At 59.2% G+C, this 57671-nt stretch carries 47 protein-coding genes (1 of these 47 running past the window's edge); 20 read left to right on the top strand and 27 right to left on the bottom strand.

Features of this window, described 5'->3' with window-relative positions; genetic code table 11:
* Positions 1-2033 carry the 5' portion of a M13 family metallopeptidase gene (locus G5171_RS04535; RefSeq protein WP_337072423.1) on the bottom strand. It extends 1 nt beyond the left edge of the window, so 2033 of the gene's 2034 nt are visible here — the first part of the coding sequence; its start codon is at positions 2031-2033; the stop codon is cut by the window's left edge — 2 of its three bases fall inside, at positions 1-2.
* A gap of 180 nt (positions 2034-2213) precedes the next feature.
* Here G5171_RS04535 and tilS point away from each other — a divergent pair, with 180 nt between their 5' ends.
* On the top strand, positions 2214-3572 hold the full coding sequence (gene tilS / locus G5171_RS04530; protein WP_421250640.1) for a tRNA lysidine(34) synthetase TilS: 1359 nt from the start codon (positions 2214-2216) through the stop codon (positions 3570-3572).
* Between the two features lie 89 nt (positions 3573-3661).
* Here the strand turns inward: tilS and G5171_RS04525 are convergent, their stop codons facing one another.
* Entirely contained in the window at positions 3662-4564 is a 903-nt protein-coding gene (locus G5171_RS04525; protein ID WP_005347848.1) for a GGDEF domain-containing protein, read from the bottom strand.
* 118 nt (positions 4565-4682) lie between these two features.
* Between G5171_RS04525 and G5171_RS04520 the strand changes: the two genes are divergently transcribed.
* Positions 4683-6635, top strand: coding sequence for a cation:proton antiporter (locus G5171_RS04520; protein WP_421250639.1), 1953 nt, complete (start codon positions 4683-4685; stop codon positions 6633-6635).
* A gap of 31 nt (positions 6636-6666) precedes the next feature.
* Here G5171_RS04520 and G5171_RS04515 read toward each other — a convergent pair whose 3' ends face one another.
* The 4 genes from G5171_RS04515 to G5171_RS04500 form a co-directional block, all read right to left on the bottom strand.
* Positions 6667-7812, bottom strand: a complete 1146-nt coding sequence (locus G5171_RS04515; protein ID WP_421259891.1) for a patatin-like phospholipase family protein — start codon at positions 7810-7812, stop codon at positions 6667-6669.
* Positions 7813-7925: 113 nt separating this feature from the next.
* Positions 7926-8804 (bottom strand): alpha/beta hydrolase, encoded by an 879-nt coding sequence (locus G5171_RS04510; protein WP_421250638.1) that lies wholly within the window; start codon positions 8802-8804, stop codon positions 7926-7928.
* 82 nt (positions 8805-8886) lie between these two features.
* Complete coding sequence (locus tag G5171_RS04505) at positions 8887-9483, bottom strand: TetR/AcrR family transcriptional regulator (protein WP_421250637.1); 597 nt, start codon at positions 9481-9483, stop codon at positions 8887-8889.
* A 113-nt stretch (positions 9484-9596) separates the two neighbouring features.
* A complete protein-coding gene (locus G5171_RS04500) occupies positions 9597-10241 on the bottom strand; it encodes a response regulator (protein WP_005347836.1) in 645 nt (214 codons plus the stop codon).
* Positions 10242-10412: 171 nt separating this feature from the next.
* Between G5171_RS04500 and G5171_RS04495 the strand changes: the two genes are divergently transcribed.
* Positions 10413-11039: a glutathione S-transferase gene (locus tag G5171_RS04495; RefSeq protein WP_421250636.1), complete on the top strand. Its 627-nt coding sequence runs from the start codon at positions 10413-10415 to the stop codon at positions 11037-11039.
* A 75-nt stretch (positions 11040-11114) separates the two neighbouring features.
* Here G5171_RS04495 and G5171_RS04490 read toward each other — a convergent pair whose 3' ends face one another.
* From G5171_RS04490 to G5171_RS04470, 5 genes are all read right to left on the bottom strand, one after another.
* Positions 11115-13226 (bottom strand): alpha-amylase, encoded by a 2112-nt coding sequence (locus G5171_RS04490; RefSeq protein ID WP_421250635.1) that lies wholly within the window; start codon positions 13224-13226, stop codon positions 11115-11117.
* 229 nt (positions 13227-13455) lie between these two features.
* Complete coding sequence (locus G5171_RS04485; protein WP_201994861.1) at positions 13456-14622, bottom strand: hypothetical protein; 1167 nt, start codon at positions 14620-14622, stop codon at positions 13456-13458.
* A complete protein-coding gene (locus tag G5171_RS04480; protein WP_005338463.1) occupies positions 14622-14993 on the bottom strand; it encodes a GtrA family protein in 372 nt (123 codons plus the stop codon). Before G5171_RS04480 ends, G5171_RS04485 begins: the two co-directional genes overlap by 1 nt.
* Positions 14990-16009: a glycosyltransferase family 2 protein gene (locus G5171_RS04475; protein ID WP_005347828.1), complete on the bottom strand. Its 1020-nt coding sequence runs from the start codon at positions 16007-16009 to the stop codon at positions 14990-14992. The genes G5171_RS04480 and G5171_RS04475 overlap by 4 nt, the downstream gene beginning before the upstream one ends.
* A 53-nt stretch (positions 16010-16062) precedes the next feature.
* Positions 16063-16608 carry a hypothetical protein gene (locus G5171_RS04470; protein WP_005347826.1) on the bottom strand — a complete coding sequence of 182 codons (546 nt, stop codon included), beginning with the start codon at positions 16606-16608 and terminating at the stop codon, positions 16063-16065.
* Between the two features lie 325 nt (positions 16609-16933).
* On the opposite strand from G5171_RS04470, the gene G5171_RS04465 reads away from it, so the two are divergent.
* From G5171_RS04465 to G5171_RS04450, 4 genes are all read left to right on the top strand, one after another.
* Positions 16934-17698, top strand: coding sequence for a substrate-binding periplasmic protein (locus tag G5171_RS04465; RefSeq protein WP_419772924.1), 765 nt, complete (start codon positions 16934-16936; stop codon positions 17696-17698).
* 79 nt (positions 17699-17777) lie between these two features.
* Complete coding sequence (locus G5171_RS04460; RefSeq protein WP_236347378.1) at positions 17778-19262, top strand: L,D-transpeptidase family protein; 1485 nt, start codon at positions 17778-17780, stop codon at positions 19260-19262.
* 165 nt (positions 19263-19427) lie between these two features.
* Positions 19428-19973, top strand: a complete 546-nt coding sequence (locus G5171_RS04455) for a DUF882 domain-containing protein (RefSeq protein WP_033136140.1) — start codon at positions 19428-19430, stop codon at positions 19971-19973.
* 47 nt (positions 19974-20020) lie between these two features.
* Positions 20021-20272 carry a DUF3862 domain-containing protein gene (locus tag G5171_RS04450; RefSeq protein WP_219594582.1) on the top strand — a complete coding sequence of 84 codons (252 nt, stop codon included), beginning with the start codon at positions 20021-20023 and terminating at the stop codon, positions 20270-20272.
* Positions 20273-20357: 85 nt separating this feature from the next.
* On the opposite strand, the gene G5171_RS04445 is transcribed toward G5171_RS04450, so the two are convergent.
* Positions 20358-20972, bottom strand: a complete 615-nt coding sequence (locus G5171_RS04445; RefSeq protein WP_005338456.1) for a trimeric intracellular cation channel family protein — start codon at positions 20970-20972, stop codon at positions 20358-20360.
* 146 nt (positions 20973-21118) lie between these two features.
* Positions 21119-21883, bottom strand: coding sequence for a sulfate transporter CysZ (cysZ, locus tag G5171_RS04440; protein ID WP_421230597.1), 765 nt, complete (start codon positions 21881-21883; stop codon positions 21119-21121).
* Between the two features lie 214 nt (positions 21884-22097).
* On the opposite strand from cysZ, the gene G5171_RS04435 reads away from it, so the two are divergent.
* The 3 genes from G5171_RS04435 (at position 22098) to ligA (ending at position 28730) form a co-directional block, all read left to right on the top strand.
* The gene (locus tag G5171_RS04435; protein WP_421250634.1) at positions 22098-25472 is read left to right on the top strand and encodes an AAA family ATPase; all 3375 of its coding nucleotides are present in this window, start codon (positions 22098-22100) and stop codon (positions 25470-25472) included.
* 15 nt (positions 25473-25487) lie between these two features.
* Positions 25488-26618, top strand: a complete 1131-nt coding sequence (gene zipA, locus G5171_RS04430) for a cell division protein ZipA (protein ID WP_005347811.1) — start codon at positions 25488-25490, stop codon at positions 26616-26618.
* Between the two features lie 99 nt (positions 26619-26717).
* Positions 26718-28730 (top strand): NAD-dependent DNA ligase LigA, encoded by a 2013-nt coding sequence (gene ligA / locus G5171_RS04425; protein WP_421259890.1) that lies wholly within the window; start codon positions 26718-26720, stop codon positions 28728-28730.
* A 198-nt stretch (positions 28731-28928) separates the two neighbouring features.
* Here the strand turns inward: ligA and ygjK are convergent, their stop codons facing one another.
* The 4 genes from ygjK to G5171_RS04405 all read right to left on the bottom strand — a co-directional run bounded on the left by ygjK (position 28929) and on the right by G5171_RS04405 (position 34406).
* Positions 28929-31409, bottom strand: coding sequence for an alpha-glucosidase (gene ygjK / locus G5171_RS04420; protein ID WP_421259889.1), 2481 nt, complete (start codon positions 31407-31409; stop codon positions 28929-28931).
* A 195-nt stretch (positions 31410-31604) separates the two neighbouring features.
* Positions 31605-32405, bottom strand: a complete 801-nt coding sequence (locus G5171_RS04415) for a helix-turn-helix transcriptional regulator (protein ID WP_421259888.1) — start codon at positions 32403-32405, stop codon at positions 31605-31607.
* Between the two features lie 11 nt (positions 32406-32416).
* A complete protein-coding gene (locus G5171_RS04410) occupies positions 32417-32953 on the bottom strand; it encodes a YbhB/YbcL family Raf kinase inhibitor-like protein (RefSeq protein WP_069526371.1) in 537 nt (178 codons plus the stop codon).
* A gap of 196 nt (positions 32954-33149) precedes the next feature.
* Positions 33150-34406, bottom strand: a complete 1257-nt coding sequence (locus tag G5171_RS04405; protein ID WP_005347796.1) for an adenylosuccinate synthetase — start codon at positions 34404-34406, stop codon at positions 33150-33152.
* 170 nt (positions 34407-34576) lie between these two features.
* Between G5171_RS04405 and G5171_RS04400 the strand changes: the two genes are divergently transcribed.
* Entirely contained in the window at positions 34577-35491 is a 915-nt protein-coding gene (locus G5171_RS04400; RefSeq protein ID WP_005353868.1) for a LysR family transcriptional regulator, read from the top strand.
* A 104-nt stretch (positions 35492-35595) separates the two neighbouring features.
* On the opposite strand, the gene G5171_RS04395 is transcribed toward G5171_RS04400, so the two are convergent.
* Together G5171_RS04395 and G5171_RS04390 are read right to left on the bottom strand one after the other, a co-directional pair.
* Positions 35596-37020 carry a TAXI family TRAP transporter solute-binding subunit gene (locus G5171_RS04395; RefSeq protein WP_421259887.1) on the bottom strand — a complete coding sequence of 475 codons (1425 nt, stop codon included), beginning with the start codon at positions 37018-37020 and terminating at the stop codon, positions 35596-35598.
* An 81-nt stretch (positions 37021-37101) separates the two neighbouring features.
* Positions 37102-38247, bottom strand: coding sequence for a MalY/PatB family protein (locus G5171_RS04390; protein WP_421259886.1), 1146 nt, complete (start codon positions 38245-38247; stop codon positions 37102-37104).
* A gap of 182 nt (positions 38248-38429) precedes the next feature.
* On the opposite strand from G5171_RS04390, the gene G5171_RS04385 reads away from it, so the two are divergent.
* Positions 38430-39602, top strand: coding sequence for an MFS transporter (locus G5171_RS04385; protein WP_421259885.1), 1173 nt, complete (start codon positions 38430-38432; stop codon positions 39600-39602).
* Positions 39603-39617: 15 nt separating this feature from the next.
* On the opposite strand, the gene G5171_RS04380 is transcribed toward G5171_RS04385, so the two are convergent.
* Complete coding sequence (locus G5171_RS04380; protein WP_139460472.1) at positions 39618-40532, bottom strand: LysR family transcriptional regulator; 915 nt, start codon at positions 40530-40532, stop codon at positions 39618-39620.
* A 127-nt stretch (positions 40533-40659) separates the two neighbouring features.
* Entirely contained in the window at positions 40660-41415 is a 756-nt protein-coding gene (locus G5171_RS04375) for a YciK family oxidoreductase (RefSeq protein WP_005334909.1), read from the bottom strand.
* 222 nt (positions 41416-41637) lie between these two features.
* On the opposite strand from G5171_RS04375, the gene sohB reads away from it, so the two are divergent.
* Complete coding sequence (gene sohB / locus G5171_RS04370) at positions 41638-42645, top strand: protease SohB (RefSeq protein WP_421259884.1); 1008 nt, start codon at positions 41638-41640, stop codon at positions 42643-42645.
* 180 nt (positions 42646-42825) lie between these two features.
* A complete protein-coding gene (locus G5171_RS04365) occupies positions 42826-44049 on the top strand; it encodes an MFS transporter (RefSeq protein WP_421259883.1) in 1224 nt (407 codons plus the stop codon).
* A 36-nt stretch (positions 44050-44085) separates the two neighbouring features.
* Here G5171_RS04365 and G5171_RS04360 read toward each other — a convergent pair whose 3' ends face one another.
* Positions 44086-44439, bottom strand: a complete 354-nt coding sequence (locus tag G5171_RS04360; protein ID WP_309506906.1) for a DsrE/DsrF/TusD sulfur relay family protein — start codon at positions 44437-44439, stop codon at positions 44086-44088.
* Positions 44440-44597: 158 nt separating this feature from the next.
* On the opposite strand from G5171_RS04360, the gene G5171_RS04355 reads away from it, so the two are divergent.
* Positions 44598-44990, top strand: a complete 393-nt coding sequence (locus G5171_RS04355; RefSeq protein WP_421250628.1) for a DUF1090 domain-containing protein — start codon at positions 44598-44600, stop codon at positions 44988-44990.
* Between the two features lie 164 nt (positions 44991-45154).
* Here G5171_RS04355 and G5171_RS04350 read toward each other — a convergent pair whose 3' ends face one another.
* The 3 genes from G5171_RS04350 to G5171_RS04340 form a co-directional block, all read right to left on the bottom strand.
* A complete protein-coding gene (locus tag G5171_RS04350; protein WP_005334896.1) occupies positions 45155-45403 on the bottom strand; it encodes a YfhL family 4Fe-4S dicluster ferredoxin in 249 nt (82 codons plus the stop codon).
* Between the two features lies 1 nt (position 45404).
* Positions 45405-46766: a tRNA 5-hydroxyuridine modification protein YegQ gene (gene yegQ, locus G5171_RS04345; protein WP_421259882.1), complete on the bottom strand. Its 1362-nt coding sequence runs from the start codon at positions 46764-46766 to the stop codon at positions 45405-45407.
* Between the two features lie 228 nt (positions 46767-46994).
* Positions 46995-47732 (bottom strand): EAL domain-containing protein, encoded by a 738-nt coding sequence (locus G5171_RS04340; RefSeq protein WP_421259881.1) that lies wholly within the window; start codon positions 47730-47732, stop codon positions 46995-46997.
* A 248-nt stretch (positions 47733-47980) separates the two neighbouring features.
* On the opposite strand from G5171_RS04340, the gene G5171_RS04335 reads away from it, so the two are divergent.
* From G5171_RS04335 to G5171_RS04320, 4 genes are all read left to right on the top strand, one after another.
* Positions 47981-48703, top strand: coding sequence for a hypothetical protein (locus tag G5171_RS04335; protein WP_421250627.1), 723 nt, complete (start codon positions 47981-47983; stop codon positions 48701-48703).
* Between the two features lie 30 nt (positions 48704-48733).
* Complete coding sequence (locus tag G5171_RS04330) at positions 48734-49225, top strand: CS1 type fimbrial major subunit (protein ID WP_216978260.1); 492 nt, start codon at positions 48734-48736, stop codon at positions 49223-49225.
* Positions 49226-49401: 176 nt separating this feature from the next.
* The gene (locus G5171_RS04325; protein ID WP_421250626.1) at positions 49402-51735 is read left to right on the top strand and encodes a CS1-pili formation C-terminal domain-containing protein; all 2334 of its coding nucleotides are present in this window, start codon (positions 49402-49404) and stop codon (positions 51733-51735) included.
* Between the two features lie 21 nt (positions 51736-51756).
* A complete protein-coding gene (locus tag G5171_RS04320; RefSeq protein ID WP_216978262.1) occupies positions 51757-52956 on the top strand; it encodes a hypothetical protein in 1200 nt (399 codons plus the stop codon).
* 28 nt (positions 52957-52984) lie between these two features.
* Here G5171_RS04320 and G5171_RS04315 read toward each other — a convergent pair whose 3' ends face one another.
* Positions 52985-53623: a response regulator gene (locus G5171_RS04315; RefSeq protein WP_216978263.1), complete on the bottom strand. Its 639-nt coding sequence runs from the start codon at positions 53621-53623 to the stop codon at positions 52985-52987.
* 164 nt (positions 53624-53787) lie between these two features.
* Here G5171_RS04315 and G5171_RS04310 point away from each other — a divergent pair, with 164 nt between their 5' ends.
* Complete coding sequence (locus G5171_RS04310) at positions 53788-57195, top strand: ATP-binding protein (RefSeq protein WP_421250625.1); 3408 nt, start codon at positions 53788-53790, stop codon at positions 57193-57195.
* On the opposite strand, the gene G5171_RS04305 is transcribed toward G5171_RS04310, so the two are convergent.
* A complete protein-coding gene (locus G5171_RS04305) occupies positions 57166-57459 on the bottom strand; it encodes a hypothetical protein (protein WP_005347735.1) in 294 nt (97 codons plus the stop codon). The genes G5171_RS04310 and G5171_RS04305 overlap by 30 nt on opposite strands.
* Positions 57460-57671 lie beyond the last annotated feature (212 nt).

Here is a 57671-nt window from a genome sequence, read left to right as displayed (position 1 = left end):
TACCAGATCTTCACCCGTTTTTGGGGTGGCAGATAGAGCTTGTCCCCCGGCTGGATGTTGAATGCCTCGTAGAAGGCGGGAATGTTCGGCACTACGCCGTTGACCCGGTACTCGGGCGGCGAGTGGGGGTCGGAGCGCAGCAGCATCTGCATCAGCTCGGGGCGATACATCCCCTTCCACACCTGCGCCCAGCCGAGGAAGAAGCGTTGTTCGCCGGTAAAGCCATCCAGCACCGGCGCCTCCTTGCCATCAAGCGACAGCTCGTAGGCCTTGTGGGCTATGGTGAGGCCGCCCAGATCGCCGATGTTCTCCCCCAGGGTGAACTGGCCGTTGACGAACTGGCCGTTGATGGGCTCGAAGCGGTTGTACTGGGCCACCAGCCGGCTGGTGCGGAAGCGGAACTCCTTGAGATCTTGTGGCGTCCACCAGTCGCGCATCATGCCGTCACCGTCGGATTTGGCCCCCTGATCATCAAAACCGTGGCCCATCTCGTGACCAATGACCCCGCCGATGGCGCCGTAGTTGACCGCATCATCCGCCGTCATGTCGAAGAAGGGGGGCTGCAAAATAGCCGCCGGGAAGACGATCTCGTTGTTGCTCGGGTTGTAGTAGGCGTTCACCGTTTGCGGCGACATGTGCCACTCGTCCCTGTCGACCGGCTTGCCGAGGCGCGCCAGGCTGTCTGCATATTCAAAGGCTTGTGAGCGTTGCAGGTTGCCCACCAGATCATCCGGTTTGATAGTGATGGCGCTGTAATCCTTCCACTTGTCGGGGTAGCCGATCTTGGGGCGGAACTTGGCCAGCTTCTCGAGTGCCTGCGCCTTGGTCTCGGGCGACATCCAGTCGAGCTCCTTGATGCTCTGGCCGTAGGCGGTGCGCAGGTTCTCCACCAACTGCTCCATCCGCTCCTTGGCTGCTGGCGGGAAGTAGCGAGCCACATAGAGCTGGCCGACCGCTTCACCCAGATGATCGTTCAGGACCCCGAGCGCCCGCTCCCAGCTGGCGCGCTGCTTGGGCGTGCCGCTCAATGTGGTGCCGTAGAAGGCGAAGTTGGCGCGGTCGGTCTCGCTGTCGAGATAGGGGGCGTAGTCGGTCAGCAGTTGCCACTTGAGGTAGGCCTGCCAGTCGGCGATGGGGGTTTGGGCCATCACCTGATCCAACGCGCTCAGATAGGTCGGCTGACCGATAATGAGCTCCGGCTGGCCAGCAATGCCCGCGGCATTGAGATAAGCCTGCCAGTCGAGATGGGGGGCGAGCCGTGCCAGTTCGCTGGCGGGGCGCTTGTTGTAGTTCTTCTCCCGATCCCGCAGGGCGACGTTGTCCCACTGGATGGTGGCGAGCCGGGTTTCGAGGGCCAGAATCCGTTTGGCTTTGCCGCTCGGGTCAGACTCACCGAGGCGGCTCAGCATGGCGGCGATATGCTGTTGGTACTTCTGGCGCAGGGCCTGACTGTCGGGATCCTGCTTGAGGTAGTAGTCCCGATCCGGCAGCCCCAGTCCACCTTGATAGAGGTAGACCGCATAGCGGTCGGGGGACTTGGCATCGGCGTCGATCCAGATGCCGAACGGCGCGCCGCCGCCCATGCGGCCCGACTGGGCAAAGGCGCGGGCCAGCGCAGCCTGATCACCGATCCGGTCGATATCGGCCAGCGCCGGTGCCAGCGGGGTGAGCCCCTTGGCGTCACGGCCTGCCTGATCCAGATAGCTGGCGTAGAGATCGCGGATCTGCTGGGTTGGCGTGCCGGTGGCGGCCTCCTGCTTGGCCAGCCCCTCGACCAGCACCCGCACATCGGCGAGGGATTTGTCCCGCAGCATGTAGAAAGCGCCATCGGCGGGGCGATCGTCGGGGATCTTGGCGGTGGCGAGCCACTTGCCATTGACGTAGCGGAAGAAGTCATCGCCGGGTTTGACCAGGGTGTCCATATTGGCCAGCGCCAGCCCGGAGTGTTTGGGGGAGTCTTGCGGTGCCTGACTGCAGCCAGCCAGCAGTGCCAGTCCAATCAGGCCGGCCAGTAAGCTTTTCTTATTGTTCATCTTGTTTGATTCCAATTCCGATTGTTTGCTTCCCTGCCCATCTTCCTTGCTCCAACCGGTTGTGCGACCGCCTTGCGGCCAGCCTGGTGGAGAGGGCGGGCGAGCCTCACTCTAGCAGCAGGGTTGCAGCTTGATAAGCCCGACTCTGCTAAGATCGGCCGGTCCGTTTTGGGGAAGCCTATGATTTCTCATCTTTATTCTCGCTTTTGTCTGACTATGCCAGCGCCGGAAGGTTCCACCGGTCTGCTGGTGGCCTTCAGTGGCGGCCTCGACTCCACCCTGCTGCTGGTGCTGGCGGCGCAGTATGCCCGCGAGCATGGCCTGCCAGTTCGCGCCCTGCACGTGCACCACGGCCTCAGTCCCCATGCCGATGAGTGGGTCGCTCATTGTGAAGCCGTGTGTCAGCAATTGGCGGTGGAGCTGCTGGTCGAGCGGGTGACTCTGGCCCGTGGCAATGGCGAGAGTCTGGAGGCGCAGGCGCGCACAGCCCGTTACCAGCGGCTGACCGCCCGGATGCGGGAGGGGGAGTGGCTGCTCACCGCTCACCATCAGGACGATCAGCTGGAGACCCTGCTGCTGGCCCTCAAGCGCGGCGCCGGTCTGCGCGGTCTGGCGGGGATCTTGCCAAGCCAGCCCTTTGCCGGTGGCCTGTTGCTGCGCCCGCTGCTCGATATGAGTCGTGCCGAGCTGGCCGAGGCGGCGGCGAGCCTCCCCTTTGGCTGGGTGGAAGATGAGAGCAATCAGGACGTGAGCTATGACCGCAACTTTTTGCGCCAGACGCTTATCCCCCAGCTCAAAGCGCGCTGGCCCGCCATGGCCCAGACCGCGGCGCGCAGCATGGCCCTGTGCGCCGAGCAGGAGGCGCTGCTGGATGAGTTGGCCGAGAGTGACTGGCAGCTGGCGGGCGAGGGGGAGGCGCTCCATATCGGCCCGCTGCACGCCCTCTCTCCCACCCGGCGCAACAACCTGCTGCGCTACTGGATCCGCCGTCAGGGGGGCGAGATGCCATCCCGCGAGCAGCTTGCCCGGTTGTGGCAGGAGGTCGCGTTGGCGCGCGGCGATGCCAACCCCCAGCTCAACTGGGGGCGCCAGAGCTGCCGCCGTTTTCAGGAGCGGCTCTATCTGGTGAGCCCTGACTTGCAACCTTGTCATCAGGTGTTGCCGATGATTGTGGGCGAGCCGCTGACCCTGCCGGATGGTTTGGGCGAGCTGGTGGTGCGCATGGCGGAGCACGGCGAGGATCTGCTGCGTTCCCCCCGAGCGGACGAGCCGCTCTCGGTGCGTTTTCAGGTAGCGCCCGGGATCCCCCTCAAACCGGTGGGGCGAAGCGGTAGTCGGCGGATGAAGAAGCTGCTGCAAGAGTATGGTGTTCCCTCGTGGCAACGGGGACGCATTCCCATCCTCTACTATGGCGAGCAGGTGGCGGCGGTGGTGGGGCTCTTTGTCTGCGACGGTTTTATGGCACAGAGTGCCGGGCTGGTTTGCCACTGGCAGGGAAACGGTGCCGCCCCCATCCTGCCCGAGCAGGATCTTGCATGAGGTGATCTCGGTGTGAGGGAGGATTAGCCCCAAAAAAAGAAGCTCCGGTCACATGGCGCGCATGTGCCGGAGCAAAGAAGAGTTCGGGATTATTCGTTAGGGCTGGCCTTGCCGGCTTTTTTGCGGGCGTAGAGGTGACTGTCGGCCGCCTCGTAGAGGCTCGGCACATCGACCCCGGATTGCCAGCTGGCGGCGCCAAGGCTGCATCCGACCGAGAAGGTGCTGAGCTCCTTGTTGGTCATCAACATATGCTGCAGTCGCAGCCAGACCGGGCGCCACGCCTCGGGTTCGGCCGGTTGCAGCAGCAGGGCAAATTCATCTCCCCCGAGCCGGAAGGCTTGATCCGTACTGCGGATGCACCCCTTGAGCAGCTGGGCGAAGCGGCTCAGCACCAGATCCCCCACCGGATGGCCCCAGGTATCATTGATCTGCTTGAAGCGATCGAGATCCAGCAGCACCAGCACCAGACCGTGGGGCTCTCGGCTGTGCTGCTCGATGGCGCGACCGATGGCCTCGTCAAAGTAGGAGCGGTTGCCAAGGCCGGTCAGGTGATCGAGCCGGACCAGCTGATCCAGTTTTTCCAGCCGCAGATAGAGGGGGAGCAGCAAGCAGAGTAGCTGATGGTATTGCATCAGTACCCGTTGCTGGCTGCCGCTCAGCGGATGTTCCAGCTCGTAGTGGAGCTGGCCGAGCAGCTGGCCATGCTGACCGCGCAGCTCGAACGGATAGTTGTGCAGGTTGAGGGTGGCCAGCGGCGGGTGCTGGATCAGCACATGGGGCTGGCCACAATCGAGGTAGAGACCGTGGATCCTGACAATTCTTGCCGCACGATCGGCAAAAGTTGTCAGCAGACCGCCGAGATCGCTCTGCCCCAACAACTGCTCGAGCAACTGGTTGCGTTCAACGCTGGGCAACGGCGTGAGCCGCTCCATCTGGCGAACCCACTGCTCGATGCCATGGCTAAAGCCATTAAGTGACGACGTATTTTCCATGGTCTTCCACCTGTAACACCTGACTACTGTCTCCTCCCTGCAATTGGCATGCCCAATATATCTTTCCTGCCCGCCAGATCGGCTGACTAAGCTTAAGTCGATAAAAGGAGAGGGAAATTTGTACACCGACCTGTTGATCCTGTTGTTCGCCGCCGTGCTGCTGGTGGCAACTTTCCGGCGCCTCGGCTTGCCGGTGATCCTCGCCTACCTGATTGCCGGCGTGTTGCTCGGCCCCCACGGGTTGGCGGTGATCACCGGCCAGTCGATCATGCAGACCATTGCCGAGCTCGGGATCGTTTTTCTGATGTTCTCGCTGGGGCTGGAGTTCTCCCTGCCGAAATTGCTGGCGATGCGCCGATTGGTGCTGGGGGTGGGGGTGCTGCAGGTGCTGCTCACCTCGCTGCTCTTCTTCGTCATCGGCTGGTGGTGGGGGCTGGGTCTGGCCCAGTCACTGGTGGTGGCGGGGACGCTGGCGCTCTCCTCCACGGCTGTGGTGATCAAGCAGCTCGGCGAGCAGAAACAGCTCCATACCCGCCGAGCCCAGCTGGGGGTGAGCGTGCTGCTGTTTCAGGATCTGGCGGTGGTGCCCCTTCTGGTGATGATCCCGATCCTCGCCCAGCCGGAAGTGCAGGGGAGCGCCCTGGCCGCCGAGATCGCCTGGGCCACCCTCAAGGGGCTGTTTTCCCTCTTCACCCTGCTGGCGGTGGGCAAGTGGTTGCTGCCGCTGCTGTTTCACGAGGTGGCGCGGGCCCGCTCCGATGAATTGTTTGTGCTGAGTGCCCTGCTGGTGGCGCTGCTCGCCGCGTTCATGACCCATTCGCTGGGGCTGTCGATGGCGTTGGGGGCGTTTCTGGCGGGGATGATGCTGGGGGAGTCCCACTACCGTCATCAGCTGGAAGTGGACATCAAACCGTTTCGCGACGTGCTGATGGGGCTCTTTTTTATCACCATCGGCATGGCCATGGAGTGGGAGCTGGTGGCGCGGGCATGGTGGCAGGTACTGATCTGCGTGGTGCTGCTGGTGTTGTGCAAATCCCTGCTGGTGCTGCTGGCCGGGCGGCTGCTGGGGGAGCGCAAGCGCGACAGCATGGCCGCCGGTATCATGCTGAGTCAGGTGGGGGAGTTCGGCTTCGTGTTGCTGGCGCTGGCGCTCCACCACGGCTTGCTGGATCAGCAACTGGTCTCCCTGCTGATCGGTATCGGCATCATCTCCATCGCCATGACCCCCTGGCTGGTGACTCAGGCCCATTCGCTGGCCCGCAGTCTCACCGATCCGGCGCTGCTGACTCGCTCCGAGGTGGCACAGTCGGGCCTGAGCAAGAGCCAGCACGTCATCATCGCCGGGTTTGGCCGGGCCGGGCAGACCTGCGCCCGCTTCCTCAAGCTCGAGGAGATCCCCTTTTTGGCCCTCGATCTGGACCCCGAGCGGGTGAGCGAGGCCAAGCTGGCGGGGGAGCAGGTGGCCTTCGGCGACGCCAGCCGCCGCGATATTCTGCTGGCCGCCGGGCTGCTGCGAGCACGGCTGGTCATCATCACCTTCGATGATCGTAAGCGAGTGGAGGCGATGCTGGCACTGATCCGCGAACTGGCGGGGGATCTCAAGGTGCTGGTGCGTACCCGGGATGACAGTTTTCTGGAGCAGTACAAGCAGGCGGGGGCCTTCGAGGTGATCCCCGAATCCCAGGAGGGGGCCCTGATGCTGGTCTCCCATCTGCTGCTCAACTGCGATATCCCAATAGGCCGTGTGATCCGTCGGATGGAGCTGGAGCGCAGCAGCCAGTATCGCTTCCTGCACGGCTTCTACTGGGGGGATCAGAGTGCCAGCAATCTGGAGGCGGATCAGCTTCTCGAGCGTCTTCATCCGCTGTTGCTGCATGATCAGGCGTGGGCAGTAGGTCGTGAAGTGCGCGAGTTGCCGCTCGATGAGGTGCGGATCAAGGAGGTGCAGCGCGGGGAGCTGAGTCTCGAGCCCAGACCCGAGCTGGTGCTGGCGGCTGGCGATCGGCTGATCCTGTTTGGTACCGTGGTGGCGATGGAGCAGGCGGAGCAGCGTTTGCTGGAGGGACGCTGAGTCCCCTTGCACTTAGCGGCCGTGAGCCCCTTTACTCCCGTTCTGTTGGCATCCTTCCGATATCGAGGAAGGCGGCAACCCGCTCCTGCTCCCTGAGTGTGTCCTGATAGCCCAGCTTGATCAGCTGTTGGCAATAACCCGGATAGAACATCAAAAAGCTGGCCAGACTGCTGGTCTCATCCCCCTTCACGCCCAATACCCGCAACAGGCGGCGCAACTGCAGCGGCAGCTTGCGCAGATAGGCCAGCGCCATGATGTCGAGATCCTGACTCGGTTTCAGCACGCAGGTCTCCACCCGTTTCAATTGCAGGCGGTTGCGCTCCCGTAGCGGGATAAGATCCAGTGTCTGGTTGATGCGCCACAGTCGCTCCAGGTCGGAGTTGAGGGTGTCGGTAAAGACGGTATCGAGCAGATGGCTGGCGATATTGGAGCTGGTGAGGTGGCCGTGGTGATGGGTCGGTGCTGAGTGCTCAGGCGGATCCAGAGTGATCAGCAGGATCCGCTCCGCCCCCAGATGGATGGCGGGGCTGAGTGGGCTTAGCTGGTGGATGGAGCCGTCGCCGTAGAACTTCTCGCCGATCCGGGTGGCCGGAAAAACGAAGGGCAGTGCCGAGGAGGCGAGCAGATGCTCCGATGTAAGCACGGTGCGCACCCCGCGCCGTCTCGCCCGCTCCCACGGATGGTGCTCGGCCCGCCCCTGAAAGAAGGTGGTGGAGAGACCGTCATCGTAATCCGACGCCGTGATGGCCAGCGCCTCCAGACTGCCGTAGAGGATGTTGTCATCGATGCGGTGATAGTCGATGAGCTGATCCAGCAGGCGGTGCAGCGGCGCGTTGTCAAACAGGTGAAAGGCGTGGTTGGTGTGGGGATTGATCAGCCCCGCCGACCCTTCGTACAACAACCGCCACAGCAGTCGCCCGGGGTGAAAATCGAAGATGTGGTGAGTCTCGAAACGGCGCCAGACCCACTCCAGCTTGCGAACCCCCAGATGGAAGCAGGAGGCGTAGCAGGCCAGTGCAGTGACATTGATGGCCCCCGCCGAGGTGCCGCACAGGATGGGAAAAGGGATGCCGAGATTGCGCGGGTAGAGCTCCGCAATCGCCTTGAGGGCACCGATCTGATAGGCGGCACGAGCACCGCCACCGGTGAGCAACAACGCTGTATTGGGTCTGGCCATATGCTGGCGCCTTATTGTTGGCCCGGGAGGGGCGTTCCCACTGACAAGTTAACTATAAGGCGCTGTATCAAATATAAAAACGGGCGCTTGCCCGTTTTTTTCATGGCCCCATGTCAAAGAGCCCGGTGAGGATTTTCCGGCCGAGCCAGCTGATCGAAGGCGGCGAATACCGGGGCGCTGGCGAGGATGCGACCATGGCCCAGTCCCCGGGTGCTCACCAGCCGGGTATGACCATCCTGACTGGCCCGCAAGGAATCGCCGTGTGGGGCAAATCTGTCCTCCTCGTCATGCACGATTATCGCCGCGCCGCTGCGACTGGCTAGGCGACCCAGCGGATCGACCGTGCTCAAGGGATGCTGGTACTCTTGCTCAATCTCCTTGACCACCGCATCGAACAGCCGGATGGAGTAGCCGGAGCGCGCCACCATGCCGTAGAGCTGGGGCACATAGTCGAGCACCGGCGAAATCAACAGCAGCGGCAGGGTATCGATACCCGGCTGACGGCTGGAGAGGGTAACGGCCCCCCCCATGCTGTGGGCGATGACCCCCTGCAACGGGCCTGCTTCGCTGGCCAGCCTGGTCGCCAGCTCGTCGAAGGCGCGCACGAAACGGGGCAGGTGGCCAGTGTTGCCCGCGCTCTGGCCGTGGGCCGGATGATCGTAGGCAATGGCGGTGAAACCCTGCGCGGCGATATGGCTCATCAGCGGATAGAACTGGCTGGCGCTGCCGGACCAGCCGTGCATCAGCAGCCACTGCGGCCCCTGACCGAGCCGATAGCTCATCAATACCCCTTCGCTGGTATGGACGGCCTGCTTCACCAGACCGGCAGGTTCGTGGCCACCGCGCTGGTTGCGCTGGGGGGTGAGCAGCAACTTGCTGGCGGTGCGCTTGGCATGGGTGGGGGCGAGTCTGTGGTGTAAGCGGGAGCCTATCCCCAGCAGCCATTTGCTCGGGCTGAAGCGGCGGGTGTTGAAGTAGATCTTGCTGCTCATGGTCATCCTGTGGTTTTTATGTGCGAACGGTCGTGCTTTTTTGTTGGTTTTTAAAAATTCGTGTTGAACGGATGCCAAAACATCAGCGCCAGCTGCTCAGCAGAGCGTCCACTTCGGGCCAGAAGTGGCGGGCCGGATCCTGACACAGTTCGAGATCGTTGAACACCTGATCCGCCAGATAGAGGCCATAGAGGCGATAAACGGCGCGCCAGGGATCCATCTCCTGTCGCCACTCGCCTGCGGCCTGCCCCTGCACCACCTGACGGGCCAGATAGTCGAGCCAGAAGCGCACCAGTTGCCGAGCGGCTTGTTGTACAGGGCTCTCTTGCTCATGGCCATCCTGCACCGAGGTCCAGGCGTCGAGGAACATGCAGCGTCCGGCTAAGCAGTGGTTCCAAGTCTGCCAGGCACGCAGCAGGGCGATCAGCTTGTCGTGCTGGCTCTGGTGCTCCTGCTGGCGTACCGGCTGGATCACCCGCAGCCGGAACACCTCGGCGGCGTACTCCAGCACGGCGATCTGCAGATTGTCGCGGGATTGAAAGTGGGCAAACAGGCCGCTTTTCGACATCTCGCAGGCGCTGGCCAGCGAGCCTATGGTCAGGCTCTCCAGCCCTTGCTGGCTCGCCTGCTCGAAGGCAGTCTGCAAAATGGTTTCCCGGGTCAGGCGCCCTTTGCTCATCACTCTCTCCTCGTTGGCGCTGGCAGCATAAAGTACGATCGTGCTAATTGTCGAGCAACAAATAGCCAGCATGGCTGGCTATGTCGTCTCCCGCGTGTCACTGCGCGCGGGGGTCAGTTCTCCTTGATATCGAGCTGTTGCAGGGCGATAACCGCCTGAGTGCGGTTCTTGACCCCCAGTTTTCTGAAGATGGCGGTGATATGGGCCTTGATGGTGGCTTCTGAGACGTTGAGCTCCCAGGCGATCTGTTTGTTGAGGCTGCCATCGCGCAGCATGATCAGCACCTTGTATTGCTGGGGGGTGAGGCTGGCCAGCTTGCTGGCGAAATCGGGGCCATCTTCCGATTCGGGATGGAGCGAGATGCCTTCCGGCACCCAGTTATCCCCCCCGATCACCGTATTGAGGGCGTTGACCAGCTCCTTCATCGGTACCGACTTGGGAATAAAGCCGAGCGCCCCAAGCCGCAACACCTGTTGGATGATGGCCGCATCTTCCGAGGCGGAGACCACCACGATGGGCAGGTCGGGATACTGGCCGCGCAGGTGGGCTAGCCCCTCGAAGCCATTGGCTCCGGGCATCTTGAGATCGAGCAGCAACAGGTCGACCTCGGGGTGCTCGCCGAGCAGGCTGGTCAGGCTGTCGATGGAGTCCGCTTCCAGCAATTGAGCGTCGTTGATGGCCATGTGCACCGCTTGGTAAAGGGCGCCCCGAAACAGGGGGTGGTCATCTGCGATGACGATGGTAAATTGGCTGTCCATATTTCGGTTAATGGCTCACATTGTTGCTAACTGATTGTTTTGAAAAATCAAACTAGCATCGCTCACCAAGAGGGTCAAACCCGCCGGTGCGCAAATGTGAAGCGACCATCGGATGTTTTGCTATCAAGGGCAGACAGGCCGGTCGCAGGCAACTCATGCAGGAGGCAACAGATGGGATCCTTGGTATTGGCGGTGGGCACCGGCTCCACCTGGGCGATGCGGGCGGCACTGGTGCTCGCCATGAGCGGGCTGACGTGGCAGGAGCAGGTGTTCGATCTGGAGGATGCCAAGTCGCTGGCGCGGCTCAAGCGGCTGGCACCGGCCGGTCTGGTGCCCTGGCTCGAACACGATGGCGTGCGTGTTCACGACTCGCTGGCCATCGCCGAATATGTTGACGAGCTCTGTCCCGACCGCCAGCTCTATCCTGTTTCGCTGGCCGAGCGGGCACAGGCTCGCAGCCTCTGCGCCGAGTTGCATGCAGGATTTCGGCAGATCCGTTCTCTGCTCCCCTTCTTTCTTGGGGCGCCAACCCGTATCGATCCCCCGGTGGAGGCGGTCGGTGAGCTGGCCCGTTTGCAGGAGATCTGGTCGCAGACGCGGGGCCCCTTCTACTTTGGCGAGGCAGGCATTGTCGATGCCTTCTATGCGGTGATGGCCTATCGGCTGGCCAGCTACGGCATCCTGTTGCCCGGTCAGGCGGGAGTCTATCAGCAGGCGCTGCTCTCTTGGCCTCTGTGGCAGGAGACCCTGCTCAAGGCGCGGTTGCAGTGGCCGGTGGCGGCGTGCCAGTCACAGTGAGCCTTGGCAGATAGATAAACGAGAGAGGGGAGCCAGTGGCTCCCCTCTCTGTTGCTGGTATATATGGCCCAAGAGTTACTTCTGCCGACCGGCAAAGACCACCACCACCTTGTCATCCCCCTTCTCCCGCACGAAGGCGTAGGGGGCATCCGAGAGTTTCTGGTGGCTGCCTGCCGCAATGGCCGGATGGGCAGCGCGGAACTGGCCCAGTTGCTGCCAGTGCTTGACCAGCTCAGCCTTGTCGCCGCTGGTCAGCTCCTGCCAGTTCATATCCGAGCGCAAGGCCTGATCGAACACCCCGCCATCCTTGGCCAGCCCGCGGCCGGACTCGTCGCCGTAGTAGATCTGGATGCCACCCGGCAGCAGCATAAAGCTGTTGGCGACCCGGCGCTGTAGCGGCACATCCTGATAGTCGCCAAAGAACAACTTGGTGTCGTGGGAGCTGATGTAGCTCAGCACGTTGAACTCGGGATCCTGATTGATGCGACTGGCGTAGCTGGCATAGGTGGGCTCGGCGCTGGCCATGCACTGGGCCTGTGACAGTGCGAACTCGCGCTGATAGTCGAAGTTGATCAGGGAGTCGAAACCGTTCTGATACCAGAAATCCTTGGCCACCCCGTGATCCCACACCTCACCCACCATGTAGAAGGGCAGATCGTCGAGGGCCTTGCCCGGGTTGGCAGTCTTCCACTCCTTGAGCGCAGCGGTGCCCGCCTGCTTGAGCTTGGCCCACACCTCGGGCTCCAGATGCTTGACGGTGTCGGCGCGGAAGCCGTCGATGCCAAAGCGGCGCACCCAGTCGGTGTGCCAGGCTATCAGGTAGTCGCTCACGGTGGCGTTGGGCAGCGCCTTGGCTTTGGTATCTTTTTTCGCCGCCAGCAACGGCGGCAGCCCTACCGGTTTGGCCGATTCGGTCAGAAAGTCCGGCAGCCCCGCCACCGAACCGGTCACATCGTCGGTGCCGGGCTGTGGGTAGCCGGGCAGACCGGCGCGCACCCAGTCACCGCTCCACCACTTGTTCCACGCGGGTGATTGATAGTCGATGAACTGGTTGTAACCATGCCAGTTGAGGCCACCGCTCGGACGCCACTGGTTCCAGACGGTCGGCAGTTTGCTGCTGTTCTGAGTTAGCTCGGTGAGCCCCAAATCCTGCAAGTCGGCGAGGGTGGCGTAACCGGCGTGGTTCATCACCACGTCGAGGATGATCCGCATGCCGCGCTTGTGGGCCTCATCCACCAGGGTTTTCAGACTCTCTTCATCGCCGTAGTTGGGGTCAATCTTGGTGAAGTCGAGCGCCCAGTAGCCGTGGTAGGCGTAGAAGGGGAAGTTGCCCTGCTCGCCACCGCCAATAAAGCCGTGCACCTGCTCCACCATGGGGGTGATCCAGATGGCGTTCATGCCGAGGCTCTTGATGTAGTCGAGCTTCTCGGTCAGTCCCTTGAAGTCACCGCCATGCCAGGTGGCCACCTCATCCTGTCCATCCTTCTGGCGGCCGAAGCTGTGGTCGTTGGCGGGGTCACCATTGTGGAAGCGATCGGTCAGCAGAAAATAGACGCTCGCCTGATCCCAGCTGAACGGTGCTGGCTTGGCTGCCTTGACCGGCTCGAGCAGCAGCAGGCCGCCGCTCTCTTTACTCGGGGTCAGGGTCAGCTTGCCCTGTTTGACCACCGCCTCCTGTTTCGAGTAGGCATCCCTCAGTCGGGTGTCGTCGGGCCAGACCCCTTTCAGCGACACCGTGACCGGGCCGCCATCCCAGCTGATGCAGGGCTCTTGTGGTGGTTGGCGCTTGAACTCGCTCTTCTTGGTCGCCCGCAGCACCTTGAGGCTGGGGGTATCCGGGTTGAAGGTGAACTGATATTCCCCGGCCAGCATCACCCGCAAGGTAAAGCTCTGATCCTTGCTGCATTTGTCCATGGGCTGTGCGGTGCCGAAGGGAAGCGGCTTGCTCTCGCTCGGGCCAAAGCTGGTGCCGCAACTGTTGCCTGCGTCACTGATGCGGATCTGGTGGCTCCCCTTGGCAAGGGGATGGGTCAGCTCCACCGTGCCCTTGTCCAGCGAAATCGGGGTCGCCACCGGCTGACCATCCACATAGAGGTGAACCTCGGAAGCGGCCATCGCCTGTGGGGTGAACAGAGGGGCGGCCATCAGGGCGAGCAAGAGGGGGGATAAGTTTTGAGCACGACGCATAAGCCATTCCTTGAGCAGGGCAGTTCGGACAAGGGCCCATTCTAGGAGCAGCAAAGCGCGCCTTGGATCGGCAAAATGCCAATTTGTGACATCAGTTCAAATGGTTACGTTTTCAAGCCGAGGAAAGTGTGACGGAGAGGAGATGGGAGGCTCTGTTGATAAAAATAGCGGCCATAAAAAAATGCCGGTCAGGTGACCGGCATTTGGTGTGTCAGGCATTTTCGTCACATCAGACGGTGAAGAACTTGAAGTTGACGAAGGCCACCGCGATGAAGGAGGCCACCATGCCGCTGATGCAGAGCACTGCAGGGCGGATAGCGGGCCAGCGATGGGTCAGCAGAATGATGGCCAGCAGGGTCGGATAGAGCCCGAACATGTAGCGTGGCATGGCGTTGAGGCCGGTCATCAGCGGAATGGTGCAGCAGATGAACATCAGGGTCGCTTCGGCCCAGCGTTTCTGGCTGAACAGGTAGCCGTTCAGACACCAGCCGAAAATCACCATGATGGAGAGATAAGCCTTGCGGCCGCCCAGCTCGAAACCGCTCAGCCACCAGTCCAGCGGGCTGTCCATGTAGCGACCCCATGCCACCTGAATGTGCTTGAAGGCGAAGGCATCGCCGGTCAGGTGATAGAGGTAGACCATGTAGGCAAACAGGCCAAAGGGGATCATCCAGAGGGTGAAGACCACCTTGAAAGCGCGCTCGGTGAAGCGGAAAAATTCCCGCCAGCCGTAGGCCTGCAGCGCCAGGATCAGCACCGGGAAGACCATCATCACCCCCAGGTTGCGGGTGGCGGAGATACAGACCCCCAGCACGGCCACCATCAGCCACTGCTCTCGATAGGCGAACAGGAACATCCCCAGCATCAGCGCCATAAAGGTCGACTCGGTATAACCGGAGACGAAGTAGGCCGAGAAGGGTGAGAAGGCGAGCAGCCAGACACCGAAGCGAGCGGTATCGTCACCCAGTTTAAGCTGACGCAGCACCAGCAGCATCAGCGGCAGGCTGGCGAAGAAGGAGGCGTTGGCCACAATGATGAGGCCGATCAGGCTCTCGACATTGAACAGGTTGGAGATGGCACCGGAGACCATCGGGTAGAGCGGCATAAAGGCCCAGTTGGCCGCATTGCCCTTGCTCAGCCAGCGCGGGTAGAGGTCGTAGCCGTTCTCGATGATGCGCTGGAACCAGACGCAGTCGAATTGACAATAGGCCTGCAGCGGGCCTATGTCGGGGGAGCCATAGAGCTGGACACCGAAGTAGCCCATGCCATACAGCGCCACCCGGCTCAGCATGAAGGCGGCGATGATCATCAGCCAGTCACGACCGCTGATGCGCAGTGACGGGCGATACGGGAGTGCAGCCCCGGTTAACGGGGCGGTATTGGTCATATCATTCATCAGGCAAAAACCCAGACGCGAGAGAGAACGTAAGTGAGGACGGTAACGGTCAGGGTGGCGATGACCACCGGCAGCAGACCGGAGAGCCCCGCAAACAGCAGGCCGCTCAGGATCAGGTTACGCACCGCAAGCGAGAAGAGGGCGACCAGCAGAAACTTGCTGGCGGCTCCCTGCTTCTGGAAGGTGATGTAGCGGTGACCAAAGAAGGAGAACCAGAACGCGATGGCAAAAGCCAACGTGGTAACCAGGTGCTCCGAGATGGTGGGCCAGGTATGAAACAGTGCGATGGAGGTGCCAAGGTCGACGAGGGTAGCCCCCCCGCCGACAAAGCCGAAACGTACCAGCCGCCAGAATTCCTCGCGGGAGATCATTGAGGCGCCTGCTCCTGCTGCTCTTGCGGATTGCTTTCTGTGCTCTGCGGTTTGGCCGCATCCTGCTTGGCATACTGGCCATAGACCCCTTCAATGAGGTAGACCGGGCGCTGTTTCACTTCCACGAACATGCGGCCGATGTACTCGCCGATGATGCCGAGTGACAACAGCTGGATACCGCCGAGGAACAGCACCACGGACATCAGGGAGGCGTAACCGGGCACGTCGATGCCGAAGAAGATTACTTGGGTGATGATTTTCAGGATATAGAGGAAGGCTACCAGCGAGACGCTGACACCCACATAGCTCCAGACCCGCAGCGGCCAGCTGGAGAAGCTGAGCAGGCCGTCGAGGGCGAAGTTCCACAGTTTCCAGTAGTTGAACTTGGTTTCACCGGCGTGACGGGCAGGGCGCTCGTAGGGGACGCCAACGGCACGGAAACCGGCCCAGGCAAACAACCCCTTCATGAAGCGGTTGCGCTCCGGCAGCAGCTTGATCGCCTCTACTACGCGGCGGTCTATCAGGCGGAAGTCACCGGCGTTCTCCGGCAGCTTGGTACTGGTGGAAAGGGCGTTGAAGAAGCGGTAAAAGCCACCGGCAGTCAGACGCTTCATCGGGGTATCGGCGCTACGATCGACGCGGATGCCATAGACGGTGTCATAGTCACCGGTCTGCCACAGTTTCACGAACTCCAGGATCAGGGCGGGGGGATCTTGCAGATCCACGTCCATTGGCACGATGGCATCCCCTTTGGCCTGATGCAGACCGGCGGTCAGGGCTGCCTCTTTACCGAAGTTGCGTGCCAGGTTGACCAGGGTCACGCGGGGGTCACGGGCGATTGCCTGTTCGACTACCTCACGTGTACGGTCACGACTACCGTCGTTGACGAATACAATTTCAAGCTGGTCTTTGAGCGGGGCCAGTTCATTGTCTATCGCGCTGATGAAGGCATCGATGCTCTCCTCCTCGTTATAAACGGGAACAACCAGAGAGAGTCGAAAATCTGGATGCGACATAAGAACGTCCTTATAGGCTGGTTATTTTTATAAAACGCTATCGGGGACCCATATCACTGGGCAACAGTCAAACGCACCGACTGAACATTGATGGGAGTGGGTGCCGAGAGTGCCAGAAAATTGGGGTGCTTGGGATCGGCCGTGAGCGAATCTCCTGGCAGGTTGAGCCGGATTTCATTGATACCCGCTTTGGCCAGTTTCACGGTAGTAGTGAAGTCGTGACCAAGAGCCACTTTCAGTAGCGCACCAGCTTCAGGGCTATTGACGCGGGCATGGACTGTCAACTGTTCCGGTTTTGCTGCTTGTTTGGGTAGCACAAAATAGAGTCCCCCTTTGCCACTTAGCTGGGTGCCTTCGTCACTCGGTTTTTTGGCCCAGCCTTCGCTGGAGAGAAAACGGCTCGGCTTGGTCAGGTTCAGCTCGTTGCCGGGCTGATAGGTCATGCTGGAGTTGTGTTCCCAGAAACGGGTTTTACCCTCCAGATAATAGAGGCGATAGGCCAGGCTCACGTTAGGGTGAGCAGCCAGATAGAGGGTATAAAGATAGAAACCGCTCAGTGCCAGGATGGCGGTCAGAAAACCAAACTTTTTGTACGTCATATCACTCTCTATGCCTGACATAAATTGGTAGGCCGATGTCGCGCATATGCTAATCCAATTGCAAAAAAAGCATAGTGGATCACAAAAAAATATTTGGTCACAAATCAACCCCTCATCAAGGCGTTCACCATTGCACTTTCTTTGTTAATGACAACATTGACGGTAATCAAGGGCTCCATGGTAATGGGAGGATTTTATCTGGTAAAAAGAGGTTTTCTGTAATTTGCTGCGTCATATTCTTACAGATGCTGCCCGTGATGCGGCCTCTATCGCCATTTTTCAGGGGAGGAATTATGATGATTCATCTTTTCGTCAAGGATGACCCATGAAGTGGATGTTCCAGGCGTGCTTGTTCTTTGGCTGGATTTCATCTCTCTCAGCCTCCACTCTCTGTCCTGCACCTATCAAGGCCGGTTTTGATAACTGGCCACCCTATCACTATCACGATAAAAGCTACCCTGCTCAGGTGCGTGGCTATGCCGCCGAGGTGCTCACTGCGGTTTTGACCAGAATGGGCTGCGAGATCGAGTTTAGGGAGTTGCCATGGAAGCGCATACTTCAGGAGGTTAAGTTAGGCGAGGTCGATATGGCGATGGAGGCAAACATCAACGATGAGCGCACCCGTTATGCGTGGTTTTCAGATGCCTACAATCCGGGTCGCACACTGTTGTGGGTTCGCAAGGGCAGCCATTACCCCGAGCAGGATCTGGCTAGCTGGCTCGCCAAAGGCTACGCCCTCGGCGTGACCAAAGAGTATTTTTATGGTGATGAAGTGATGGCTCTGCTCGGCCGCTATGCCGGCCAGGTGAGTGCGGTGAGCGACAAACAGAATTACGAGAAGCTGGCCCGTGGGCGCATCGACGGCTTCCTCGGTGACATGCTGGCGACGCCCAGTGGGTTGAGCAAGGAGGGAATGAGCAGTCAGTTCTCATATCATCCTATGGTCGTGTATGAATCTCCGGGCTTTTTCATGATGAGCAAGCGCACCATCTCTCCGCAATTCTTGCAGCGTTTCAACCAGGTTTTGGCAGAATTCCAGCGCAGCGACGAATATGACATTATCTTGCGACGCTATGCGCCAGGAAACTAGCAAACTGTTAGCCATTCACGCATCATGAGCGGCCTGATGGTCGTGTTTGACTACGTGCATCAATCGTTTTGAGGTATCCATGGGGATGAAGTATTGGGTGGCCCTTGCCAATCTGCTCTGGTTTGGCTGTTTGCCTGCCGGATTAGTGCACGCGGCAGAGGCTCAAGTCGTTGTGGCGGTGACTGAAACCCGTCATGACTGGTATCAGGGCAGTCAGGCCGAACAGGCCCGTGTCGAGCTGGAACAGCAGTTGCAAGAAGCTGTGCTGGCCCAGCTGCACCCCGATTTTTTCACACTTTGGAAGCGCCTGCAGGCTACGCCGGCAGCGCAGCGCAGTGCTATCTATGACGAGGTCTTTACCAAGCTAGCCCGTTTTCAGCACGCCTGGCGAGGGATGGATCTGGTCTCTCGCGAGCAGATGAAGACCCTCAAGCTTGATTTGAAGCGCCCTGTGGTGACCAAACCCAGCGATGATGATCTGCTCACCCAGGTGAAATCCCTGCGCCCCCAGGTGGCGGAGTACGAGGCGGTGCGGGCAAAAGTGCACAAACTGCTGGCGATGCCGATGGCCAGCAAGTGGCCGACCCTCGATATGCCGACCCTGCGTGCCGGAGAGAGCTCCGCCGAGCTCGGTCAGATCCGCGCCATGCTCAACGAGCTGGGCGACAGTGCTCCGAGCCATGGTGATCAGATTTACGATGGTGATACCGAGCAGGCCATCAAACAGTTCCAGCGTCGTCATGGGCTCACCGCGGACGGTATCATCGGCCGTCAGACCCGCTCCTGGCTCAATACCGGCCCGCAAGTGCGTGCCAGCTTGCTGTTGCGCAACCTGTGGCGTCGTGATCTTGTGGATCAGCTGAGCAAGCCACGCTATGTGCTGGTCAATATTCCCGACTATCGGCTCAGCGTGGTGGAGTCCGGCAACGAGGTATTCACCAGCCGGGTTATTGTCGGCAAGGAGCAGCGGGCCACCCCCATTCTGGCCAGCGAAATTCGCTCCATCGTGCTCAACCCCTCCTGGCATGTGCCGCGCTCCATCCTGAGCAAGGACATCCTGCCCAAGTTGGGGCGCGATCCCGCCTATCTGAGTCGCGAGCAGTTCGAGGTGATCGACAGCGAGGGCAACCCGGTGCAGTTCACCGAAGAGGGGTGGCATCAGGCGCTGGCCGCCGGTTTCCCCTATCGCCTGCGGCAAAAGCCGGGTGATCACAATGCCCTGGGACGCTACAAGTTCTACCTGCCCAACAATGACGCTATCTATCTGCACTCCACCCCGCGCAAGGCGCTGTTCGAGCAGGGGGCACGCGCCTTCAGTTCGGGCTGCATCCGGGTGGAACATGCGGACGATCTGGCCGAGCTGTTGCTGGCAGATTCCCGCTATCAGCCGGACAAGGTGGCCAATATCCTCAAGGAGAGCCAGACCAAATGGTTGCCGCTCACCACGCCGATCCCGGTCTTTACCGTCTATTGGAGCAGCTGGATCGACGAAAATGGTCGCCAGCAACTGCGCAACGACATCTACGGATTTGATCGGGTCAGCTTCCAGAGCCGCCTGCTGTGATCCCTGCCACAGAGTGAAAAGCCCGGCCTGTGCCGGGCTTTTCTATGGGCGATTGAGGTTTGACAGCTCCCACTGCCGGAGGGTAGTTTCAAGCGCCTGTATCACATTCAATCAGTGATCTTATTCAACTATTTTTCGCTTGAATCTGCGATGGACGAACCCCTTATGCTGGAACAAGAGATAAGTCGACGTCGCCTGTTGCTGGGAGCCGGTTGCCTGCTGGGCAGCTCGCTGATCTCCTTCCCTGCACTGGCCAGCCGCAGTACCACCGGGCGTGAACTCAGTTTCTTCAATCTCAATACCGGCGAGCGGGTGCGCGCCAGCTATTGGGAAAATGGCCACTATCTGAGCGACGGGTTGGCCGAGCTCAATCACATTTTCCGCGATTACCGGCGCAACGAAGTGTTCAACATCGACAAGAAGCTGTTTGATCAGCTGTTCCTGTTGCAGCACAAGCTGGGTCGGCGCAGCGAAATCCAGCTGATCTCCGGTTATCGGGCACCGGCCACCAATCGCCAGAAGCGTCACAAGAGCCGCGGCGTGGCCAAGCACAGTTACCACACCCTGGGGCAGGCGGTGGATGTGCGGATCCCCGGCGTTCAGCTGGCCCATCTGCGCAAGGCGGCCCTCAATCTCAAGGTGGGTGGGGTCGGCTACTATCCCCGTGACAACTTCGTTCACCTCGATACCGGCCCGGTTCGCAGCTGGTAAAGGGGTTGGCAAGCTGCCAAGCTCTTCCCACCAGTGAGGAGATAGCGATGAAAAAGATAGTGATTGGCGGCCTGATCGCCCTGTCGTTGACCGGTTGCAGCAAGCTCAACCGTGAAAATTATGACCAGTTGAAGATGGGGATGAGTTACGCCGAGGCCAGCACCATTCTGGGCAAGGCGGAGCGTTGTGATGATGCCTTGGGCACCACCAGCTGCCTTTGGGGCGGGGAAGGGAAGAACATCAAGATCCGCTTTATCGCCGACAAGGCGACCTTCTTCAGCTCGGAAGGGATTAACTGAGTCGCAGAACGTCCATGAAAAAAGCGCCACTCGGGCGCTTTTTTGTTGCTCGCAATCCAACCCCCCTCGCCAGAAGCTGGCGTACTCAGTGGGTGGCGTATTGATAGTTGAAGGTGGGCAGTCCCCACTTGAAGCGAACCGCCAGCAGCCGAAGTACAAAGCCAATTCCGATAGAACCGAACGCCGCCCAGTTGGTCGGCAAGCCCTGATCCAGCGCCAGACAGTAAAGCGCTGCGGTGATCAGCGAAATGGCTGCATAGAGCTCGCGACGAAACACCAGCGGAATGCGTTGGCAGAGCAGATCCCGCAGCACCCCGCCAAAGACCCCGGTCACCACCGCCATGATGCAGGCAATACCGGCGCCGTGGCCCATATCCAGCGCTCGGGCCGCACCGAAGATGGAGAAGACCACCAGCCCCAGGGCATCGAGGGCCATGAACAGCTTGCCGAGATAGCGCATCAGGGGGGCGGAGACCACACCCGCCATCGCGGCTGCGGCAACCAGCAGCACATATTCCGGATGTTCAATCCAGAGCAGCGGATAGTGGCCGAGCAGCACATCGCGGATGGTGCCACCACCGATGGCCGTCGCCGAGGCGATGATCACCACACCAAACAGATCCATCCGTCGCCGACCCGCGGCCAGCGCGCCGGTCATCCCTTCGGCCACCAGGCCCACCAAGAAGAGTGCATGTAACATGAGATATCCCAGGGAACGAGAAAGGCCAGAATCCTACCAACTCGTGTCATATGGGACAAGCTATCGAATGCATGCATTAATTTAATTCATGCTAAATGCAAAAAAAGCACCGTTTCGGGTGCCTTTTTCTAATCAATGTTCAAGGGTTAGCGCCCCAACTGCTCCTTGCGGTAGTGATCGACCCACATGGCGGTGGCGCCACAGATGGCGACTGGCATCACAAAGAGGTTCACCACCGGAATGGCGGAGAAGAGGGTCACCAAAGCGCCAAAGCTCAGGCACTTGCCGCGGCGCTGCTTCAAGGCATCGCGCATGGTGATGAAGCCGATCTTGTGGTTGTCGAACGGATAATCCACATACTGGATCGCCATCATCCAGGCGCTGAACAGGAACCAGAGCACCGGCGCCAGGGTCTGGCCAACCACAGGGATCAGAAACAGGATCAGGCAGCCGATGGCCTTGGGCAGGTAATACTTCAGCTTGGTCCATTCGCGGCCGAAGGTGCGTGGCACATCTTTGACGATATCCAGCATGCCGCTGTCATTGGCGGGCTGGCCGGTGAGGATCTGCTCCACCTTCTCCGCCAGCAGGCCGTTGAAGGGGGCGGCTACCCAGTTGGCAACCGAGCTGAAGATAAAGGAGAAGACCACCAGGATGGTGATGAGGGCGATGGGCCACAGCAGATAGTCCAGCCAGTCGAGCCAGGCGGGGATCTGCTGATGGAGCCAGGCGAACAGGTCGTCCAGTTGCAGTAGCAGGGCATAGAAGGCCCCGGCAAACAGCACGAAGTTGACCAGCAGGGGGATCAGCACAAAAGTGCGGATGCCTGGTTGGCGAATAAGGGAAAAACCGCGCAGAAAGTAATCTGCACCGCTGATTGAATCTTTGACCATATGGGGTGATTGGCTCATGTGAGCTCCATCTATGCATGGGAGAACTGCCAGCATATTACAAACAAGCCTTTGATTTGGTAAAGTCGCCGACTATTCCTTATTTCGTGCCGTGGCGACCAAAAATCGGGCATTGAATGGGGATGATGCCTGCATATTACAAACAAAGCCGGGTCTGGATTTGGTAAAGTCACCTGCCCGCATCCTCTTTATTTAGCCACTGATACAGGTCGCCATGCGTCTGAAACTGATCAAACTCGCCGGCTTCAAGTCGTTCGTCGAGCCGACCCGCATCGAACTGTCGGCAGACATGACCGCCGTGGTGGGCCCCAATGGCTGTGGCAAATCCAACGTCATCGACGCGGTGCGCTGGGTGTTGGGGGAGAGCTCCGCCCGTCATCTGCGCGGCGAGAACATGACCGATGTCATCTTCAACGGCTCTATCAATCGCAGTGCGCACGGGCGCGCCTCGGTCGAGCTGGTGTTCGACAATCCCCACAACCGGGTGCCCGGCGAGTTCGGCCGCTTTACCGAGATCTCGGTGCGCCGCGAAGTGCTGCGCGACGGCTCCAACCACTATCAGATCAACGGCCAGAAGTGCCGCCGCAAGGATGTGACCGACCTCTTCCTCGGCACCGGTCTTGGCCCCCGCAGCTACGCCATTATCGAGCAGGGCACTGTCAGCCGACTGGTGGAGTCGCGCCCGGCCGATCTCAAGCTCTTTATGGAAGAGGCCGCCGGGGTCTCCCGTTACAAGGAGCGGCGCCGCGAGACCGAGCAGCGCATTCGCCACACTCAGGAGAACCTAGAGCGCCTCGGCGATATTCGCGGCGAGCTGGGTTCGCGCCTTGAGCACCTCAAAGCCCAGGCCGAAACCGCCGAACGCTACAAACAGCTCAAGAGTCGTTCGCGCGCCGCTCGCGCCGAGCTGATTGGCTCCGAGTTGTGGGCGCTGGAGACGCGCCTTGGCGAGGCCAAAACCGAACTGGCACATGCCGAGCAGGCGCTGGCGGCGCTCGATGCCAAGCGTACCGCCGATGAGGGGCGCCACGTCACCCTGTCGGTCGCCAGACAAGAGGCGCAAGCCGAGCAGGCGAGCCGTCAGCAACAGATTTTTCTCGGCGGGCAGGCCATCGCCCGTCTCGAACAGCAGCAACTGCACCAGAGTGAACTGGGGCGCGACTGGCAGGCCCGTGCAGAGGCGCTGGGCGAGCGGATTGCCACCCGCAAGGCGCAGCTGGCCAGCCAGCAGGATCAACTGACCGAAGGGGTATTGCGCGCTGAGCAGGAGAGCGCCCGGCTGGAGCAGTGTGAGCAGTTGCTTACCGAGCAGCAGGAGGCTCGCCAGCACGCCAGCGAGCAACTGGAACAAGCCCGCTTGCGCCAGCAGCAGTGGCAGCAACAGTTGGCCGGGGTGCAGGGGCAACTCAATCAGACCCGTACCCGGTTGGGTGGTTTGCAGGAGCTGCAAGCCAAGACCCGGCTGGCGCGCCTCAAGCTGGAAGATGAACGCGCTGGCCCCCTCGGCGCAGAGGCCGACGATCTGCAACCGGCCCTCGATGCCCTGAGTGGTGAGCTGGAGCTGACGCGGGCGGCCAATGACGAGCTGACCGAGCAGCTGGCGCAGGCTGTCCACACCCATGAACAACTCAAGCAGCAGCATGGCCAGCAGTTGAGCCTGCAGCGGGAGTTGGAGGCGCGGCTGGCGACGCTGGCTCAGATCCTCGGCGAACAGATGGAGGGGGTGACTCTGGCCGACCGGTTGCAAGTTGCCCCCGAGTGGGCACAGGCGCTCGATAAGGTGCTGGGTCGCTGGCTCACCGCAACGCCAGCGGACGAGTGCAATCTGGCGCAAGAGGGACTCTGGATTGGCCCGGCACAACCGGCGGTTGCCGGTACGCTGGCGGCGCAACTGGGCGGCAAGCACATTCCCGCCTTCCTCAATGCCATCTGGCTGGTGGAGAGCCGGGAGGCCGCATTGGCCCGCCAGCCAAGCCTTGCGGCCGGTGAGTCGGTACTGACTCCTGCTGGCGACTGGCTGGGGCCAAACTGGGCCGATCTGGGGCTGGGCGCGGCGCTCGGCACCATGGCGCTGCTCGGTGAGCGTGAGCGGTTGCACACCGAGCTGGAGAAGGTTGCCGTGGGGCAGGCACAGCTGAGCGAGCAACTTGTGGCTGCCGATGCCCGGCGTGCCCAGCTTGCCAGTGCGCATGAGTTGTCGCAGCGAACCTTGCGCGAGCAAGAGCAGAAATGGCAACAACTGCGCGAAGCCTGGAGCCTGCAACAGGGTCAGCGGCAGGAGCGGTTGCAGCGGCTCGGTCAGCTCGGCGAAGAGCTGATCCGGCTTGATCAGGAGCAGGCCGAAGAGGCAGAGCGACTGGCCAGCGCCCGTGAACAACTGGAACTCGATGAGGCGCGCCTTGCCGAGTTGCAGGAGCAGGGGGAGCCGCTGACACAAGGGTTGCAGGTCGCGCAGGAGCAGCTGACCCGCTGCGAGCGGGCGGTCGATGAGGCGCGAGTGCGCCGCGAGCAGCAACAAGCGGCCTGCCAGCGTTTGCAACTGGAGTTGGGCAATCTGCGCCAACTCATTACCCTGGGTGAAGAGGAGCTGGCGAGGCTCGGGCTGGAGCTGGCCGGGCTGAAAGGGCCGGATAGCGAGGCAGTGCCGGATCTGGCGCCCCTGCTGGCCGAGCAGCGCAATCTGGAGGCGCAGCAGCTCGCCTGCCATCAACGGCTTGCGGAGCTGGAGCGCCAGCTGACCGAGCTGGAACAGGCCAGAAGAGCCGATCACAAGCAGCTTGTTACCTTGCAAGAGAAGCTGGCAACCCTGCGCCTTGAGCGTGAACGCAGCCTCACCCGTCGACAGGGGCTGCACGAGCAGTTCGAAGAGCTGGGGGTTCGACTGGTAGATCTCGATCAGGCGGTGCTGATCGCTGCAGATCGCAGCAAGCTGCGGCAGGAGATCCAGACCCTGGAGGCGCAAGTGGAGGCACTCGGCGCCATCAACCTGGCGGCGCTGGAGGAGTACGAAGAGGCGAAAACGCGAGCAACCTATCTTGAAAATCAGTGTCAGGATCTTGAGCAAGCGCTGGAAACCTTGAGCCAAGCCATTAAAAGAATTGATAAAGAGACACAAATACGGTTCCGGGACACTTTCGATAAGGTCAACGAAGATTTAAAATCCCTCTTTCCGAAAGTGTTCGGTGGGGGCAGTGCCTGGCTTGAGCTCACCTCCGATGATCTTTTGGAGGCCGGAGTGAGCATCATGGCGAGACCTCCGGGTAAGAAGAATGCTACCATTGCCCTGCTTTCCGGGGGGGAGAAGGCGTTAACCGCGCTTGCGCTGGTTTTTGCCATCTTCAGACTCAACCCAGCACCTTTTTGTCTGCTGGATGAGGTGGATGCACCGCTCGATGAAGTGAACGTCGGTCGCTTCTGTTCTCTTGTCAAAGAGATGTCGAGCACAGTACAGTTCGTTTACATCAGTCATAATAAGGTCTCCATGGAGATGGCTGAGCAGCTGGTTGGCGTCACGATGCAAGAGCCCGGGGTTTCGCGCATTGTGTCGGTCGATATCGGTGAAGCCGTCGCTTTGGCTGAGCAAAACTAGAAAGAGAAGCAGCTAATGCAGGAATTGCGTTACATCTTGGTTGCCCTGGGCGGTATTGCCATCGCGGCATTGCTCATTCACGGGTTGTGGAGCAACAGAAAGAATCGTCAGGCACCGATCAAAGAGAAACCCCTTGGCCGGATGGAATCCAAATCGCGAAACCGCGATGATGACGCCTTCGACAGCGATGGCATCGGTCAGGTGCGTGTAGTCAGCAGTGGCCGCCGTGCCGAGCCCAAGCTGCGCAGTGAAGAGAGCCTTCAGCCGGAGTTTGGTCGCCGTGCCGCCGTGCCCGCCTTTGACGATGAAGATGATGAGGATGAACTGCCACCGCCCGTCGTGCGCAAGCCTGCTGCCCGTCCGGTTCCGCCGCCTCCTGCCTATGAAGAAGAGGAACCGGGCTTTGATGAGCCGCTGCCTGACGTCATTGCGCAAGAGCCTGCCGCTCCGGTACGCAAACCGGCCCAGGTCAATCGCCGTACCCCGGTCTACCGTTCACGTCCCCAGCGCGAGCCAGTCATGCCTGTTCAGGATGACGAGCCGCTGATCGAGCCTGCTTATGCCACAGCGCCCACCTTTGGTGTGCGAAATGAGCCTGTGCGAGCCACTGAACCTGAAGTGAAGGCCCAGCCACGCCATGTGGAACCTGAACCTCTTTACGAAGAGCCCGTCTACGAGGCTCCCGTTGCAGAACCTCGCTCAGCTCCCCAGCCGGTAGAAAAAATCTGGCAGGATGTCTATGTCATCAACCTGATGGGCCGCCCGGGGCATGAGCTGCAAGGGGCGACTCTGCTCTCCTCCCTGATGGCGCTTGGCTTCAAATTTGGCGAGATGGATATCTTCCACCGTCACGAAGATGCCAATGGCAAGGGGGAAGTGCTCTTCTCCATGATCAACATGGTCAAGCCGGGCACCTTTAACCCGTACCGGATGGAGCAGTTCACCACGCCGGGTGTCTCCCTGTTCATGCAGCTGCCGCTGCGCAGCAACGCCGCGTTTGCCTTCGAGGACATGCTGCAGGCCGCCGATCAACTGGCCAGCGATCTCGATGCCATGCTGACCGATATGGAGCGCAGCCCGCTGAGTGACGAGACTATTGCCCGTTACCGGCATGAACTGGCTGCCTACGAGGCCAGCCGCGACTAATACGCCATGCGGGTCGAATAGATAAAAGTGCGGTACCCAGGTACCGCATTTTTGTTTCTACCCCGGGCCGGATTTTCAATCACACTTCGAGACTTTTTCATGAGCGATATTCTCTCCCGCCACCGTCAACTGTGTGAGCTGCTTACCGAATATGGTCATCAGTACTATGTGCTGGATAACCCGACCGTACCGGATGCTGAATATGACCGTCTGATGCGCGAACTGATCGCGCTGGAGGCCGACCACCCCGAGCTGAAAACCCCGGCTTCCCCGAGCGTGCGGGTCGGTGGCCAGCCGCTGACTGCCTTCAGGCAGGTGCGTCACGAGATCCCCATGCTGAGTCTGGACAACGTCTTTAGCAGCGAAGAGCTGCTGGCGTTTGAACAACGGATGAGCGATCGCCTCAAGCGTGAAGTGCGTTTCGAGTTTTGCTGCGAGCCCAAGCTTGATGGCTTGGCGGTGAGCCTGCTCTATGTAAATGGTCAGCTGGTGCAGGCCGCGACCCGGGGCGATGGCGCTACCGGTGAGGAGATCACCGAGAACGTGCGTACCATCAAGGCCATTCCGCTCGCATTGCGGGGCTCTGGTTGGCCCGAGCGGTTGGAAGTGCGTGGCGAAGTCTTTATGCCCAAAGCCGGTTTCGAGGCGATGAACGCCAAGGCACTGGCCGCAGGCGAGAAGGTGTTCGTCAACCCGCGTAACGCCGCCGCCGGCAGCCTGCGTCAGCTCGATTCACGTATCACTGCCAGCCGTCCCCTGAGCTTTTACGCCTACGGCGTCGGTGTCGGCGGCGAGCAACTCGGTGGCTCTCACTTTGGTCGCCTCAATCAGCTCAAAGAGTGGGGGCTGCCGCTTAGTCCCGAGGTGAAACTCAAAGAGGGGGCTGCCGGTTGTCTGGCGTTCCACGACGACATTCTGGCCCGCCGTGGCGAGCTGCCCTATGAGATCGACGGCGTGGTCTACAAGGTGGATGCTATCGCTCTGCAAGAGGAGCTCGGCTTTGTGGCACGCGCGCCGCGCTGGGCGACCGCCCACAAGTTCCCGGCGCAGGAAGAGATGACTCTGCTTGAGAACGTCGAGTTTCAGGTTGGCCGTACCGGCGCCGTGACGCCGGTGGCCAAGCTCAAACCGGTGTTTGTCGGCGGTGTGACTGTCTCCAACGCCACCTTGCACAACGCCGACGAGATAGAGCGCCTTGGCGTCATGGTCGGTGATACCGTGATCGTGCGCCGGGCAGGGGACGTGATCCCTCAGATCGTTGCCGTGGTAGAGGCACAGCGCCCTGTTGATGCGCGCGAAATTCTCTTCCCGACCGAGTGCCCGGTGTGTGGCTCGGCAGTGGAGCGGCTGGAAGGAGAGGCGGTTGCACGCTGCTCCGGTGGCCTGTTCTGCGAGGCGCAGCGCAAGGAGGCGATCAAGCACTTTGCTGCCCGTCGCGCCATGGATGTGGACGGCCTTGGCGACAAGATTGTCGAGCAGCTGGTGGACAAGGGACTGGTGAAGACCCCCGCCGATCTGTTCAGCCTCAATGCCATCCAGCTGGCCGGGCTTGAGCGGATGGGGCAAAAATCGGCCCTCAATCTGGTAGCCGCCATCGATGCGGCGCGCAGCACCACCCTGCCGCGCTTCCTGTTTGCCCTGGGGATCCGTGAAGTGGGGGAGGCGACAGCGCTCAATCTTGCCAACCACTTCCTCACCCTGGATGCTCTGCGCGCGGCTTCGGTGGATCAGCTGCTCGAAGTGGCCGACGTGGGCGATGTGGTGGCCAAGCATGTCTACTACTTCTTGCGTCAGCCCCATAACGTGGAGGTGCTGGAAGCCTTGCTGGCTGCCGGCATCCATTGGCCGGCCATCGAGAAGAAAGAGGCCGCGGAGCAACCCTTTGCCGGCAAAACCTTCGTGCTGACCGGCACCCTGACCACCTTGTCGCGCAACGATGCCAAGGCGGCACTGCAGGCGCTGGGGGCCAAGGTGGCGGGTTCGGTATCTGCCAAGACCGATGTGCTGGTGGCGGGGGAAGCGGCCGGTTCCAAGCTGGCCAAGGCACAGGAGCTTGGCATTACCATCTGGAGCGAAGAGGAGTTGCAGCAGGCGCTGCAAGGCCAGAGCTGAGTTCGTCTCTCTGATAAAAAAATAACCCGGCATTCGTGCCGGGTTGTTTTTTATTCCCCCGCTATCACCATTTTTTGCGGGGGAGCAGCAAGCGCCTGAGCAATATTTCCCGAGTGCTCAGTTTGCTCAATCAGTATGGCAACACTCTACAAGGCCACCTGATGCATCAAGCCGAAGGGGGGCATCCTCTCTCGCGGCTTATTCCTGTGGCTTGAGGAAGTTGCGATAGAGCATATAAAGGTGGGCCGAGCTCCAGCTGAAGTTGCTGGCCCCCTGCATGGCGCCGGTCTCCGGATTGTAGTTTTCGCGGATGGGGCCGCTGCCCGCCAAGCCCTCTGCGTTGTTGAACAGCTTGTTGACCAGAGCCTCGGCATCGCTGCGATAGCCGTAGTTCTCCAGCCCCTTCACCCCGAAGTAGAACTGATCGAGCCATACCCGGCCGCGCCAGTAAATATTGGGGTCGTAGGCCGGGTTGGTCAGCGCGGCTGTGCCCAGCGGAATCTTTGTGTTGAACTCCTGGGCGTTGAGCATCACCTCGCGCACCCGCGCCGCTTTCTCCTTGTCGGCGACTTCTGCCCAGAGCGGGCTCCACCCTTCCGGGCCACGGCCGCGGGCGGTCAGCAATTTGCCGACGCAGCCGTTGCCGTCAGCAACATCCCCCTGAGCAATCTGACGATCGTAATAGACGCCTGACGCCTCATCGAACATGCAGCTGTTGATGTAACCAGCCAGCTGGGTCGCGCCATCGCGGTAGCGGCTCGCGTCGTCCGGCTTGCCAAGCAGGTCGGCCATGTCTGCCAGAATGCGTTTCTCTTTGGCGAGGAAGGCGTTGAGCTCCACCGACTCCTGATCGATGGAGAAACCGATCAAATCGCCATTGTCCTGATGGTTTTCAAAGAAGGCGACGTTCCAGTCCTGACGTGCCTTGGCCAAATCTCCGCCATAAGTCTTGTCGGCATAGCGTTGCAGCTGGCCCGGTTCGATAAAGCCGAAGCGGGCGGCGTTGTCCATGCCGGACTCCCAACCGGCGCCGTGCTGGGCACCGATATCCATATCGCTGTAACCGCCCACGTTCAACACCTGTTGATAGAGCGGCATTCCGGCGCAGGCATACCAGCCATCCCCCTCACTGGTACAGCTTGAGAGATCCAGCCCAGCGGGAATACCGTTGGAGTACTGCACCTTGAAGGTGATATTGCCGTACTCGTCATTGTGCTCCACATGCTTGGTGGCGCCATATTCGATGATGCCGTTGCGGTTGTTGTCCCGCGCGCGGTACCACCAGTCGTGGTAGGCCTGCAGCTTGGGATACATCTCGGCGATAAAGGCCTTGTCCTTGGTGGCGCTGTAGATTTCCCAGATAGCCCAGGCGGAGAGGGGCGGCTTGGTGTCGCGCTCGTTCCAGTTGCCGCCATCGCCACCGCGATCCGCCAGCTTGTTGTAGAAGACGGCGTCGATCACCATGCCCGCATCTTGCGGTCGCACCGGGTCATCCGGCTGCACCTGATAGTCATACATGGCGCGCACGTTGTTCTTGGCCACCTCAGGGTTGAAGTGCGCCATGGCATAGGCGTGCTTCCAGCTGTCCCAGGCCCAGACGCCGTCGAACCAGCGGGCGGTATTGGAGGGGGTTACCCCGTCGTGGAGGATGGCGCCAGCCGGGGAGCGCCAGTTGCCATTGAGGGTCTCCATCGCCTTGACGGCGATGCGGCGCTCCGACTCGGGGATACCCTGATTGGAGAGACCCTTGGCAAGGTAGTCCTCCCAGCGGCGGATGGAGTCGGCAAAATAGCTGGCCGGGTTGGCCAGCAGGGCTTGACGGCTCTGCTGATAGCGGCTGGCGTCATCTGCGGAGTGGAGATAGCTCTGCAGGGTGTAGATATCCTCGCTCCCCTTGGCGGCCAGGGTAATGCTGGCGTCGCTTTGGTAGCCCAGTGTCTTCTGGTCGAGGGTGGTGCGACTTGGCAGGGTGCGGTCGATTCGATAGCGGGCGCTGCCGCTCTGCATGATGTTCCAGGTGCTGCGCAGTTTACCGAACTGGAATTCGATTCCTTTGTCGCTCTCGCTGATGGTGCGTGTCCAGCCTGGATATTTGCTGGCAATCGTATCCTTGGCATCCCATTGATTGAGCAACTCGCCCTGCCAGTTGAGGTTGAGGGTGAGCGGTGCATCGGTCTGGTTGATGAGTCGGGTGCGGATAAGAGCGGTACGGGCATCGCCATAACGCAGCTCCAGCTCCAGCGTAAAGGGCTCGAACTCGAAGCGTTGTACCAGTGCACCGGGAATGGCGTACACCTCCTGCTTGCGGGCGCTGGTGAGCGGGAACGGGCGCCCGCTCGCATCGCTGAGGGTAAGCTTGTCCAGCTCGCAGGCAAAGAAGAGGCTGTACTCCTCGGAGATGACCATGGGGCCGGTAAAGCCCCCCCACTCCTTGTCGCTGGCAGGCAGCAGGAAACCGTGCCATGCCCCCAGATCGAGCAGTGGGTTGTATTTGAGGTTGGAGTAGCTGTCAAAGTCGCGGAATTGGGTCGGAGTTCCCCGACGGTCGATCACGTCCTTGTACTGGATGGCCTGCTCCGGTTTGGCGACTGTGCTGCTCTCTGTCTGGTTATCGTTGCAGGCGGTCAGTCCGAACAGGGCGGTGCCTAGGGCTATCGAGAGTAAAGTTTTACGAAACATTTCTCGCTCCAATTCCGTTTATGTAGGTTAAAAGGAAGATTTTTTACGCTTATTTTTAGTGAAAAGGTGTTCGGTAGCCATTGTATGGCAAGGGGAAAGGGAGCGCTGGCGCGAGATCACACTCTGAAGAGGCGGCAATGTGAGCGGGATCACCGGGTTACATCAGGTTACATAGAATGGTCTTTAAGTAATATTTTACTTTTCGTTGCTCGCCAATCTGGCAGGGCAGGTGTGCAGGTATTGGTGGGGCGTCAGGCCGAACTCCTGTTTGAAGCGGGCGGCAAAGCGACTGGGGGAGTCATAACCGCAGGCGAGGGCGACCTCCAGCGGGGTCAGGCCCTGTTGCAACAGGTTGAGGGCGTGGCTCATGCGTACCTGAGCCAGCAACTGGCGAAAGCTGCGACCTTCGGCGGCCAGCTTGCGCACCATGGAGGCGCGGCTCATGGAGAAGTGGGGGGCCACCGCCTCCAGGGTGTGGTCGATGCCGGGTTCCACCGCCAGGTAGCGTGCCAACCGCTCTGCGAGGGTCATGGTGCTGGCGGGAAAGAGCAATCCGAGGGCGTTGGCGGCCCGTAGCTCGGCATAGAAGCCGCGCAGCAGTTCGGCCTGGGTTGCTTCGCTCAGTCCCCGTTCGGCCATGGTGCTGATGAGCTCAAAGCAGAAGGCGAGCCCGGGGGTGATCTTGACGGCGGGTTCCTCCAGGTCGGCGTGGGAAGGGGCTGACTCCGCCAGCCACTCCGGCGGTGGTGGGGTCAGCAGCGTGATGGCGTGGGAGCGAAACTTGCCCTGATCAGGTTGATTGACGAAGGTGAGCTGGTGGCCTGCCGGGATCAGCAGCCACCGCTCCCTGTCAAACGACAGACGTCGCTCGCGCCACCACAGTTGTTTGCTCCCCTGGGTGACCCAGATGAGGGTCGGGGCGTAGATGAGCACCCGATGCAGGGGCTGCTGGCGGATCCCGAGATAGTGGCTCTGTTGCAGCAGGGGAGTGCTCATCCGGTTGGCTCCTAGGGGGTGACGAAGGTGGCGGTCAGGGTGGCTTTGCCGAGCGCCATGCTGTTGAGCATGTAGCCTACCATAGCCGGCGGGGTATCAGCCTTCACCTCGAGATCATGGGGCAGGGCCCAGGCGGTGAACTGATAGCGGTGCATGCCGTGACCAGCGGGCGGGCAGGGGCCGCCATAACCCTGGCTGCCAAAGTCGGTGCGGATCTCCAATCCCTGCTTGAGCTTGCCTGAGGCATTGCTGGCCAGTTCGCTCTGGGTGGCAGGCAGGTTAACCACCAGCCAGTGCCACCAACCGCTGCCGGTAGGGGCATCGGGGTCATAGGCGGTGATGGCAACACTCTTGGTGCCTGCCGGCAGATCCTGCCAGCTAAGTTGGGGCGAGTGGTTGTCGCCGCTGCAGCCAAAGCCGTTGAAGCTGAACTGTTTGGCCATCAGCTGGCCTTCGTGAATATCCGTGCTCTTCAGGGTCATGGCAAAGGCTGGCATGGCCGTCAGGCAGAGCAGTGGCAACAGGGCACTCTGTTTGAGCAATTTCATCGGGTGACTCCTCGTGTGGTAACGGGTTCACTTTAGCGAGGGTGGGACAGGATTTTGTTGCAGAACGACTCAAGGTGAGGTCGATTGGTGAGTTAATTGAGCCTTTTGGTGGTTTCATGGCAAGAAGGTAAACGGCAGCCATAAAAAAACCGGCATCAGGGATGCCGGTTTTTTGTTTGACGATAAGAGGTGCGGCTTAGCGCAGGATCATCTCGTCACGGCCCGGGCCGACGGAAACCATCGGAACCGGTACGCCGAGCAGCTCTTCGATACGCAGCACGTACTGCTGGGCAGCGCGCGGCAGCTCTTCGAAGGTGCGGCAACCGGTGATGTCTTCGCTCCAGCTTTCCATCTGCTCGTAAACCGGCTTCAGGGCAGCGGTTTGCGGCCAAATCGGGTTCTCGGTGTGGGCACCTTCGTAAGCCACGCAGATCTTCAGATCCGGCAGACCGGTCAGGCAGTCCAGCTTGGTCAGGGCCACTTCGGTGGCGGCTTGCAGCTCGACACCGTTCTTGGTGGCGACCGCGTCGAAGTAACCGACATCACGGGGACGGCCGGTGGTGGCACCGAACTCGTTGGTGATCTTGCGGAACTCGTCCTGGTTCTCCATGGCGGTCAGCAGAGTGCCGGTACCGACAGAGGAGCTGAATGCCTTGGCCACAGCGATGACGCGCTCCGGGCGCAGACCCGGCAGACCGCCACCGATACCGGCGTAGGCGCCAGATACGTGGGAGGAGGTCACCCAGGGGTATTCGCCGTAGATCAGGTCACGGCCAGCGCCCAGCTGGGCTTCGAACAGCAGAGTCTTGCCTTCGGCCTGCAGCGCTTTGAGCGGCATGCTGACGTTGCACACTGCGTCGATCCAGGGGGCAGAGACTTCCAGCAGCCAGTCGGCCATCTCCTGGGCAGTCTGGGTGAATTCGAAGGAGGGGTAGATAGCCTTCATCTGCGGCAGTTTCCAGTCCAGCATGAACTGGATGCGCTCGACCAGTACGTCCGGCTGTTTCAGCCAGCCGACCAGGATCGCTTTTTTCATCACGCGATCGCCGTAGGCAGGGGCGATGCCCTGACGGGTGGAGCCATAGGCGCCGTCACCCAGACGTTGCTCTTCCAGGGTATCTTCCAGTGCGTGCAGCGGCAGGCAGAGGGTTGCGCGGTCAGAGATGGCCAGCTTCGGAGTCACGCCGGAGGCTTTGACTTCCTCGAGCTCGACGGTCAGTTTCTCGGGGCTGATAACCATGCCCGGGCCGAGGACAACCAGGCAATCCGGGTTGAATACGCCACTCGGAACCTGGTGCAGCTTGAAGGTGCCAAGGTCGTTGACCACGGTGTGGCCAGCGTTGTTGCCGCCCTGGAAGCGAATGCTGGCGCCAGCTTGACCTGCCAGATAATCCACGATGCGGCCTTTGCCTTCATCACCCCAGTTAGCACCTACGACTACGATAGACGACATGACTCTTTCTCCTAAGACGTTAGGCGTCCATCCTAGGAGCCTGATGCGGATTAGAAAAATTAATTATCTTTATAATTCCGATAAGAGAACCATATAATTATGGCCAATTAAGCGGCAAACCGTCCGATTTTGCCTGGCAAGCCCCGCACCTCGCGGGTTGAGGGACTCTTATGCTGGATATTCACTGGCTGCAAACCTTTGTCACCCTGGCCCGATTGCAACATTTTGGCCAGACCGCCACCGAGCTGCACATGACCCAGCCCAATGTCAGCCTGCATATCAAGCGGCTGGAGCAGGCGACCCGGGTGCGGCTGATCGAGCGCAGTCCGTTTCGCCTGACGCAGGCGGGGGAGCGGCTGCTGCAAAGCGCCGAGCGCACCATCGCCGAGTTGCAGCTCTGCCAGTCCGATCTCAATGCCCTCAACCAGCTGAGTCAGGGGACGCTGGCTATCGCCGCCAGCGACATCATCTCCCGGCTGTTGCTGATCCAGCCGTTCCAGCGCTTCAAGCGGGAGTTCCCCGGCATCGACCTCACCCTGTTCAACACCACTTCGGATCAGGCGGCCGAGCTGGTCAAGGCGGGCAAGGCGGATCTGGGCTTCGTGATGGCGCAAAAGCGCAGCGAGCCGCTCTTCTATACCGAACTGCAACAGGTGACCTGGTGCGCGCTGGGCCACGGCCTTGCCCGCTGGCAGGCGCGGGCGGTGGCGGGAGAGAGCGACCCCCTCGACGAGCCGACCCTGATCCTGCTCGGTCACGACACCCGCACCCGGGCGCTGATCGACCCGTCCCTGCCGCTGTTGGCGTTACCCCCTTGCCGCATCATGGAGGTGGGCAGCGTCGACGCCCAGCTCGATTGGGCCGAGGCGGGCTTTGGTGTCGCCATCGTGCCGGACTTCTCCCTGCATCCGCGCCTCAACCTCACCGCGCCGGTCACCAGCCTCGGCGACTTTCCCGGTACCAGTCTGGGCTACGTGGTGCGCCAGAATCAGGTGTTATCGCGGGCCATCAAGCAGTTGCTGCACTGGGTGGAGGAGGAGATCCAGAAGCCCAACCCCTATCTGACCCGGGTGATGGAGCCGTAGCGGTACGGCAAGGTGAACAAGCCAATCGACTTCGCCACTATCGAACGCATATCAACTATCAGGGCAGCCGAAGCTGCCCTGATGCATTTGTGGGAGCTGGCCACTCAGTGCTGCGGCGGTGTGGCTGCACTGGTGGCAGGGGCGGGAGGCGTGTCGGTTTTATCCTGCGGTGGGGTTTCGTCAGCAACTGCGCTGCTGGCAGGATGGTTTGCCTGTTCTTGCTGCGCAGTGGCCGCAGAGGCGCTCTGTGGCAACTGAGTCGACACTGCAGCCGATGGTGATGGAACCGTTGACGCTGCGGCAGAGGGAGCCACTCTTTCCCCCTCGGTGGTCGGCGTAGCAGTGAGCTCGGAGGTGACCTCAAGTGCCTCTTCGGGCAAGGGATTAACCTCTGTGGCTTCTGTTGCCACTGCGGCACTGCTGGTGGCGGTCGCGTCAGAGAGCGCTTCAAGGGGAGCAGTCGTCCCGTCGGCGGCACTCACCTGCTCTGTCGTGGGCACCGCTTCCGAGGTCGATGGTGCTGGTGTTAACGGCTCCGGTGTCAGCTGTTCCGCTGTTAACTGCTCGGGAGTCAGTGACAAGGGAGCTGGCGGTTGATCCGACATCCCAGCATGGAGGGGCAGCTCGGTCTGCGCCTGCAACTGCTCGGGGGTCACCTTGCTCAGGGCAGGATGCAGCCGACTGAACTGTTTGACCCGGGCCAGCAGGGTATCGCGCACGGTACGGACGATGGGGTCCGGCAGGCTGGCCAGCGCCACCAGTTCGGCACTCATCCCGATGTTGTTGATGGCAGTAGTCTGTCCCGGATAGAGGTTGGCGGCAATACGGCTGCGCTGGTAGTAGGGGTGTTGTTTGAGCAGCCTGTCGATCTGCTCCCCTTCGATGGGGATAAGGCGCACCTTGCAGCGGCTGATCAGGTCGCCGACCGCCAGACTGGGGTGACCGGCTACCACAAAAGCGGCATCCAGCGAGCCATCGCACAGCCCTTCCAGCGGTTCGCTGTCCGACTTGATTTGATAGGCAGCAAACTGCCCGGGTTGCCATCCCATGGCTGCCATCAGGGCCTGGCTGGTGATCTGTTCACCGGCGCCCTTGTTGCCCGGATAGACCCGCTTCCCTTCGATATCTGCCAAGGTGGTGATGCCGCTATTGGGGGCGGCCAGCAGGGTCAGCGACTCCTGATAGAGGCGAAACAGGCTGCGCAGCTCATTGTTGGCCCCCTGCCCGCTGAAGGGGCCGGTGCCGTGCAGGGCGTGGTGCAACACATCGGACTGCACCAGCGCCAGCTGTACGTCCCCCTTGTCGAGTGCCTTGAGGTTGGCCATCGAGCCACGGGTGCTCTGCACGGTGCAGCTGTCCCCATGCAGGGCATGGCCGGCATTGAGCACCCGACAGATGGCGCCACCGGTCGGGTAGTAGACCCCATTGAGCGGGCCCGTTCCGATAGTCAGCGCCTGGCTGCCAAAGGGGAGCAGCGCAGAGAGTGCACAGAGGGGGAGCAGAAGGTGATGCAAGATCCGTAGAGACATAATTGACCGTTGACTGAGTTGACCGCTGGCTGATGACACAGGGAAAAAGGGATGGGGCTTGCCCATCCCGTTGCTGGCTGATCAGGGCTTGCTGTGGTTGAGGATTGCCCGCTCCATCCGCGCCAGCGCGTCGGTCAGCCGTGCCCTGGTGCAGCCGAAGTTGAGCCGCACGAACTGGCCGTCGCCAAACTGGGCGCCGGGGGAGAGACCAACGCCGGCCTGCTCGAAGAAGGCGATGGGATCGGCAAGGCCAAGGGCGCCCACATCGATCCAGGCCAGATACGTCGCCTGATGGTTGGCCAGCTTGACGCCGGGCCAGCGGGCAACCGCCTGCTGGATCAGGGCCAGATTGGCCGCCAGATAGTCGAGTTGCTCGGTCAGCCACTGTTCGCCACCCTCATAGGCCGCTTCGGCGGCGACAAAGCCCAGCAGATTGACGTCGGCGCTGATGCCGCGCATCGCCTGCTGTAGCCTGAAGCGCAGACGGGCGTTGGGGATAATAGCGAAGGAGCAGCAGAGACCGGCGATATTGAAGGTCTTGCTCGGGGCCATCATCACCGCACAGCGCTCGGCCGCTTGCGCACTGATGGCGCCGTAGGGAATGTGGCGGGCGTTTTTATCCAGCAGCAGATCGCAGTGGATTTCATCGGAACAGATCACCAGATTGTGGCGCGCAGCAATGGCATCGATGGCCAGCAGCTCGTCACGGGTGAAGATGGTGCCGCCCGGGTTGTGGGGGTTGCAGAGCAGCAGCAGATCTGCGGCGGGGGCCTGACGCTCCAGCTCTGCCAGATCCAGCACCCAGCGACCCGCCTCTTCAACCATCGGCACGGTGAGCAGGGGACGATCATTGAAGCCCGGCGCCTGCAGGAAGGGGTAGTAGACCGGCTTGGGGGTGATGATGCCGCGGCCATGCTGGCTCCACGCCTTGCAGGCAAGGTTGAGCCCCGGCACCACGCCGGGCAGGAATACCAGCCATTCGGGCTCGATGGCCCAGCCATAGCGGGTCGCCATCCGTTCGATAATGAGTTCGATCAGGCGCGGCGAGGGGCGTGAATAGCCGAAAATGCCGTGGGCGACCCGTTTGGTCAACGCCTCAATCACGGACGGGGGGGAGACAAAGTCGGTATCGGCAACCCACATGGGCAGCACATCCTGACCCTTGTACTTGTCCCATTTCAGGCTCATGGTGCCACTGCGGTCTACTTCCTGATCAAAATCAAACATGCGAACTCCTTGTGCTGGCAGGATGGGCTTTCACTCTACGGGGTCGCGGCCTCCCTCGCAAGGCGCACACCTGCTTATGCCATCCTTGAGCCCGCTCTTGATAGTGACATAAGATAGGCGCCGAATTTTCATACGGCTGCCGCCCGTTAGCCCGTATCGTCCTTCCAATCAGTGGTAACCCTATGAGCTTGTCGATAGCGGCGGTCAAACGCCCGGACCCCGTCTCTCTTTCGTTTCTTGCCGTGACCTTTATGACCGGCGTCGCGGTGGCACTGCAGGTGCCTACCTTAAGTCTGTTTCTGGCCGAAGAGGTGCAGGTGCGCCCCTTTCTGGTAGGGCTCTTCTATACCATCAATGCGGTAGTGGGCATACTGGTCAGCCAGTTGTTGGGCCACCGCTCCGACAACAAGGGGGATCGCAAGCGACTGATCCTGCGCTGCTGTTTTGCCGGGGTGGCGCTCTCCTTGCTGTTTGCCTGGAACCGCAACTACTGGCTGTTGGCGAGTCTGGGGGTGATGCTGGCGGCGCTGGCGGCCACGGCCAGTCCCCAGCTGTTTGCGCTGGCGCGGGAGTACTCCGACAGCCGCAACCGGCGGGCTGATATGTTCAGCTCGGTGATGCGGGCCCAGTTTTCGCTGGCCTGGGTCATAGGCCCGCCCATCGCCTTTGCGCTGGCCATCGGCTACGGTTTCGAGCTGATGTACCTGGCCTCGGCACTGGCCTACCTGCTCTGCGCCCTGGTGGTGTGGCGCTGGCTCCCCTCTCTCCCTTTGCCCAAGATGGCCGAAGAGACAGAGCGGGTCAGCAGCTGGCGTGATCCGGCGGTGCGGGCGCTCTTTATCGCCTCCACCCTGATGTGGACCTGTAACAGCATGTACCTCATCAATATGCCGCTCTATATCACCCGGGAGCTCGGGATGGATGAGAAGCTTGCTGGTATCCTGATGGGCACGGCGGCGGCGCTGGAGATCCCCTTCATGCTGCTGGCGGGTTATTACACCGCGCGCTTTGGCAAGCGCCCCATGATGTTGTTGGCGGTGCTGGCTGGCGCGGCCTTTTACACAGGTCTGGTGACCCTCACCGACCAATACGCCCTGATCGCCTTGCAGCTGTTCAACGCCATCTTCATCGGTATCGTGGCGGGGATCGGCATGTCTTACTTTCAGGATCTGATGCCGGGGCGAGCCGGGGTGGCGACTACCCTGTTTGCCAACAGCATCCGCACCGGCTCCATCATGGCAGGGGCTATCGCCGGTGTGGTGGCGGAGGTGTGGAGTTTCCACGGGGTCTTTATGGTGGCGCTGGGATTGGCGCTGGTGGCACTGGCCGCCAGCTGGCGGGTGCCCAACGTCTGACGGGGGATCTGGCTGTTATTTATCGTGCTGGGACTGGGCGTGCGGGAGCTGCGATGACTCGCCCTGATACTCGTTACGCAGGCAGCGCAGCAGCAGCTCGGTCGCAGGGCCGAGGGATTCGGGGGAGAGGGTCAGCAGATAGGTGTAGAGGTGGCGCTCGTTGCCGCTCTCCAGATCCAGCTGTATGAGTGAACCTTCCGCCAGCTCCCGCTCAACCAGATGGCGCGGCAGCCAGGCATAGCCGAGGCCAAGGCGCAGCATGGCGAGCACTTCGTGGTAGTGGGTCGCCTTCCAGCCGGTGTCATCCGCATCGTTCCAGTCCACCGAACGGTGAATGGGGGGATGCAGGCTGATCTGGTTGTGGCTGGTCAATACATCGCTGCGGATCGCCCCCTCCTCCTGTGCCAGCGGATGACTGGCGGCGCAGAGGGGCAGCAGGCACACCTCGTCCAGCAACAGGCCGGTGCGATCGCCGGGCAGGTGCTCGGAGAGCATCAGATCCCCCGGTTGCAGGGCGTTGAAGTGGCAGTGAATGCGTTCGTGCAGGTTGACCCGGCAACCCCGACTGCGAGGATAGAAGCTGGCCAGCGCCCGATAGAGGCGATCCCTTGGCTGCAGCGCCGAGACATAGAGGTTGATCTGCGGCTCCCACTGCCGCTCCAGGTTGTTGGCCAGATTCTCCAGCTCTTCCACCTGCTGGCTCAACTGACGGGCCCGCTTGAGGAAGATCTCGCCCGCCGGTGTCAGCACTGCCTTGCGGCCGCGCACCTCCAGCAAGGGCACCCCCAGACTCTGCTGCAACTTCGCAACCGCATGATTGAGGGAGGACTGGCTCTTGTTCAGCGCCTCGGCCGCCTGGGCGTAGCCGCCGCAGTCGACCACCGCCTGAAAGATCCGCCATTGCTCAAACGTGCTCTTGGGACGAAACATAGTTCAACCTGATTGGAGATAGGATGGTCAGTGGTTCGAACAGGGAGCCTGTGCCCCCTATTCAATTTAACCCTTGCCGCACAACACTCTGGGTATTTTATTGATTTATTTGGGCTGATACGCCTGTTTATTTTGGCTGAGCCACAAAGGTCTGGCCGGTTTTGCCGCGGCTGTCCGACCCCATCAGGTAGAGGTAGAGCGGCATCAGGTCGGCCGGGGTCTTGAGGTTCATGGGATCTTCCGCCGGGAAGGCGCTGGCGCGCATCTTGGTGCGGGTACCGCCCGGATTGAGGGTGTTGACCCGCACGCCTGTGTTCTCCAGCTCGTCGGCCAGCACTTCCATCATCCCCTCGATGGCAAATTTGGAGATGGCATAGGTGCCCCAGTAGGCGCGCCCTTTGCGTCCCACGCTGGAGGAGGTGTAGACGATGGAGGCATCGCCCTGCGCCTTGGCGGTCTGGCGCAGCAGCGGCAGCAGCGCCTGGGTCAGCAGGAATTCCGATTTGACGTTGACCTGCATCACCTCGTCCCACTCCTTCTCCTGAATATGTTCAAACGGAGAGAGGGTACCGAGCAGACCGGCGTTGAACAGCACGCCGTCGAGGCGGCCAAACTGCTGGGCGAAGGTTTCGGCCATGCCGCGGTAGTGGGCGGCGGTGGCCCCTTTCAGATCCACCGGCACGATGGCGGGCAGCGGATAACCGGCCGCTTCAATCTGGTCATACACGGCTTCGAGTTTGGCGCTGGTGCGGCCGAGCAGGATCACGGTGGCACCGTGGGCGGCGTAGGTGAGGGCGGCTTCGCGGCCGATCCCGTCGCCGGCACCGGTGACCAGAATGACTTTATCCTTGAGCAGATCGCGGGGTGCCTGATAATCGAGCATGACAACTCCTGTTAACAAATTCCGGCCATAAGTGCATGGCAATCGGCGCCAAGTGTACTGATCCGCGCGCCTGTTTGACCAGCCAGCGGCAAGAAAAATGTGAAGAAAATAGAGAGGTTGTGATGCTCTGGTTGGTTTTTCCGGGCACTGGCTGCGATTTTTTGCGCGCATTCACCAAACTCCCTAGAATGTGACGAAAACCGATCCATTCTGGAGTCCATCGTGACATTTCTGACCGAATATGGCCTGTTTCTGGCCAAGACAGTGACCTTTCTGCTGGCCATCGGCGCCATCATCCTGATGATCGTCAGCACTCGCCAGCCGAAAGCGCGCAAGGGTGAGCTGGTGGTGACCGATCTCTCGAGCGAGCTGGAACAGGGGCAATTTGCCCTCAAGAGCGCGCTGGCCAGCAAGGCTGAGCGCAAGGTGATGGAAAAGCAGCAGAAGGAAGAGCAGAAAAAACGCACCAAGGCCGGTGATGAGCGAAGCCGCCTGTTCGTGCTCGATTTCAACGGCAGCATGGATGCCAAAGAGGTGGCCTCCCTGCGCGAGGAGGTGAGCGCGGTGATTGGCGTCGCCCAGCCCGGCGACGAGGTGCTGCTGCGGCTCGAATCCGGTGGTGGCGTAGTGCATGGTTACGGCTTGGCCGCTTCCCAGCTGCAGCGGCTGCGCGATCGTGACATCAAGCTCACCGTGGCTATCGACAAGGTGGCGGCGAGTGGCGGCTACATGATGGCCTGCGTGGCGGACAAGATCCTGGCTGCCCCCTTTGCCATCGTCGGCTCCATCGGGGTGATCGCCCAGATGCCGAACTTCAACAAGTTGTTGAAAAAGCATGACATCGAATTCGAGATGCACACCGCCGGGCAGTACAAGCGCACTATCACCATGTTCGGCGAGAACGACGATCTGGGGCGCGAGAAGTTTCGCGAGGAGCTGGCGGCGATCCACGAGCGCTTCAAGGCCTTTGTGGCCGAACACCGCCCGCAACTCGATATCGATCAGGTCACGACCGGTGAACACTGGCTGGCGAGTCAGGCCAAGGGGCTGGGGTTGGTGGATACCCTCTGCACCAGCGATGACTACCTGCTGGCGCAGGCCAGCCACCACAAGGTGATCGGCATCAGCTATCGCAAGCCAAAAAGCCTGACCCAGAAGCTGGGGCAGCAGGGCGCGCAGGCGCTCGAGGCAGGAATTGGGCGGCTGTGGCAGCAGAGCCCCTGGCGCTAGCCAGAGAGAAATCCTGTGATAAAAAGGCCAGCCGATGCCCATCGGCTGGCCTTTTTGCATCCGGTCGCACCTTGTCGGTGAGCGAGGGTTGTTTCTATTGAGGCCCTCTGTTACAACTGAATGCTTTCCCCGTTTATGACAGGATCTTGTGGTAAGAGCTGCGGGGCATGGAGCATAGCGATGTCATGGAGCACCTTCAGGCAATTTACCCCGCTGGTCTGGATCGTCATTCTGGGCACCTTCATGGTGCGCACCAGCTACTACATGGTGTGGCCCTTCCTCTCCATTCTGCTCTATCGGGAGTATGACCTTTCGGCCACCTTCATCGGCCTGTTGCTGGGTGGCTCGATGGCCCTCTCTACCCTGGTCAGTTTCTACGGCGGCTGGCTCTCTGATCGCTTCGGGCGGCGCAGCATACTGCTGGCCGGTTGTCTGGTGGCGATGATCTGTTTCGGTCTGCTCGGTTTCTCCCATGCGGTGTTCTGGCTCGGGATAGGAGTGATGGGCAGCGGCCTCTCGTCGGGGCTCATCGATGCCCCCGGCAAGGCGCTGATGGCCGACAGTCTGGCCTCGGCCAAGGCGCGGGAGCTGGCACTGCACCTGCGCTATTTTCTGCTCAACCTGGGGGCGGCGCTGGGGCCGCTGCTCGGGGTGACCCTCGGGATCAACGCCCAGCAGGAGACCTTCCTGTTTCTGGTGGTGAGCTATTTGCTGCTGGCGCTGGCCTTTGGCTGGGGCTTTCGCCGGGCTGGCAGCACAGGCAAGCCGGGGACTGCCGGGCCCGGCTTGCGGGATGCAATCAAGGTGTTGCTGGCGGATCGCGCCTTCCTGTTGCTGGTGATGGCCAATCTCCTGATGGTGCTGGTCTACTCCCAGTTTCACTCACCGCTGGTGCAGTACCTGACCCGGGCCGGTATGCCGCAGGTGGCCGAGCTGGTTGCTCTGCTGGTGGCGACCAATGCCCTGACCGTGGTGCTGCTGCAGTTTCCGCTGCTGCGCTTGTTGTCACGCTGGCCGGTGCGGGTACGGCTTCATATCGGCATGGCGCTCTTTCTGGCGGCCCAGCTGCTCTTCGCGCTGGGGGACCCGATGGTGCGCAGCCACTGGTTTGGCGCCGTGCTGCTGCTCAGCATCGGCGAGACCATCCTGTTCCCCCTGCTCAACGTGCTGATCGACCAGATGGCCCCCACCCACCTCAAGGGAAGCTATTTTGGCGCCAGCGCACTGGCCGGTTTGGGAGGGGCCGCCGGCGCCCTGCTGGGAGGCTGGATCCTCGAGCAGTGGAGCGGTCAGCTGCTCTATGTGCTGATGGCGCTGCTTTGTGTGGCGATTTTTGCGCTTTATGAAGCTGGCGCCCGACATCATGGTCGGCGAAGTGCCCGGCAGGAGTCGGTGATAGGCTAACCGGGCTGACTTCGCCGCTGGCCAGCCCCTTATGGTTCAGAAGGTCAGCACCTTGTCGGCCGCCAGGGTCCATTGGGCCAGCATCGGCAGGGTGCCGACCTCAATGCCCTCGATCAGTGGCAGGGCGGTGATGCCCCGGGCATCGGTGCAGGTTTTGCACAGGCGAATGGTGACGCCCTGAGCCAGCAGGATCTCCAGCATTTGGCGCAGGTTGTACCCTTCGGCCGGTGCCTGACCGGCCAGTGCCGCACTCACCGCATCTGACATCAGGAACAGCTTAAGGCTGGCGCCACCCTGTTCGCTCAGGGCGATAGCGAGACGCAGGGCATTGAACAGGGATTCGCTGCCATAGGGGGCGCCATTGGCGATCACCACAATCTGTTGATTCATAAGAGACTCCTGATTCTAAAAAGCGTCATTGTAGAACCAACCGGATGACGATAGCGTGATGTCGCACAACTTCTGTCGCACCTTTTCCCTGCTTGCTTGACCCGTTAGCGAAACACGGTTCTTATGGTCAGTTCGCAAACATGACCGGGTGAATCGAGATGTGGAAAAGTGTAGGAATAGGGTTGCTGCTGTTGGCGGGTCATGCCTATGGCAGTGAAGCTGTCGGCTGCAAGGCTCGTCTGCAGGCCGTCAACGACCAACTGGTGTTTGCCAAAGCTCACAACAATGCCGGACAGATTGCCGGCCTGGAACAGGCTGCGCGCAATATCAAGGCCAACTGCACCGATGAGGAGCTGCTCAAGGAGCAGAAAGAGCGGGTTCACAAGCTGCGTGGCGAGGTGGACGAACGCCTGCTCGAGTTGCAGGAGGCGAGAGTGAGTGGCAAGCCGGAGAAAATTGCCAAGCAACAGGCCAAGCTGGAGGAGTCCCAGACCAGGATGCTGGAGGCCCAGCGGGAGCTGGACAAGCTGAGTCGATTGATCGGCAAGTGATGGCCAGTTGCTGAACACAGGATCAAAAAAGGCCGATTGCTCGGCCTTTTTTCGTTTTACTGTCGGTGCATCCGCACAAACGTCCCCATCAACTGATCTTCGGTTTCCACATGAGCAGGATTCCGGATGATGCAGTCTGCGAGTTGCAGACGCTGATGCCTGAGTTACTGCCGGTGCATCCGGACGAACTTTTCCATCAGCTGATCTTCGGTTTCCACATGAGCGGGATCCCAGATGATGCAGTCGATAGGGCAGACACTGATACAGGTCGGCTTCTCATAGTGACCGACGCACTCGGTGCAGCGACTTGGGTCGATCTCGTAAATCTCCTCACCCAGGCTGATGGCCTGGTTCGGACACTCGGGATCACACATGTCACAGTTGATGCACTTGTCGGTGATGAGCAGTGCCATCTCAGGCGGCCGAGTGGGGCTGACGGGTATCCTGACGCTCACCGAGGTTGCGCAGCAGGATGCCGTAGTTCACGTCCACTTCCTTCGGCACCGGCACATAGACTACGTGGCCGTTGCCCGGTGCGGTGTCGATGAGTTCGCCCTTGCGGTTCTGCATCTGCTCCAGATTGAAGCTGAGGTTGCCCTGCGGGGTCATCAGCTCCAGGCTGTTGCCCACCAGGAACTTGTTCTTTACCTCGACCTCGACCATGTCACCGTTGCGACCGGTGATCTCGCCGACGAACTGCTGGGTGTCGGAGACGGAGTAACCGTAGTCGTAGTTTTGGTATTCGCTGTGGTTGTGACGGCGCAGGAAGCCCTCGGTATAGCCGCGGTGGGCCAGATTCTCGAGGGTGCCCATCAGGCTGCGATCGAACGGGCGACCTGCCACTGCATCGTCGATCGCCTTGCGATAGACCTGTGCGGTACGGGCGCAGTAGTAGAAGGATTTGGTACGACCTTCGATTTTCAGCGAGTGAACGCCCATCCTGGTCAGTCGCTCGACATGCTCGACGGCGCGCAAGTCCTTGGAGTTCATGATGTAGGTGCCGTGTTCGTCTTCGAACGCGCTCATGTACTCGCCCGGGCGGTTGGACTCTTCCAGCAGCACCAGCGCATCGGTCGGCTTGCCAAGTCCCAGGGTGTTGTCCGGACGCACGGCGATCGGCTCCTGACGGTGGACGATCTGGCCTACCTCATCTTCTTTACCTTCGTGCACCTTGTACTCCCAGCGGCAGGAGTTGGTGCAGGTGCCCTGGTTGGGGTCACGCTTGTTGATGTAGCCAGAGAGCAGGCAGCGGCCGGAGTAGGCCATGCACAGTGCCCCGTGGACGAACACTTCCAGCTCCATCTCCGGCACCTGCATGCGGATCTCCTCGATCTCGTCGAGCGACAGTTCGCGGGAGAGGATGACCCGGGTCAGGCCCATCTGATGCCAGAATTTCACCGTGGCCCAGTTGACTGCGTTGGCCTGCACCGAGAGGTGAATGGGCATATCCGGAAAGGCTTCACGCATCATCATGATAAGACCGGGGTCGGACATGATCAGCGCATCCGGATTCATCTCCACCACCGGACGCATGTCGCGGATGAAGGTCTTGAGCTTGGAGTTGTGGGGCTGGATGTTGGCCACCACGTAGAACTGCTTGCCCAGGGCATGGGCTTCGTTGATGCCGAGTTGCAGATTCTCGTGATCAAATTCGTTGTTACGTACCCGCAGGCTGTAGCGGGGCTGGCCGGCATAGACGGCATCGGCACCATAGGCATAGGCGTAACGCATGTTCTTGAGGGAACCTGCGGGGGAGAGCAATTCTGGTTTAAACATGGCTGACTCTTTATGTCTGATTGCAAATCAGGACGACGCCACCTGATGGCATCGTATGGCTTGAGCTGCGGGGGGAGTAGATACTCGGACCGCTACCCGATAACGGCATATCCGGGCTGTACGTTTATAAACAATATGCGCCGGATAAACGGGGTGCGAGATTGTACTCGTCCTCACCGTATCATGCAATTTGGCAGGGGCTGGAGTCGACGTGATCAATGGGGCCTTTCAGGCCCAGCGTGAGAGGGGGGAGGGCATGGCATGGGCATAGCCCTGCTGATAGTCACAGCCGAGCTGGTTGGCGATCTCGATGTGTTGCTGGGTTTCAACCCCTTCGCACACCACCTTCATACCGAGCCGCTGCAAGTACTCTACCAGGCCGGTTAGCATCCGTAGGGCATGGCTACTCTTGGTGGCTTGCAGCAACAGGGAGCGGTCCAGCTTGATGATCTCGTAAGGCATCGCCAGCATGCGCTGGAAGTTGCACTCCAGGGTGCCAAAGTCATCGCACGCGATATGGGCACCGTGGCTACGCAGTACCTCGATCAGGGCCAACGCCTTGCGCTGTAGCGGGGCGTACTCCACTACTTCGAACCATATGTCGATCCCCACCTTGCGCGCCTGCATCAGCACCAGTAATAACAGGTTCTGATAGGTGGGGCTGTTCAGTGCCGGGTTGAGATTGATGGAGAGGAAACAGGGACCGTTTTTCGCCAGAGTCGGTAGATCACGCATGATGGCTCTGAGCATGACGATGTCCAGATGTAGAGACTGCTCCTCACTGAGGGACGCAAAGTCGATGCCATGATAGTTCTGCCGGGCAGGCTCCCAGCGTCTGGCCAGTACCTCGTAACCCTTGACCTGATGATCCTGGCCAATGATTGGCTGATAAAAGGGCATGGCAAGATCGGCTACTGCGATGCTTGCCATGTCACTTATTGGGTACTCTTCTCGAAATGCAAACACGGCACTCACCTGTTGACTGATAAGGGGTGCGGATAATACAGCAGAGATGCGTGAGAAAGCCTGTAGGAATTGTCTGATATGTCGGCGGTGTTTTTTGAAGTCAATATCAGAATATTCTGATTAACAGTGGTTCATGTGACTCGTAAAGTAGTGTCATCGATATCCTTTCGGGTGGTTTGCAAAAATATATAAATTTACACAATGTAGGGCAAATAAAAATCTCGCAGCAGTTTTTTGGATAAAAATTTATGAGGAAGTTCATTTCAATTCTTTTCTGCTTAATATGTGGAAATGTTTTTGCATCAGCTGAAATAAGTATTGGCACGCTCTATGACTACATGTCAGGACAACAGAGCACCTATTTGAAACGGGTTCGTAATCAGGGTGATGCAACAGCCTTTGTAAAGGTGGCCATCCATGAAATCACCTATGACAGTGATGGTATGCCACAGGAGTCGCCGGAGCTGACAGAAGGTAATCGAGCACTGGTTGCAAGTCCTTCCAGGCTCATTATTCCGGCAAGTGGTGTGCAGGCAACCCGTTTTCTGTTTATGGGAGATCGCGATAAAGAGCGCTACTTCAGGGTTCGGTTTATTCCTGTGTTGCCCAGAGCAGAAGACAGCTTTGATATTGATGCCGGTGCAATTCAGAAAGAACAACAACAGGTCTCCGCTGGTGTAAATATATTGACCGGATTCGGCTCAATCCTGTTCGTGATGCCAAGAAAAAGTCACTTTGATACCCAAATTATTGAAGATGAGAAGATGACCACCATCATCAATAAAGGCAACACAACACTCATACTGGATTTTTTTGAAGAATGTAATGAACGGAAAACAAATTGTTCCAGCCCGACCAAGATTCATCTGCTGCCAAATATGAAAAAGCAGTTGATGAAGAAGAGCGATCGCCTCTATCGATTTGTGCTGATAGAGGGCGACAATAGTAGAAACATGGTGATTGGTCACTGATGTTTCTTATATCCGAGAGAGGAGAGAGTAATGAAAGTATGGATAGCTGCGCCCCTGGCCATGCTGGTGTCGGCCAATCTGATGGCTGCCGAACGTGTCGAGCATCAGGTCACCGTGACCGCCCAGATCCCGACCGAAGCTTTCTATGTGCAGCCGACCGGCGGGGACAACTGGATGAGCACCCCGCAGAAGCTGGCCTACAACCCTTATACCAAGAAGCTGGACAAGCTGAGCAAACAGCTGGATGCCAAGAGCACGATCGGCGCCATCACTGGCTACCTGACCAACCCGGCCGTGATGGCCAGCGGCAACGACAACATTCCCCTGACCGTTAAGGTGGGTGGTGTCGCCCTGTCGACCACCTCCGTTGAAGTAATGAAGGCTGATGATGCCAAGACCGGCAAGTTGTTGGGGCTGGAAGTGATCCCGGTGGATGCCCCGGTCACTGGCTACAAGCCAGGCAACTACCAGGGGGTAGTGAACATGATATTTGAATCGGAAGCCCCTAAAGGCGGCGCATAAGCCGATTGATGGAGGCTCCCTGTATCGGGGGAGCCTTTTTGTCTTTGCTTAGAAGAGCGAGATAGGTCGTGTCGTATTTCTCTTTCCTGTTGATCCTGGTTGCATTGTGTGTACCTGCCTGGGCTACGGGGGGGCATGTTGCACAACCCCTTGACCTGCTACAACAAGCAGAAGATTTGCCTGATGGTTTTGCCGACTACTTCTTCGGCGTCCCGCTGACGGTGCGCATCCTGGTGGATGGGCAACTGTTGGGGGAAGGCGAGATAGTGCTAGGCAAAGACACCAGTGTACAACTGCTGGCTCTGACCGACGGCCACGAGAGCGAGTTGGAAGAACGGGACCGCCAGCGCTGGAGCAAGGTGTTGACGGCATCCCATCGACTGGGCCCATGTCAGAATCAGTGTACCGACGAAGTGCTGGCGCTGGAGTACAGCCTGGAGAACTCCCAGTTGTCGGTGCTGACGGCCGGTGCCGAGAAGGGGCAGCCGCTGACCCGTTATCACAACCTGCCCAGCGGGGGCAGCTATGGCGCCCTGTTGCGCCACCAGTTGAACCTGATCCAGGGGGAAGGGGAGCAGCGCAGTGGCCGTTACAACCTGATGGCACAGGGCAGCATAGGACAGTGGACGCCGCTGCTGGAGGGAGAAGTGAGCCAGTCTGTCAGCGGGCAGGCGGCTCAGCATCATGTGCAGCAACTTTATGCCGAACACGAAGGTACAGGACATTTCTATCGGCTGGGCTACTTCTCGCCCTATGCCCAGGGGCTGGTGCGTCAGCCCACCCTGTTTGGCGGCGGCACTCCGACCGTGCTGGGGGTCATGCTGGGTGACTCCGACACCCTGTTGATAGAGCAGGGCCAAGTCAGTACCACACCTGTCTATGTCACCCCGAGCCGACCCGGCATGGTCGAGATCTATCGAGATGGGCAGCTCATCAACTCGCAGCAGGTGCTCTCCGGCTTGCAGGCGCTGGATACCAAAGTGCTGCCCACCGGCATCTACGAGGTGGAGCTGCATGTGCTGGAAGATGGCCAAGTCACCGAGCGGCGCAGAGAGATGATCTACAAGCCGATGAACTGGCAAAACCCGGATGAAAGCTGGCGCTTCAACCTGTTTGTGGGCCAGCAGACCCGCTTGTTCAGCAACTGGGAGGAGGACACGGCCCGGCCTCTGAGCAGCGGCGTCATGCTCAACCATCTGCTCACCCCTTCGGTGGTAGTCGGGGCCTCCAGCCAGTATATCGACCAGCGCTGGCAGCATGGTCTCTCTGCCGACTGGAGCCTGGATAAACAGTGGCGGTTGTTTGGCAACCTGATGGCGACACAGGCGCTGGGCAGCGGCTTCGATCTGCAGGCTTTGTACCATTATGGCGAAGGTAGCCTGGTGCTGAGCCACCAGCAGCAGCGCCAGCATGGGAAAGTCGGAGAGGAGAGCCGTGACCTCAAGCAGAGCAACCTGTCGTTGCAGCAGCGGCTCGATGAGTGCCACTCCGCCAACTTTTATCTGGCACACCAGGTGGGGCGTGGGCTGGGGGCAGATCTGGGCTGGCGTTACAACGGAGAGTTGCTTGGTCATACGGTGAGTTGGAACCTGACGGTGTTTGACCGGCCAGGTAGCATCAGTACCGATCATGCGAGGGACAGGGGCGGCATGCTCTCCCTGAGCATGAATCTGGGAGGAGAGCATAGCCTACTGGCCATCGGTATCGGCAGTCGAACCTCTCGTTCCGGTGGGCAGGAGCGCAACGCCTCCCTCGGGTACCAGCAACAGTTGGAGTGGGGCGCACTGCAGAGCGTGGGGGCCAACTTGACTACCGACAGTTACGGCGTTGGCACGGCAGGCTACGCCAAGTTTCAGGGGGAGTTGGTCAGTGGTGATGCCCACCTGCAATCATCCTCCTATAACCGGGCGCTGAGCGGGGGGCTCAACCTCGACAGTACCTTGGCGTTTGGCGATGAGGGCAGCTTGACCATGACAGGTCAATCGCAAGGGTTCGAGGCGGGCATGATAGTGGACCTGGAGTCCGATATGCCCGAGCTGACTCTGCGCGCCGATGACGATCAGGGTAGCAATATCAAGTTGCGGCCCGGTCGCAATCTGATACCCGTAGCCGCCTATCGCAGCGGTGCCGTGCAGCTGGATCTGGCAGAGCACGATGCGCCCTCGGTGAGCATTCGCCCCAACGTGCTGCCCTATCATCTCAACAAGGGGGGGGTGGCCTATCACAAAGTCAGGGTCATGCAGACAGTAACCGTCATCGGTCGATTGTTGGATGAGAAGGGCGATCCCTTGAGAGGCGCCATGGTGGTCAACCACGCGGGCCGCACAGTCAGCGAGGCAGATGGCTTCTTTGCGGTGGAGATGAGCGAGCGCAATCCCAGCTTGCAGGTGGAATATCAGGGAGCACAGCAGTGCGATCTGGCGCTGGACACGGCCCGAGCCGAACGCCAACAGGCTGTGTTGTTACTGGGTGATCTAGTTTGCAGTACCCAGGCCTGGGCCAGTCAATAAATGCTTGAGCAGGAAGAGATAATGAGAGCTGGTGCGATGTACGGATATTGGTGGTTAATAGCAGGCTTGCTCTTTGGATTTCCATGTCAGGCTGCAGTCGTTAAAGTGACCGCTGAATATAAGCCTGCAGTCTATGATGCTGATAATGGAACCTTTGTTAGCACTACAAAATGTGTGAAAACCAGTGAGGGAATGTGGCTTTCATCCTGTAGTGGCGGTGTAATGTCACTTGATAGCTTATTATTTTCATTAAAAACTAAAGTAAAGCGAAATGTGATAAAGGATTTTTCAAATACAAGGGATTCCTTTGTTTCTCTAAGTTCGTTGGGAAACAAAACCATGATTATTACATCTGATAAAGGGCAACAGTTCTCGGTTTTATTTAAGCCTGATAAGTTAGGAGTGCATTTTGATTCTGTTGTCAATCAAAATGATGGCTGGAAAATATACAATACATCCTTTACAAATCCTCGAGGTGGATGTCGCTATCTTGAGCGGCAGGTTGCAGGATATATTAATCTAACCTCTTGGATCGTATTATGGGGAGATGTTGGGGGGAAATCTTGTTATACAGGACTATCTGTGGATGGCACGTCTAATATACAAGCGATGTTTTTCGGTTTTAAAATAACACCACCCTCCCCACTGAAAATGCCAAATGGAATTTATACCGGTTCGATAATTCTCTCTGTAGGCCAAAATAAAGATATCGATCTTGGTAATGGGGTATATGAAGATAATCAACTGATAATAGAATTGACATTAAAAGTTCAACATCAAATAAAGGTAGAGTTTCCTCCTGGTGGTGACAAAGTCGTGTTGCAACCTCCTGGTGGATGGCATGACTGGATTTATCGTGGGAAATCACATATTCCTCCCTATTTGATAGCGGAGTTACCATATCGACTATGGAGTAGTTCAGATTTTAATGTCTGGCTGAACTGCCAGTATGCCATTGGTGAAGTCTGTATGCTGAATAATGAAAGGCTCGGGATGCAAGTCAAACTTGATGTGATTTATGTAAATAAATCAAAAGAAGAGTTTCCTTTGACGCATGGCGTTAAGAAGCTATTCACAGCAGGTATAAAAGACCCATATTACATAAATGAAGAACGCAGCATCATCTTTAAAGTGCAAAAGCCAGTTCTGGCCTTGATGATGGAATATCCGGGCAGCACTTATAAAGGTAATGTAACCCTTATTTATGATGCCGCGATTTAAGGCTCGGGTGATTCACCAAGGTCAAGGTTCAGGCCAGCCCTTGCTCTTTGGCATAGTGAAACAGGTCGCTATCGCTTTGCAGGCCGAGGCGTACCATGGCGCTCTTTTTCTGGGTGCTGATGGTCTTGACGCTGCGATGCAGGTACTCGGCCACCTGGGTGACAGACATTCCACTGGCTAATAAACGCACGACTTCACTCTCTCTTGGTGTCAGTTGCTGTGATTGGGCCGGGTTAACCATACCGCTTTCCGCCAATAACATTTTCACTGAGTGGCCAAGATATTTTTGGCCCGATAAGACATGGCGAATGGCATCCGATAATTCACTGATGACGGCTTTCTTCAATAATATTCCGCTGACCCCAAGCTGCAGCAAGGCTTGGAGTATCCCGGCATTCTGTATCTGTGTCAGCACGATAATCGAGAGTCCCGGGTAGCTTCTTTTTAAATTTTGGAGCATCACTAGGCCATCACTGCGAGAGTCACCAGGCATACTAAAATCAGTTATCAAGAGATTGCATTGGTGTTGCTGCAATGTTTTGAATAATTCGGAGACCTGATGTGCCTCGGCAACAATTTCGCAACCTGGTTGGTGTTGTGCAATAAGGCTGCGGATCCCGGTCAGTATAAGCGGATGATCGTCGGCAAGAATGATCTTGGAAGACATAGATGAGCCCTATATGAATATTACAATAATATTTACACTAGCAAACATTTCATTTCTATACTACTTTACGCGACCTTTTTTAGTATTCAGATAATGCTCTCTCCTTCAGAAATCGTACAGTGAGTCGTCTTCATATGAACATATACCGATGCATAGTCGCCATAATGATATGTCATTTCTGCATATTCACGACGTCTGCCTCTGCTCATAAAAACAACTCATTACCAACAATAAAAGTCGGGTTATTAACTGGAGGATGGGGGCCATTTCAGCGGTGGGATGGACATAATGCCAGCGGTTTCAGTGTTGAATTGATCACGACCCTGGCAAGGAATCTTGATTATCATATTGAATGGAAAACATATCCTGACTGGAACCAGCTATACGTAGCGAGTTGTAAAGGGCAATTGGATATTATGCTGGACTCTTTTCGATCGGAAGAGAGTGAGTGCGTGACCTATAGTCGGCCTTATTATTCTTCACCGACCGTGGTAGTAGTGCGGCATGATTCACCTTTGTTTAAAAATGTCAGTGGTTTGAATAAATCGCGCATTGCGATAGAAGCAGGATTTCTGACTGAAAAGCTGGTGAGAGCGCATTATCCAGAGGTACAGCGACTGCTGTTTCAAGACACTGACATGGCACTCCAGGCCGTATTGGACAAGCGGGCCGATGCCTATATCGGCAATTTGCATGTCACGAATCAGTTTATTGCCCAGCATCCAGAACTGGCAGTGGTCGCCCAGGCTCCCTTGTTGATGGAGAGCCTGCATCTGGGAATAAGCAAACATAACTCTAGGCTGGGGGTTCGCTTTGATACAGCGATCCAGGCGCTGAGCATTGAAGAGCGCAGCGCTCTGGAACAACGCTGGTTGAGCGACAATAACCTTAACTTTCAGGGGCATAGTGGTTTTTTACTGCGACCGGATGAACGTGACTGGCTTGCGAGCCTGCCCCCCCTTAAGTTGAGCTTTATTCCCAAGTGGATACCGTTCTCCTACTCAGATGGTGACGGTAAGCTCACAGGATTGATCGGCGATTACATGAATGTCTTCAAAGACAAGCTAGGACTTGCCTATCAATATCGCGTTGATCAGAGTTGGCCTGAATTGTTACAGGGATTGCTGCATCAAGATGCGGATATTGCTGTCATCCCGACCCGAATAATCAAGCGTATTAGCGGTTGGCAGATTAGCCAGCCGATTGCTTCGTTTCCTGTTGTGATCGCCATGTCTCGTGCGAGTAGTACGTTTGGGGGATTTGCAGAATTGGTGGGCAAGCATTTGGTGGTTACCGATAGCTTGCTGGTTGCAGAGCTGCGTGCTCGTATTCCTGATATCAGGACTACTGTGGTTTCCGGCCCGAAAGAGGGACTAGCCATGGTTGCGTCTGGTCGCGGAGACGCTTACATAGGCAATCTTGCAGTGATATCTCGACTCATCAATGAGCAGTTTGATGACAGCCTGCATATTGTTGCGCCGACGCCTTTCAGAGATGAGCTGGCCGTAGCGGTGCGTGAGCCTTACACCCCCTTGCTGCCTTTGATTAACAGGGTGCTCGCCAGCATGAGTGACAAGGAGAAACAGCAGATCCGCAATAGCTGGTTGGCATTGAACTACAGCGAGGGGATCCCTTGGCATAAATTAATCAGAACTCTGATCCCTATAGGTATCGGGATTGCCCTGTTTATCCTGATACTCTCGGTGGCTTACTGGCGGCTACGTCAGGAGATAGTTCGTCGTCGTCAGGTCGAGGCTGCACTCGCCATGGCCAAGGCAAAGGCTGAGTCGGCCGCCACCCAGAAAGGGGAGTTTCTGGCCACCATGAGCCACGAAATTCGCACGCCCATGAATGGTATCGTCGGCATGGCGGAGCAACTCACCTTCACCGAACTGACCCTGGAGCAGCGCCAGATGGTGGAGATCATCAACCGTGGGGCTCAGGGGCTGCATGCACTGATCGACAATGTGCTCGACTACGCCAAGCTGGAGGCGGGCAAGATGCAGCTCGAGCAAACCCCGTTTCTTCTGCGTGAGCTGATTGACAGTGTGCTGACCATGACGGTGAGCGAGGTACACCGCAAGGGGCTCCGCGTCTACTTGTGGGCTGATGCCGGAGTTGCGGCCCGGGTAAGCGGCGATGCGCTGCGTTTGCGTCAGATCCTCTTCAACTTTGTCAGCAATGCCATCAAATTTACCGAGCGGGGCTTTATCGAGATTTCGGTGCAACTGCTGGCACAGAGGGAGGGGCAACAGCAATTGCGCTTCGGTGTGCGCGATAGTGGCATCGGCATGACACCCGAAGCGCGTGACCGGATCTTTAATGCCTTTGAACAGGCTGAGAGCTCCACCACCCGCAGTTATGGTGGCAGTGGCCTGGGGCTTAGCATCTGCCAGACCCTGGCCAACTTGATGGGGGGCGAGATCCGGCTGGAGAGTGCCCCGGGGCTAGGTACCTTTATCACATTGACAGTCACGCTGCCTGTTCTGGCACAGCGAGAGCCGGATCTCCGTCTCAATGGCCTGCAAGCCAGCATTGAACTGCATGACGATAAGCTGTGTCACACCCTGTTACTGCATCTTGACGCGCTGGGAGTCACGCGAACGTCGCCCCCTGATAATGCTCAGTTGCGTTTCAGTGACCATGACCTGGTGGCTGAGGGCGTTATCCGGGTGCTGCCGCTGGCCACCCCTCTTGGCTATCGCAGTGATGAGAAGGGTTACATTCTCAACAGCAATCCCATGACCTGGCATGCAGTGCGGGAAGTCTGCTATCGCCAGCTGGCCTTGAGCGATGAGATTGTTACGCAAGCGATACAAAAGAGCGCAGAGTGCGAGCCCATGCTGCCCTGTAGGGTTCTGCTGGTGGAAGATAATCCCCTTAACCAGCAGCTGGTGATACGCCAGCTCGGGCAGCTCAAGCTGAACTGCGAACTGGCTGAGCATGGCCAGCAAGCCCTCGAGATGGTCGCGCAGTATCCCTATGATCTGGTGCTCTGTGACTGCCAGATGCCGGTGATGGATGGCTATGAGTTCACGCGCAGGGTACGGGCTGGGGAGGATAAGAAGCGCTTGCTGATCATTGCCATGACGGCCAATGTCATGCCTGAGCAGGCTGAACGCTGCTTTGCCGCCGGCATGGATGATTTGCTGGGCAAGCCGGTGCTGCTGGATGGTTTGCGTCAGATGCTGCAAAAGTGGCGTATCTTGCCATCACCATCCTTGATTGATGTCGCGGCCATGGCGGCTTTTTTTGGCCAAGGTGACAAGTTGCGGCAGATGTTCCCACTCTTTCGTCAGGAGCTTGAGCAAGCGATGGGGCAGCAACCACAGGATGACAAGGCTCTGGCTAATTGGGTTCATCGTCAGGCAGGAACCGTCAGTATGATGATGGCGCCGCAGCTGGCTGAAGAGGCATGGCGATTGGAAGAAAAAATCCGCCAGTTTGGATCGTCAGCTTGTACTGACGAGCTGACACGCTTTCGTGCCCAACTACAGCAAATCATCGGGGAGCTGATGCGTTTAAGCGAACAGTATGAAGAGTCAGTTGTTGTCGAGGGAAAACTGGAGTAGGGGAAACTGCTCACTCATAAAATCGCGGGGTGTATGGCCATTACCTGCGCCAGCCAGCCACTCCCAGTCCAGTTTTGGTGAGCCGGCTTTGAAGCGCTGATAGGCAATACCCTTGTGAACTGTCAGAAAAAGAGTCGTAGGGAGTCCCAGCTTGTTGCTGTAGCGCACCATCAGATCGCCCTGATAGTCGTTGCTGATTCTGATTTTGAGTGCCTGCAGTGTCAGACCTGTTGCGTGGCCATGCTCATCCCAGACTTCAAACATGATGTGAACACTCTGATGTTGATGATGCCACGATGAGCAAGCTGGGATGCAATTGCAACTGTCAGATCTGACAAGGGCGGAAAGGTGAATTGGCGATAAAGCGAAAACCCGGCGCTAGGCCGGGTTTTCTGAATGATGGTGGAGGGAGAAGGATTCGAACCTTCGAAGGCAGAGCCGTCAGATTTACAGTCTGATCCCTTTGGCCGCTCGGG

Source organism: Aeromonas sp. 600774, from assembly GCF_049175075.1.
In the GTDB taxonomy this organism is placed as follows: domain Bacteria; phylum Pseudomonadota; class Gammaproteobacteria; order Enterobacterales; family Aeromonadaceae; genus Aeromonas; species Aeromonas veronii_A.
Note: the sequence above shows the minus strand (reverse complement) of the source record. Positions and strands in the feature narration are given on the sequence as shown.

Bases quoted from the DNA above. Each gene is read 5' to 3' on its own strand.
- tilS (WP_421250640.1), top strand. From the start codon at position 2,214: ATGATTTCTCATCTTTATTCTCGCTTTTGTCTGACTATGCCAGCGCCG.
- G5171_RS04525 (WP_005347848.1), bottom strand. From the start codon at position 4,564: ATGGAAAATACGTCGTCACTTAATGGCTTTAGCCATGGCATCGAGCAG.
- G5171_RS04515 (WP_421259891.1), bottom strand. From the start codon at position 7,812: ATGGCCAGACCCAATACAGCGTTGTTGCTCACCGGTGGCGGTGCTCGT.
- G5171_RS04510 (WP_421250638.1), bottom strand. From the start codon at position 8,804: ATGAGCAGCAAGATCTACTTCAACACCCGCCGCTTCAGCCCGAGCAAA.
- G5171_RS04505 (WP_421250637.1), bottom strand. From the start codon at position 9,483: ATGAGCAAAGGGCGCCTGACCCGGGAAACCATTTTGCAGACTGCCTTC.
- G5171_RS04500 (WP_005347836.1), bottom strand. From the start codon at position 10,241: ATGGACAGCCAATTTACCATCGTCATCGCAGATGACCACCCCCTGTTT.
- G5171_RS04495 (WP_421250636.1), top strand. From the start codon at position 10,413: ATGGGATCCTTGGTATTGGCGGTGGGCACCGGCTCCACCTGGGCGATG.
- G5171_RS04490 (WP_421250635.1), bottom strand. From the start codon at position 13,226: ATGCGTCGTGCTCAAAACTTATCCCCCCTCTTGCTCGCCCTGATGGCC.
- G5171_RS04485 (WP_201994861.1), bottom strand. From the start codon at position 14,622: ATGAATGATATGACCAATACCGCCCCGTTAACCGGGGCTGCACTCCCG.
- G5171_RS04480 (WP_005338463.1), bottom strand. From the start codon at position 14,993: ATGATCTCCCGCGAGGAATTCTGGCGGCTGGTACGTTTCGGCTTTGTC.
- G5171_RS04475 (WP_005347828.1), bottom strand. From the start codon at position 16,009: ATGTCGCATCCAGATTTTCGACTCTCTCTGGTTGTTCCCGTTTATAAC.
- G5171_RS04470 (WP_005347826.1), bottom strand. From the start codon at position 16,608: ATGACGTACAAAAAGTTTGGTTTTCTGACCGCCATCCTGGCACTGAGC.
- G5171_RS04465 (WP_419772924.1), top strand. From the start codon at position 16,934: ATGAAGTGGATGTTCCAGGCGTGCTTGTTCTTTGGCTGGATTTCATCT.
- G5171_RS04460 (WP_236347378.1), top strand. From the start codon at position 17,778: ATGGGGATGAAGTATTGGGTGGCCCTTGCCAATCTGCTCTGGTTTGGC.
- G5171_RS04455 (WP_033136140.1), top strand. From the start codon at position 19,428: ATGCTGGAACAAGAGATAAGTCGACGTCGCCTGTTGCTGGGAGCCGGT.
- G5171_RS04450 (WP_219594582.1), top strand. From the start codon at position 20,021: ATGAAAAAGATAGTGATTGGCGGCCTGATCGCCCTGTCGTTGACCGGT.
- G5171_RS04445 (WP_005338456.1), bottom strand. From the start codon at position 20,972: ATGTTACATGCACTCTTCTTGGTGGGCCTGGTGGCCGAAGGGATGACC.
- cysZ (WP_421230597.1), bottom strand. From the start codon at position 21,883: ATGAGCCAATCACCCCATATGGTCAAAGATTCAATCAGCGGTGCAGAT.
- G5171_RS04435 (WP_421250634.1), top strand. From the start codon at position 22,098: ATGCGTCTGAAACTGATCAAACTCGCCGGCTTCAAGTCGTTCGTCGAG.
- zipA (WP_005347811.1), top strand. From the start codon at position 25,488: ATGCAGGAATTGCGTTACATCTTGGTTGCCCTGGGCGGTATTGCCATC.
- ligA (WP_421259890.1), top strand. From the start codon at position 26,718: ATGAGCGATATTCTCTCCCGCCACCGTCAACTGTGTGAGCTGCTTACC.
- ygjK (WP_421259889.1), bottom strand. From the start codon at position 31,409: ATGTTTCGTAAAACTTTACTCTCGATAGCCCTAGGCACCGCCCTGTTC.
- G5171_RS04415 (WP_421259888.1), bottom strand. From the start codon at position 32,405: ATGAGCACTCCCCTGCTGCAACAGAGCCACTATCTCGGGATCCGCCAG.
- G5171_RS04410 (WP_069526371.1), bottom strand. From the start codon at position 32,953: ATGAAATTGCTCAAACAGAGTGCCCTGTTGCCACTGCTCTGCCTGACG.
- G5171_RS04405 (WP_005347796.1), bottom strand. From the start codon at position 34,406: ATGTCGTCTATCGTAGTCGTAGGTGCTAACTGGGGTGATGAAGGCAAA.
- G5171_RS04400 (WP_005353868.1), top strand. From the start codon at position 34,577: ATGCTGGATATTCACTGGCTGCAAACCTTTGTCACCCTGGCCCGATTG.
- G5171_RS04395 (WP_421259887.1), bottom strand. From the start codon at position 37,020: ATGTCTCTACGGATCTTGCATCACCTTCTGCTCCCCCTCTGTGCACTC.
- G5171_RS04390 (WP_421259886.1), bottom strand. From the start codon at position 38,247: ATGTTTGATTTTGATCAGGAAGTAGACCGCAGTGGCACCATGAGCCTG.
- G5171_RS04385 (WP_421259885.1), top strand. From the start codon at position 38,430: ATGAGCTTGTCGATAGCGGCGGTCAAACGCCCGGACCCCGTCTCTCTT.
- G5171_RS04380 (WP_139460472.1), bottom strand. From the start codon at position 40,532: ATGTTTCGTCCCAAGAGCACGTTTGAGCAATGGCGGATCTTTCAGGCG.
- G5171_RS04375 (WP_005334909.1), bottom strand. From the start codon at position 41,415: ATGCTCGATTATCAGGCACCCCGCGATCTGCTCAAGGATAAAGTCATT.
- G5171_RS04365 (WP_421259883.1), top strand. From the start codon at position 42,826: ATGTCATGGAGCACCTTCAGGCAATTTACCCCGCTGGTCTGGATCGTC.
- G5171_RS04360 (WP_309506906.1), bottom strand. From the start codon at position 44,439: ATGAATCAACAGATTGTGGTGATCGCCAATGGCGCCCCCTATGGCAGC.
- G5171_RS04355 (WP_421250628.1), top strand. From the start codon at position 44,598: ATGTGGAAAAGTGTAGGAATAGGGTTGCTGCTGTTGGCGGGTCATGCC.
- G5171_RS04350 (WP_005334896.1), bottom strand. From the start codon at position 45,403: ATGGCACTGCTCATCACCGACAAGTGCATCAACTGTGACATGTGTGAT.
- yegQ (WP_421259882.1), bottom strand. From the start codon at position 46,766: ATGTTTAAACCAGAATTGCTCTCCCCCGCAGGTTCCCTCAAGAACATG.
- G5171_RS04335 (WP_421250627.1), top strand. From the start codon at position 47,981: ATGAGGAAGTTCATTTCAATTCTTTTCTGCTTAATATGTGGAAATGTT.
- G5171_RS04330 (WP_216978260.1), top strand. From the start codon at position 48,734: ATGAAAGTATGGATAGCTGCGCCCCTGGCCATGCTGGTGTCGGCCAAT.
- G5171_RS04320 (WP_216978262.1), top strand. From the start codon at position 51,757: ATGAGAGCTGGTGCGATGTACGGATATTGGTGGTTAATAGCAGGCTTG.
- G5171_RS04315 (WP_216978263.1), bottom strand. From the start codon at position 53,623: ATGTCTTCCAAGATCATTCTTGCCGACGATCATCCGCTTATACTGACC.
- G5171_RS04310 (WP_421250625.1), top strand. From the start codon at position 53,788: ATGATATGTCATTTCTGCATATTCACGACGTCTGCCTCTGCTCATAAA.
- G5171_RS04305 (WP_005347735.1), bottom strand. From the start codon at position 57,459: ATGTTTGAAGTCTGGGATGAGCATGGCCACGCAACAGGTCTGACACTG.